57 protein-coding genes, 2 tRNA genes and 1 pseudogene (2 of these 60 running past the window's edge) are annotated in these 57671 nt (G+C 40.0%); 4 read left to right on the forward strand and 56 right to left on the reverse strand.

Annotated features, from left to right (window positions below):
• The 31 genes and pseudogenes from WKT03_RS04290 to WKT03_RS04440 all read right to left on the reverse strand — a co-directional run.
• On the reverse strand, nucleotides 1-653 hold the 5' portion of the coding sequence (locus tag WKT03_RS04290; RefSeq protein WP_021943280.1) for an EFR1 family ferrodoxin. The gene continues 106 nt to the left of window position 1, outside the view; the window shows 653 of its 759 coding nt (coding positions 1-653); the start codon lies at nucleotides 651-653; its stop codon lies off the left edge, out of view.
• Between the two features lie 74 nt (nucleotides 654-727).
• Complete coding sequence (locus tag WKT03_RS04295) at nucleotides 728-925, reverse strand: hypothetical protein (protein ID WP_340390960.1); 198 nt, start codon at nucleotides 923-925, stop codon at nucleotides 728-730.
• 217 nt (nucleotides 926-1142) lie between these two features.
• Entirely contained in the window at nucleotides 1143-1595 is a 453-nt protein-coding gene (locus WKT03_RS04300; protein WP_021943279.1) for a GNAT family N-acetyltransferase, read from the reverse strand.
• A 36-nt stretch (nucleotides 1596-1631) separates the two neighbouring features.
• Entirely contained in the window at nucleotides 1632-1892 is a 261-nt protein-coding gene (locus WKT03_RS04305; protein ID WP_021943278.1) for a DUF4143 domain-containing protein, read from the reverse strand.
• A 125-nt stretch (nucleotides 1893-2017) separates the two neighbouring features.
• A complete protein-coding gene (locus WKT03_RS04310; protein ID WP_021943277.1) occupies nucleotides 2018-2815 on the reverse strand; it encodes a PfkB family carbohydrate kinase in 798 nt (265 codons plus the stop codon).
• An 83-nt stretch (nucleotides 2816-2898) separates the two neighbouring features.
• A complete protein-coding gene (locus WKT03_RS04315) occupies nucleotides 2899-3312 on the reverse strand; it encodes a hypothetical protein (RefSeq protein ID WP_340390961.1) in 414 nt (137 codons plus the stop codon).
• A gap of 391 nt (nucleotides 3313-3703) precedes the next feature.
• A complete protein-coding gene (locus tag WKT03_RS04320; protein ID WP_173788607.1) occupies nucleotides 3704-5047 on the reverse strand; it encodes an MATE family efflux transporter in 1344 nt (447 codons plus the stop codon).
• Nucleotides 5048-5103: 56 nt separating this feature from the next.
• Entirely contained in the window at nucleotides 5104-5973 is an 870-nt protein-coding gene (locus WKT03_RS04325) for an AraC family transcriptional regulator (protein ID WP_186847604.1), read from the reverse strand.
• Nucleotides 5974-5981: 8 nt separating this feature from the next.
• A complete protein-coding gene (locus WKT03_RS04330) occupies nucleotides 5982-7304 on the reverse strand; it encodes an MATE family efflux transporter (RefSeq protein ID WP_173788605.1) in 1323 nt (440 codons plus the stop codon).
• 161 nt (nucleotides 7305-7465) lie between these two features.
• Nucleotides 7466-8191: a TMEM165/GDT1 family protein gene (locus WKT03_RS04335; RefSeq protein WP_340390962.1), complete on the reverse strand. Its 726-nt coding sequence runs from the start codon at nucleotides 8189-8191 to the stop codon at nucleotides 7466-7468.
• 15 nt (nucleotides 8192-8206) lie between these two features.
• On the reverse strand, nucleotides 8207-9208 hold the full coding sequence (locus WKT03_RS04340; RefSeq protein ID WP_008402794.1) for a calcium/sodium antiporter: 1002 nt from the start codon (nucleotides 9206-9208) through the stop codon (nucleotides 8207-8209).
• 388 nt (nucleotides 9209-9596) lie between these two features.
• Complete coding sequence (locus WKT03_RS04345) at nucleotides 9597-9782, reverse strand: Ig-like domain-containing protein (RefSeq protein ID WP_340391065.1); 186 nt, start codon at nucleotides 9780-9782, stop codon at nucleotides 9597-9599.
• Nucleotides 9783-9957: 175 nt separating this feature from the next.
• Nucleotides 9958-11148 carry a site-specific integrase gene (locus WKT03_RS04350; protein WP_003062094.1) on the reverse strand — a complete coding sequence of 397 codons (1191 nt, stop codon included), beginning with the start codon at nucleotides 11146-11148 and terminating at the stop codon, nucleotides 9958-9960.
• A complete protein-coding gene (locus WKT03_RS04355; RefSeq protein ID WP_445293041.1) occupies nucleotides 11141-11272 on the reverse strand; it encodes a helix-turn-helix domain-containing protein in 132 nt (43 codons plus the stop codon). Before WKT03_RS04355 ends, WKT03_RS04350 begins: the two co-directional genes overlap by 8 nt.
• Nucleotides 11273-11275: 3 nt before the next feature.
• Complete coding sequence (locus WKT03_RS04360) at nucleotides 11276-11695, reverse strand: RNA polymerase sigma factor (protein WP_003061815.1); 420 nt, start codon at nucleotides 11693-11695, stop codon at nucleotides 11276-11278.
• A gap of 294 nt (nucleotides 11696-11989) precedes the next feature.
• Nucleotides 11990-12274, reverse strand: a complete 285-nt coding sequence (locus tag WKT03_RS04365; protein ID WP_002326770.1) for a topoisomerase C-terminal repeat-containing protein — start codon at nucleotides 12272-12274, stop codon at nucleotides 11990-11992.
• A gap of 145 nt (nucleotides 12275-12419) precedes the next feature.
• A complete protein-coding gene (gene erm(B), locus WKT03_RS04370; protein ID WP_008687088.1) occupies nucleotides 12420-13157 on the reverse strand; it encodes a 23S rRNA (adenine(2058)-N(6))-methyltransferase Erm(B) in 738 nt (245 codons plus the stop codon).
• Between the two features lie 124 nt (nucleotides 13158-13281).
• Nucleotides 13282-13365 carry a 23S rRNA methyltransferase attenuation leader peptide gene (locus WKT03_RS04375; RefSeq protein WP_001814874.1) on the reverse strand — a complete coding sequence of 28 codons (84 nt, stop codon included), beginning with the start codon at nucleotides 13363-13365 and terminating at the stop codon, nucleotides 13282-13284.
• Between the two features lie 20 nt (nucleotides 13366-13385).
• Nucleotides 13386-14228, reverse strand: a complete 843-nt coding sequence (locus WKT03_RS04380) for an FtsX-like permease family protein (protein ID WP_003060411.1) — start codon at nucleotides 14226-14228, stop codon at nucleotides 13386-13388.
• Nucleotides 14218-14988, reverse strand: coding sequence for an ABC transporter ATP-binding protein (locus WKT03_RS04385; protein WP_003061398.1), 771 nt, complete (start codon nucleotides 14986-14988; stop codon nucleotides 14218-14220). The genes WKT03_RS04380 and WKT03_RS04385 overlap by 11 nt, the downstream gene beginning before the upstream one ends.
• A gap of 166 nt (nucleotides 14989-15154) precedes the next feature.
• On the reverse strand, nucleotides 15155-15385 hold the full coding sequence (locus WKT03_RS04390) for a hypothetical protein (RefSeq protein ID WP_003060191.1): 231 nt from the start codon (nucleotides 15383-15385) through the stop codon (nucleotides 15155-15157).
• 15 nt (nucleotides 15386-15400) lie between these two features.
• Nucleotides 15401-15730, reverse strand: coding sequence for a DUF3784 domain-containing protein (locus WKT03_RS04395; RefSeq protein ID WP_003061243.1), 330 nt, complete (start codon nucleotides 15728-15730; stop codon nucleotides 15401-15403).
• Nucleotides 15731-15744: 14 nt separating this feature from the next.
• Nucleotides 15745-15954 (reverse strand): helix-turn-helix transcriptional regulator, encoded by a 210-nt coding sequence (locus WKT03_RS04400; protein ID WP_007286202.1) that lies wholly within the window; start codon nucleotides 15952-15954, stop codon nucleotides 15745-15747.
• A 1-nt stretch (nucleotide 15955) separates the two neighbouring features.
• Nucleotides 15956-16270 (reverse strand): DUF6442 family protein, encoded by a 315-nt coding sequence (locus WKT03_RS04405; RefSeq protein WP_003061887.1) that lies wholly within the window; start codon nucleotides 16268-16270, stop codon nucleotides 15956-15958.
• A 144-nt stretch (nucleotides 16271-16414) separates the two neighbouring features.
• Nucleotides 16415-17326, reverse strand: coding sequence for a conjugal transfer protein (locus tag WKT03_RS04410; protein ID WP_003062215.1), 912 nt, complete (start codon nucleotides 17324-17326; stop codon nucleotides 16415-16417).
• Between the two features lie 16 nt (nucleotides 17327-17342).
• The gene (locus WKT03_RS04415) at nucleotides 17343-18350 is read right to left on the reverse strand and encodes a bifunctional lytic transglycosylase/C40 family peptidase (RefSeq protein ID WP_003059774.1); all 1008 of its coding nucleotides are present in this window, start codon (nucleotides 18348-18350) and stop codon (nucleotides 17343-17345) included.
• A complete protein-coding gene (locus WKT03_RS04420; protein WP_003060083.1) occupies nucleotides 18347-20557 on the reverse strand; it encodes a CD3337/EF1877 family mobilome membrane protein in 2211 nt (736 codons plus the stop codon). Before WKT03_RS04420 ends, WKT03_RS04415 begins: the two co-directional genes overlap by 4 nt.
• Nucleotides 20557-22266, reverse strand: a pseudogene (gene tcpF, locus WKT03_RS04425) (conjugal transfer ATPase TcpF); the annotation flags it as partial. The pseudogene tcpF and the gene WKT03_RS04420, both read right to left, overlap by 1 nt.
• On the reverse strand, nucleotides 22224-23927 hold the full coding sequence (locus tag WKT03_RS04430) for an InlB B-repeat-containing protein (RefSeq protein ID WP_340390963.1): 1704 nt from the start codon (nucleotides 23925-23927) through the stop codon (nucleotides 22224-22226). The pseudogene tcpF and the gene WKT03_RS04430, both read right to left, overlap by 43 nt.
• Before the next feature lie 316 nt (nucleotides 23928-24243).
• The gene (groL, locus tag WKT03_RS04435) at nucleotides 24244-25875 is read right to left on the reverse strand and encodes a chaperonin GroEL (protein WP_119963225.1); all 1632 of its coding nucleotides are present in this window, start codon (nucleotides 25873-25875) and stop codon (nucleotides 24244-24246) included.
• A 35-nt stretch (nucleotides 25876-25910) separates the two neighbouring features.
• On the reverse strand, nucleotides 25911-26198 hold the full coding sequence (locus WKT03_RS04440; RefSeq protein ID WP_021943267.1) for a co-chaperone GroES: 288 nt from the start codon (nucleotides 26196-26198) through the stop codon (nucleotides 25911-25913).
• Nucleotides 26199-26545: 347 nt separating this feature from the next.
• On the opposite strand from WKT03_RS04440, the gene WKT03_RS04445 reads away from it, so the two are divergent.
• A complete protein-coding gene (locus tag WKT03_RS04445) occupies nucleotides 26546-27265 on the forward strand; it encodes a DUF6062 family protein (RefSeq protein WP_340390964.1) in 720 nt (239 codons plus the stop codon).
• Between the two features lie 240 nt (nucleotides 27266-27505).
• Here WKT03_RS04445 and WKT03_RS04450 read toward each other — a convergent pair whose 3' ends face one another.
• Both WKT03_RS04450 and WKT03_RS04455 read right to left on the reverse strand, forming a co-directional pair.
• Nucleotides 27506-28120 (reverse strand): hypothetical protein, encoded by a 615-nt coding sequence (locus tag WKT03_RS04450; RefSeq protein WP_340390965.1) that lies wholly within the window; start codon nucleotides 28118-28120, stop codon nucleotides 27506-27508.
• Nucleotides 28121-28139: 19 nt separating this feature from the next.
• The gene (locus tag WKT03_RS04455; protein ID WP_044946142.1) at nucleotides 28140-29804 is read right to left on the reverse strand and encodes a glutamine--tRNA ligase/YqeY domain fusion protein; all 1665 of its coding nucleotides are present in this window, start codon (nucleotides 29802-29804) and stop codon (nucleotides 28140-28142) included.
• Between the two features lie 171 nt (nucleotides 29805-29975).
• Here WKT03_RS04455 and WKT03_RS04460 point away from each other — a divergent pair.
• Nucleotides 29976-30048 (forward strand) — tRNA-Thr (locus WKT03_RS04460).
• Between the two features lie 5 nt (nucleotides 30049-30053).
• Here the strand turns inward: WKT03_RS04460 and WKT03_RS04465 are convergent.
• The 17 genes from WKT03_RS04465 to WKT03_RS04545 all read right to left on the reverse strand — a co-directional run bounded on the left by WKT03_RS04465 (nucleotide 30054) and on the right by WKT03_RS04545 (nucleotide 49538).
• Entirely contained in the window at nucleotides 30054-31004 is a 951-nt protein-coding gene (locus WKT03_RS04465) for a cysteine-rich small domain-containing protein (RefSeq protein WP_340390966.1), read from the reverse strand.
• Nucleotides 31005-31034: 30 nt separating this feature from the next.
• The gene (locus tag WKT03_RS04470) at nucleotides 31035-32309 is read right to left on the reverse strand and encodes a ComEC/Rec2 family competence protein (RefSeq protein WP_340390967.1); all 1275 of its coding nucleotides are present in this window, start codon (nucleotides 32307-32309) and stop codon (nucleotides 31035-31037) included.
• A 25-nt stretch (nucleotides 32310-32334) separates the two neighbouring features.
• The gene (locus WKT03_RS04475; protein WP_117807699.1) at nucleotides 32335-32937 is read right to left on the reverse strand and encodes a sigma-70 family RNA polymerase sigma factor; all 603 of its coding nucleotides are present in this window, start codon (nucleotides 32935-32937) and stop codon (nucleotides 32335-32337) included.
• 15 nt (nucleotides 32938-32952) lie between these two features.
• A complete protein-coding gene (rlmB, locus tag WKT03_RS04480; RefSeq protein WP_340390968.1) occupies nucleotides 32953-33708 on the reverse strand; it encodes a 23S rRNA (guanosine(2251)-2'-O)-methyltransferase RlmB in 756 nt (251 codons plus the stop codon).
• A gap of 15 nt (nucleotides 33709-33723) precedes the next feature.
• Nucleotides 33724-34182 carry a Mini-ribonuclease 3 gene (locus tag WKT03_RS04485; protein ID WP_008401608.1) on the reverse strand — a complete coding sequence of 153 codons (459 nt, stop codon included), beginning with the start codon at nucleotides 34180-34182 and terminating at the stop codon, nucleotides 33724-33726.
• Entirely contained in the window at nucleotides 34167-35573 is a 1407-nt protein-coding gene (gene cysS / locus WKT03_RS04490) for a cysteine--tRNA ligase (protein WP_118614896.1), read from the reverse strand. The genes WKT03_RS04485 and cysS overlap by 16 nt, the downstream gene beginning before the upstream one ends.
• Before the next feature lie 125 nt (nucleotides 35574-35698).
• Nucleotides 35699-35770: transfer RNA gene (locus tag WKT03_RS04495), tRNA-Glu, on the reverse strand.
• A gap of 558 nt (nucleotides 35771-36328) precedes the next feature.
• A complete protein-coding gene (locus WKT03_RS04500) occupies nucleotides 36329-40873 on the reverse strand; it encodes a PolC-type DNA polymerase III (RefSeq protein WP_340390969.1) in 4545 nt (1514 codons plus the stop codon).
• Between the two features lie 3 nt (nucleotides 40874-40876).
• Complete coding sequence (gene ispG, locus WKT03_RS04505) at nucleotides 40877-41935, reverse strand: flavodoxin-dependent (E)-4-hydroxy-3-methylbut-2-enyl-diphosphate synthase (RefSeq protein ID WP_008401604.1); 1059 nt, start codon at nucleotides 41933-41935, stop codon at nucleotides 40877-40879.
• 16 nt (nucleotides 41936-41951) lie between these two features.
• Nucleotides 41952-43049, reverse strand: coding sequence for a M50 family metallopeptidase (locus tag WKT03_RS04510; RefSeq protein ID WP_340390970.1), 1098 nt, complete (start codon nucleotides 43047-43049; stop codon nucleotides 41952-41954).
• A gap of 3 nt (nucleotides 43050-43052) precedes the next feature.
• Nucleotides 43053-44195: a 1-deoxy-D-xylulose-5-phosphate reductoisomerase gene (gene dxr / locus WKT03_RS04515; RefSeq protein ID WP_340390971.1), complete on the reverse strand. Its 1143-nt coding sequence runs from the start codon at nucleotides 44193-44195 to the stop codon at nucleotides 43053-43055.
• A gap of 140 nt (nucleotides 44196-44335) precedes the next feature.
• Nucleotides 44336-45133, reverse strand: coding sequence for a phosphatidate cytidylyltransferase (locus tag WKT03_RS04520; protein ID WP_008401601.1), 798 nt, complete (start codon nucleotides 45131-45133; stop codon nucleotides 44336-44338).
• 12 nt (nucleotides 45134-45145) lie between these two features.
• Nucleotides 45146-45874: an isoprenyl transferase gene (locus WKT03_RS04525; protein WP_340390972.1), complete on the reverse strand. Its 729-nt coding sequence runs from the start codon at nucleotides 45872-45874 to the stop codon at nucleotides 45146-45148.
• Nucleotides 45875-45886: 12 nt separating this feature from the next.
• Nucleotides 45887-46432, reverse strand: a complete 546-nt coding sequence (gene frr / locus WKT03_RS04530; RefSeq protein WP_008401599.1) for a ribosome recycling factor — start codon at nucleotides 46430-46432, stop codon at nucleotides 45887-45889.
• Nucleotides 46433-46453: 21 nt separating this feature from the next.
• Entirely contained in the window at nucleotides 46454-47149 is a 696-nt protein-coding gene (gene pyrH, locus WKT03_RS04535; RefSeq protein ID WP_334296768.1) for a UMP kinase, read from the reverse strand.
• Nucleotides 47150-47348: 199 nt separating this feature from the next.
• Complete coding sequence (locus WKT03_RS04540; RefSeq protein ID WP_021943252.1) at nucleotides 47349-48566, reverse strand: LCP family protein; 1218 nt, start codon at nucleotides 48564-48566, stop codon at nucleotides 47349-47351.
• Between the two features lie 162 nt (nucleotides 48567-48728).
• A complete protein-coding gene (locus WKT03_RS04545; RefSeq protein WP_118675120.1) occupies nucleotides 48729-49538 on the reverse strand; it encodes a Cof-type HAD-IIB family hydrolase in 810 nt (269 codons plus the stop codon).
• 179 nt (nucleotides 49539-49717) lie between these two features.
• On the opposite strand from WKT03_RS04545, the gene WKT03_RS04550 reads away from it, so the two are divergent.
• The gene (locus tag WKT03_RS04550; RefSeq protein WP_117784970.1) at nucleotides 49718-50131 is read left to right on the forward strand and encodes a 23S rRNA (pseudouridine(1915)-N(3))-methyltransferase RlmH; all 414 of its coding nucleotides are present in this window, start codon (nucleotides 49718-49720) and stop codon (nucleotides 50129-50131) included.
• Here WKT03_RS04550 and WKT03_RS04555 read toward each other — a convergent pair.
• Nucleotides 50115-50570, reverse strand: a complete 456-nt coding sequence (locus WKT03_RS04555; RefSeq protein ID WP_117784971.1) for a 23S rRNA (pseudouridine(1915)-N(3))-methyltransferase RlmH — start codon at nucleotides 50568-50570, stop codon at nucleotides 50115-50117. The genes WKT03_RS04550 and WKT03_RS04555 overlap by 17 nt on opposite strands.
• Before the next feature lie 16 nt (nucleotides 50571-50586).
• A complete protein-coding gene (locus WKT03_RS04560; protein ID WP_117784972.1) occupies nucleotides 50587-52035 on the reverse strand; it encodes a hypothetical protein in 1449 nt (482 codons plus the stop codon).
• A gap of 283 nt (nucleotides 52036-52318) precedes the next feature.
• Between WKT03_RS04560 and WKT03_RS04565 the strand changes: the two genes are divergently transcribed.
• Nucleotides 52319-54310, forward strand: coding sequence for a Na/Pi cotransporter family protein (locus WKT03_RS04565; protein ID WP_340390973.1), 1992 nt, complete (start codon nucleotides 52319-52321; stop codon nucleotides 54308-54310).
• A gap of 166 nt (nucleotides 54311-54476) precedes the next feature.
• Here WKT03_RS04565 and WKT03_RS04570 read toward each other — a convergent pair whose 3' ends face one another.
• The 4 genes in view from WKT03_RS04570 to pknB are tightly spaced (at most 58 nt apart) and all read right to left on the reverse strand, a layout consistent with a single transcriptional unit that may run on beyond the window.
• Nucleotides 54477-55124, reverse strand: a complete 648-nt coding sequence (locus WKT03_RS04570) for a thiamine diphosphokinase (protein ID WP_117784974.1) — start codon at nucleotides 55122-55124, stop codon at nucleotides 54477-54479.
• 58 nt (nucleotides 55125-55182) lie between these two features.
• On the reverse strand, nucleotides 55183-55842 hold the full coding sequence (gene rpe, locus WKT03_RS04575; protein ID WP_117784975.1) for a ribulose-phosphate 3-epimerase: 660 nt from the start codon (nucleotides 55840-55842) through the stop codon (nucleotides 55183-55185).
• On the reverse strand, nucleotides 55842-56720 hold the full coding sequence (gene rsgA, locus WKT03_RS04580) for a ribosome small subunit-dependent GTPase A (protein ID WP_021943244.1): 879 nt from the start codon (nucleotides 56718-56720) through the stop codon (nucleotides 55842-55844). The genes rpe and rsgA overlap by 1 nt, the downstream gene beginning before the upstream one ends.
• An 8-nt stretch (nucleotides 56721-56728) precedes the next feature.
• Nucleotides 56729-57671, reverse strand: partial view of a Stk1 family PASTA domain-containing Ser/Thr kinase gene (gene pknB, locus WKT03_RS04585; protein ID WP_118675428.1) — the 3' portion only. Its footprint extends 1283 nt past the window's final position; only the last 943 of its 2226 coding nucleotides appear in the window; the start codon falls outside the window, past its right edge — the gene reads right to left on this strand; it ends in the stop codon at nucleotides 56729-56731.

Here is a 57671-nt window from a genome sequence, read left to right on the forward strand (position 1 = left end):
GTGCATTGCTTTCCCCATACAGGCTTTCTGTCCTTAAGCGCAATGTTGTTCAATGGACAATTCTTAACACATTGACCACAACCGACACAGGCAGCATCCGTACGAAATGCATCAGATTTCACAAAGAAATGATAAAAAATCGGATTTACCGGACCACTCATTAACCGGTCATAAAGATTGTTTCTTGGTACAGCGAACGGCTGCTTTGCCTTAATGTGCGCAATTATATCCATAATAGCAGGTTCCGCATTTTTAACAATCTTTCTTGCTTCTTCTGCTTTCGGTGCACCAAACATAGCAATATAATTTTCCGGCATAATAACCTGAGCTGTACCCATATACCATAAATGTTTTTGCTCCGCAAGGCGCCGATTATATTTCGCTGCATTCCCAATCTCGCCTCCACAGTCCATCACGAACCAAATGCGTTCTGCAAAAAGCAGTTCCGTTTTACAAAGCCACTCCGATACAATTTGTGGAATACGCCACGCATAAGTTGGAACCACTACGATTATATTTCTGCCTATTTTCATTGGCGAATAATCTGTTGCCTTGATTTTTGCATTCATATCTACAATCTCGTCCTGCAATTCATCTGCAATTTTCTTTGCTATATAACGACTATTACCAGTTCCGGAAAAGCACAAGATCATAATAACATTACCTCCGTATTTGCCTCAAAGCCAAGCTTTTCATAAAAGTTTTTTCTCCAACACTCTTATTGAAATCATCTCACAATATCGTCATTTTTCTCGTATGGCATCGGCTCCCCATTTTCTTTATGTAGGCGTCCTATTTTATCGCAGATTCTATCGTACAAATTATCATTCACATATGCAATCTTCTCCATATCCACATTGTTCTCTGATTTTTTTCCGCTGTAGAATTTTTGGGCGTATGTTCCACATTCTTTTATGTAAGCCATTATTAAATTAATTTCTTATTTCTCGACTTCTGAAAAAATAGGTTGTTCCGTTAATTTTCCACTGATAAAATCACAAAAATAGGAATAGTCATCAAAATACTGCTGCTCATACTCTTTGCCTATGATCGCACCAATCGTCAAATTGTTTTTTTCTCTTTTTAATTTATCAAATAATCCCTCTGTTTTCTGCCCTTTTCAATCAGAAATACTATAGCCGTTAAAGTTTATATTGCATGAAGTTACCATTATGTACAAATCCAAAATCCGTATATAATTTAACTCCCATATCAGACGCTGTAATCTGTATTGTTCCACAGCCATATTCCCTGGCGTCATCTATAACGCGGGATAGCAGTTCCTTTGCAATACCCCTTCTTCTATATTCCGGATTAGTAAACATACTGGACAACAATCCTATCTTTCCACTTGGACATCCAAAATAGGGAGGCTTCTCCACAAATGACATCCCGCTTGTTCCAATAATATTTTCCTCATCAAGGGCAAGCCAAGATACAAATGTTCCATCCGCCATATGTCGAGTATAATATTCCTTCAATGCAGGAACCAAATCTATCTTTTCTTTAGCACCTTCTTCTCTAAGCTGATTTATCCTCATGTGAATAAACGTATTCAGTTCTTTTTCTGTAAGTCTTTTATATCTAATATCCATTTTCACGATTCCCTTATACAAACTGATATTTATAAATTACATACCGCATACAATGGTATATTTACCATCCATTCCTGATCCATATACTTTAGAGCCGAAAAACGTAGCTTTCTCTGTTCCATAATAATACGGTGTGTGCGGTGTATCTGAAATCATCTGCTGCAACATATATTGCTCTGTGAGATTACCCTTGAATTCCATAAAAATATCATTTTCTTCCAATATAGATGTCGCCGGCAACTCACTTAATGCCCCCAGTAATCCGACATCCAGCATAAACAATTTATACGCATTCATACGTTGGTTGTTATAAAAAGAAATATATGCTGTTTTCTCATAACAATTCTTTCCACCGTAACAGACTATCCAATACTGTTCCAACCATCATTGAAATTCAGAAACTCCAAAAGACTCTCTTCCTCTTAAAATCCACCATAATGAGACAGCGTCTCTGTTGCTAATTCTGTCCCAACTCTCATAGCCTCATAAATATTCCCATTTATCAAATGTGAACATACAAAGCCTGCATGGTAACTATCTCCACAACCTGTAGTATCAATTACTTCTTTAACTTCATTAGCTTGAACAAAATACTTTTCACCATTATGATATGTAACACTTCCTTTATCAGCTAAAGACACATTAAATAGCCCTTTATACTTCTTTGAAAACGCTTCAAATATTGGGAGAATTGATTTCTCTCCACTAATCATGAAATAATCTATATATGGTGCATATTTTTCCATTTCTTTAAAATTACGATATTCTACAAAATCCACTGCCAATCTGAAATTGTTATTCTTTTTTAAATCTATAATTTGTCCAAAACAGCCTGCCCAAAAATGTACAAATACAACATCTGATTTTTTGATAAACTCCAATTCATCATGGTTCAATATCATTTTATCAACAATATCACCCGTCCATGAATCATCTTTGTAATATCTGTCACCGCCGGCTGTAAGATATGTACGATTATTCGCTGTTACTTTATCCTTTTCTACTCTTACGTGGCTTACATCTATTCTCTTATCAGAAATAGAATCCATAATAAATTTTGCGTAAGAATCCTGTCCAACTGCACCCAATATTGAAACATTGAACTCCTCAAATTTTGATGCATGGGCTGCAAAATTAAGGGCTTCACCGCCAGCATATAGTTCATCAGTTCCATCAAAAACATCTACACATAAACACGGAAGTGCTACTAAATTTATCATTCTTTATACCTCTAAAATTTCTAATTTTTCTGTTTTATCAACTTAATTCTGTCATAATATAAAATGACTTTCGGCAGGGTTGGTCAAAATTTTAAAAACCAGAAAAGCTTCCCTCCATATGGATTTTTCTTACTGATTAACAGCGCAGAAACTGCATGTAATAATAAAAATGCACCGCTTATGATCGCCATTACCAGTTCAAACTGTGATAAGACCGACATGGAATTATCATTATAGCCTATATAAACATTCTTACTGCCCAGAGTGCTGCAATTTCCCTCATACCAGAACACATCGGCACCATTGACAGGCGAATTCGCCTTAATCTGCAGCACCGTATAAGTTGACCGGATGCCTTTCCCATAACGTGATTTGTAATTTCTGACATCATTTCCGCTATGTACCTTGACATGATTGGAGCTCTGCCGAGAACTTTGATATGTTACAGTTCCTGTTGTATGATTCTTCTTACAGGCATATCCGACCACCTTCGGCATACCCGGCCGCAAAGAAAATCAAAGCAACTACAAGTGCTAAAATCTCAGCCGTATAGAACGCATTCACCGATTTGTTTTTCATTTTTATCTCCATAGTATAGCAAAACAGGGAGCTAATCATCTTATCTCCCTGAAATTAACAATTCGCATTTTAAGCTGCAAAGCACTTAAATTAAAGGTTTGCACTCAAAGTAGCAACGCACTTAAATCAAGCAAGTGTACTTGCTCGTTTACATTATATGTAATTATCAAGAAAAAAGCAATAAAACTAATTGAGATTTATGCTATGTAAACGGACAAAACCACACTCTATGATCTTCATCTCTTACAAACGTATAAATCGATTTTAATCACTCAAATTCTTTTATATCATTCCATCTTCTTTCCCGTATTAATTGCTGTATAATTTTAGTTGAATTCTCCAGCTTTTTCTAAGTGCCACATACGAAATCAAAAAGTTTGCAAGCCAGCCGGCCGGTACAGCAAGCCAGACAAACGCAATACCGAAACGAGGTGCAAAAATCAATGCAACCGACAAGCGTATCGCAAGGTTTACCATATTTGCAATGAGAAACGGACGCATAATTCCAAGTCCGCGAAGGACTCCGTCAGTTGCCATCTTAATACCCATAAAAATGAAAAAATAACCAAGCCATCTCATATAATCGCCAGATACTTGATACGCCAAAGCAGTTCCATCTTTACCAAGAAATAGCGAAGAAATTTGTGTGTGCAGTGTTTCAATAACTACAAAAGCAAGCACTGCAAAACATACATCCAACACCAACGCAGCATGATACCCTTTTTTGATACGTTCAATTTTCCTTGCACCATAGTTCTGGGAAACATATGGTGAAACTGCATTACCAATGGATACGAATATCAATGAAAAAACATTCTCTACTCTCATCGTTGCTGCATAACCTGCAAGCGCCTGCGTGCCGAATGGATTTACAACAGCCTGTACGATCATCATACCAATTGACACTGTAGACTGCTGCAGAACAGACGGAACGGCAATTTGAAGCATAGAAGCTAGTTCCTGCCTGTCAAACCAGTTAAAGGGACTTTTATATCGACGCATCCGGCTAAAGAAAATCAAAAGCGAGAACACGGCGGAAATTCCCTGTGCAATAAGAGTTGCGAGAGCGGCACCGAACACACCCAGACCAAGACCGGCTACCAGCCAAATGTCCATAAAAATATTCAAAATAGAAGAAACTATCAAAAGGCCTAACGGAATCTTCGATTCACCGATTGAGTTAAACATCGTTGAAAGAATGTTATACATAAACAGAAACGGAAATCCCACAAAATAAACGCGAAGATACAACACTGCTTCCTCCAGTATATCAGAAGGTGTTTGTAATGAAGTCATCATAAAACGAGAAAAACAAAAACCGAAGATACCCAAAAGTACGCTTAAAATCAAAAAGCTGATCAAGGATGTTGATACAATAGTTTTCATTTTGCTATAATTTTGGGCTCCAAAATAGCGACTTACGAGCACTCCCGCCCCTACCCCGGCACCAAGTGCTATACAGATAAAAACATTTGTCAGTGCGGCACAGGCGCCAACTGCCGCAAGTGCAGGAGCACCGACATACTGACCAACAATGATTGAATCTGCCATATTGTATACCTGTTGAAAGAAGCTGCCCAGAATCATAGGCATTGCAAATACAGTCAGTGCTTTAATAGGGGCATCTGTAATTAAATATTCATCTTTTGACATTATCATTTTCCTCCATAAAACGTTACAAAATCAGAGCTAACGCGGCCAATACAATGTTATTGCATACAGTCAACTTGCTTTTTTCTGTATTTTAACGGAGAAACTCCGTATGTTTTTTTAAAACTTCTGATAAAATAGCTTATATTTTGATAACCGCTCCGCATTGCTGCCTCTGTAACAGAAATATCGGTGTCTTGCAACAGCTGTTTTGCATACTCTAACCGTAAATACGCCACATATTGTGAAAGTGTAATATGAAAATGCTCCTTAAAATATCTGGATATATATTTTTCAGAAAGATGAAATTGCTCCCCAAATTCTCTTAATGATATTTTTCCTGTAAAATTCTGCTGTATATACGAGACCATTTCTTTTTCTACAATATTTCTACCACTTGTGTTATTTTCTACTATAAATCCCTTTTCCCACATTTCAAGAATAAATTGTAAAAGAATTATTTTGGTCTTTATCTGCGTCGCTATGTTCAACTCTCTTTCACTCTTTTTTGTTTTATATATCTCAATTAACTGCTCACACAATTCTTTTATCGTATCTTTTACACTGGGACTAATCATCAGACGACCACTGTCTAATGGTTCAAGTAATCTATCATCTAGTATATCATCTGTATAAAATGATATATATTTCAATGGGAAAAGAAAAGTAAAATAATCTACAGTATCGGTCTTTGAACCCATAAAATGCAGATTGCCCGGTGATACAACGAAGGCATCCCCGGGTTTCCCGATATAGTTCTCTCCTGATATATTTACAGTCAAAAAGCCACTTTTTACATATATAATTTCGAATTCATCATGCCAATGTACCGGTATCTGAAAGGACTGCCCCGCATTCTCTATGTGATATGTACTGAACGGATCATCCTTTGTACCATGTGGTTTATTTTCCTTTAATTCAAAATACATAATCTCTCCTATAGTTCTATAAGACTCTTACTTTTCCATTTTCCGCTTTTCCATCGAAGCACCATTCCAACAGCTCTCGCACATTCATCACCTGCCATGGCAATATATGCTCCTACCGCCAGAAAGCCCAAATGTATTCCAAGAAAATATGTACCACCAACCGCAAACAGATACATGAAAATTGCACCCATTATAACCGGAAAAACTGCATCTCCACTGGTTTTTAACGCCTGACTATACACAAGATTTGTCACCCTTCCAAGTTCAAGGAATATATCTATTATTAACAATTTTACCACAAGACTTATCATCTGTGCATCATCCGTAAATATATGCACTATAATGTGTCCGGACAGTGCAAATGTCACAGAGAAGCATGTAGCTATTACAAGGCCATATATCTCTGCTTTTTTTATACCCCTGTCACATTCTTCAAACTCCTTTGCTCCGATTCTCCAGCCTGTCATAATAGCATTAGCCTGTGCCAGTGCAGCTCCTGCACAATATGAGAAATTTGCTATCTGCATAGCATACGAACGAGCTGTGACATTCATTCCGTTCGCATCCATCTGATTCATAAAACGCACTATAAATGTCATTGCTATATTATAAAGTGCTGTTTCAAATGCAGAAGGAAAACCTATTTTAACAATCTGCGCAAGTATCTTTCGCGGCAAAATACGATCAGGACTTTGTTTTGCTTTTATAAGTACAGCGCCCATCACCGCTACAATAACAAGATTTACAACCCTTGAAATAACCGTGGCAACGGCAACTCCCATTACTCCCCAGTTAAATACAAATAAGAATACCGAATTTAGTATTATATTAAGAACATTTCCAACAATAGTTCCTATCAGGGAATGCTTTGTATATCCAAATACTCTCAAATAACTGGAAAAAATAGGAATAATCGCATTTAAAAAACATGTTCCACCAACAATTTTGAGGTATGTTTCAGCCGGTTCAAACAAAGCAGGAGCAATACTTACTATTTTAAGTATTCTGCTGGAAAAAATTGCAAGAACAACAGACATCAGAATACCTATGAACGCATTAAACATAAGTCCAAGCTGTCTGGCCTGATATGCTATCCCGGGTCTTCCCGCTCCGATATTTTGTGACATAACAGCTATCATACCCGATGATATCACTCCAAACATAACAATGAAAACACCTATATAAGTATTTGCTGTTCCCACTGCTCCCACAGCCTGATCACTTACAGATGATAACATAAGTGTATCAACCATCCCTGAAAGCATATAGAATAAAGTTTCCAGGCATATTGGCACAGATAATTGCGATAATGTTTTCCTTTCAACCATCATGTTTTCTCCTTACATACAAATATAACATATATTATCAATAATACGATATATCTTTATGTGTTTCTTGTATAATATCAAACAAAAATGGCACTATTTCTACTATTTCACCGCAATAATCTATCAGAATTGTTAATCTTATCGTTGACATCCAGACTATTTATTTAATGAAATGAGATTTGTATTCTATTCGTTTCCTGTATTTTTTCCCTTTTTTTCTTTTTTCGCCGTACGAAAAGGAATGCACATAAGCCCGCAAATACAACGACTACAGCTATAAGTATCAGCAGTACCGGAATCCGGCAGACACTTGAAGAGATGAGCTTAAGGCCCTGATAAAGTGTATACACACCAAATATCGAGAATATCACAAATGCCAGTGTGTTAAGCAGTCCATCCGGAGTTTTGCTCTTTAAGAGATAACCGATCAGCATTCCAAGAATGTCCGCTGCAAATAGTCCGAGCGAACAACCGATCCATACAATAAGTGCTGCCCCCATACCTTCATTTGCACCAAATGTTATAGCGGTAAGCTGAGTCTTATCTCCAAGCTCAGCTACAAAAAAAGTACAGAAAACAGCCAATGGCGCAAACTTGATCTTTGATCTTCCGTTTTCTTCTTCCTCTTCGTCGCCATCGGAAATCGTTGATGCTGCGAAGTAAAGAAATACAAGTGCTGCAATATTCTTAATGAGCCATTCCGGAACAAATTCGCTGACAAGTCCACCTGCAAGAACCGCCAGACCATTCAGTACAAGAATTGCGGCAGCAGTTCCTAATATGATATCTTTTAATTTGTACTTAGACGTAAGAGCAATCAACATAAGCTGTGTCTTATCTCCCATCTCCGCTATGAATTCCGTAAAAAATACCTTTAAAAATAATATCATTTGTTATACCCTCATTTATCTTATTACAATATAAACTGCATATACTGCATAGAGAGCAACCATACACAAACCTTCGATTCTTCCGATTTTCTTCTTTGTCCCTGCAAATATCCATACACACACAGTAAATGCAACCAGTACACACAGATCAATAATATTCTCTCTGATTATACTGATCGGACTGATCACTGATGCAATACCAAGTACCATAAGTATGTTAAATATATTTGAACCGATCGCGTTACCAAGCGCCATATCAACTTCATTCTTTCTGGCTGCAACAATTGAGGTCACAAGCTCCGGGAGTGACGTGCCTATCGAAACGATTGTAAGTCCGATCAGTGTCTGACTCATTCCGAGATCACTTGCAATTCTTGATGCCGCATCAACGGTCACATCCCCTCCGACTGCAATCGCTATTGCTCCGCCAACGATAAACAGAATACTGACCGGAACGGATACAAGCTTAATTTCCTCATCCGAGCCACCTTCAATCTCAACTTTCTTTCCCTCTTTGTTGGCCTTTAATGCAATCCTGATCATGTAAAAAATGTATCCTGCAAATAAACCAATAAATATAGCACCATCCATATGTCCCAACGTCATGCCTGTTTTATCTCCAAGGCCGATTATTCCTAAAAGCATTAAGAGTCCGGCACATATAAGTGAAAGCGGAATATCTCTCTTTATCGTTTCTCCTGCAACATTTACTGTGGCTAATATTGCACATACTCCGATAACAACCATCAGATTAAAAATATTAGAACCAACTACATTACTAACTGCAAGTTCATTATTGCCTGCTATTGATGCTGATACACTGACCGCTGTTTCCGGAAGTGATGTTCCCATCGCAACGATTGTAAGTCCAATAATTATAGATGGAACATGCAGTCTCTTTGCTACACTCGAGCTTCCCTCTACAAAAAAATCCGCTCCTTTGATCAGCAGTACAAAACCGATCACAAGAATTACAATTACAAGAGCAAACGGGGCGTTGTTAATGAATTTTTCCATATTGTTCTCCTTTTTCTCTATCCATACCAGTGATGTCAGCCGAACTGTCTGCTACTATAAAGTATGTCCGACAGATTAAAAAAGACTCATGTATATCAATTATCCGCCGGTGTATATTACACAAGCTGTTAATCGATATACATGAGTCTCATTATTTAAGATTTGCCAGATTATACTCTCTTATTATAATCAGAATGTTGACAAATCACACTTTCGTGCTAACTACTCCCTCATGGAATATTAAGTTACTCGATAAATATTATCAAATGTATCCATGTGTGTCAACATCTTATTTTAGAAATATTTATCAGAAACATTTATCAGCAGTGGTCTCAGACTACTGTCCATCCAAGCCACTGCCGAATTTACTACTTCTTTCTATTTACTTTTATTTAACTGTTACCTTTACTTTCTTAGCGCATCCATTTACTGCATAGATATATACATAACAAGTGCCTTTTCCTTTTGCTGTGATCTTGCCATCTTTGGATACAGTTGCTACCTTTTTATTTGATGTGTCATATCTGAATTTTGCTGTATGACCAAAGAGTGGAAGTTTATTATTCTTTATAATAAAAACTTACTAAATTTCTGATTATCTTTTCATAAGTTGGTAAATGCCGATATATCCCGTATTTTAGGGCTTTATCGGTATTTTCTTTTTGGAAGATACCTTGCATAAGCTGGCATTTACCAGCATGAAAATGCAACCAAAAGTAGTAAATGAGTAGTAAATATAAGCTCCGATATTAACAAGCCAGTCTTTCCAGTTCTGCTTTTGCAGATTGAAATGTACCGTGTGCATAATAGCCAAGTGTCATGGTTATGTTAGCGTGTCCCATAAGATATTGCAGGGTGTTTGGGTTCATTCCTCTGTTTGCCATATTCGTACAGTAAGTATGTCGGAATGAATGTGGTGTGATGTTCGGTAACTTGTCCGTGTGATACTTGTTATACTTCTTAATTAGTCCTCGCACCATGCCCTCATAGTTTCCTGCAACTTTAGGTAAGCCCTCACGGTTCAAGAATAGGAAATTGCTATAACCACCTACAATCAACGGTTGTGCCTTTCCTCTGTTCTTTAGTATTCTTTGGATTGCTTGATAAGCCCGTTCTGTCAATGGAAGTTCTCGTTTTCCGTTTTTGGTCTTTGGCGTTTCAATATAGTAGCCGATTTCGCTGTCTTTCAATAACTGGTGGTCTATATTGAGTATTCTGTTCTGCATATCAATATGCGTCGTTAGTCCGCAAAATTCAGAAATACGAAGTCCCGTTTCCAGCAGAAGCACAACCTCATCATAATACTTGCTGTAAATCTTATCCTTTTCCATAAAGGCAAGCAGGCGTTCTTCCTGCTCTGGTGTAAGGATAACTTTCTGCTCCGTATCATCTTCCAGAACATCACTTAGCTTAAATTCAAACGGGTTCTTTCTGATACAGTCGTCTTGTATCGCCATGTAAAATGACGCTTTCAAGGAACGCTTGTAGTTATCAATCGTTTTATAGGCGTATCCTTTTTCGCTCATTCTGATAGCCCATTCTTTAGCGTCCGACTGCTTAACAGTATCAATCGCCCTCATACCCAATGGGTCATTTTTCAGAGCGTTCATAAGATACTGTCGTCCTTTTTCAGTAGCCCTCTTGATGTTCTTTCTTTGGCTGTTCTTCTTGTCGTAGAGCTGGCAGACTGTCATTTTACCGCCTGCTGTATCGATACCGTCGTTAAGGTCTTTTTTAATCTGTGTTTCTTTTTCCCTCAACGATATATCATCACGCTTTCCAGCAGGTGTCTTGTCTGTCGGTACAAGTTTCCAAGAATAGATAAATTGTGGCTTTCCGTATATATCGGTATATTTATAAACGTATCTTCCGTCTTTTCGCTGGCTCTCTCCATTACGCAAATTGCGATTTTTACTGTCTTTTCGTTTTACATTAGACATAGTGTAAAGCTCCTTTTGATATGTAAGGGTCATAAAATGCCAGTAATTTTTCAATCGCTTTTTCGTTTCCGTCCATAGCTGATGAAATCAAGTAATAAGACGGTTTCTTAAATAACTGTTTCATTTTCTAATGTTCCTCCTTGAGTATTTTTTTCATAGTTTCCAAAGCGTGATGTCGGTTTCTAAATACACCGCTTTGCGTGATTTTCTGCAAGTTGGCAATTTCACTTTCTGTCATTTCCAAGAAGTAATACATCAACAGAGTATTGCGTTTTCTTTCTGGAAGTTTCTTCAAGGCTTCTGCCAATTCATCATCAAGGACACGAATATCAATGCCACATACTGAAAAGATTGTATAATCTGTTTCGTAGTCGTCCCAAACAGCCATTTTATCAACAAGGACATCTGGCAATTCGCTGAAAGATATTTCTTTATTCTTACGACGGTTTAATTCCTTGTAATAATCTTTCACGACACTACGGACAACTTTCTTTAAACAACTTTCAAAACGACATTGAACTGTTTTCTGGAAGTCAGACGGTTTCATCAATCTCACCTCCTTTCCTTTATGATTTGAAAAGTGTTTATCCCTCTTTCCGCACCATATAAGGACAGCTAGGTGTGATTTAATGACCTCTTTTGAAAAATTTTTTAAATTTTTTCGGGTATGAAAAAAGCCCGCACAAAACATATAGTCTGTACGAGCCTTTAAAGCTAAAACATAGTAATATTGTATCATTAAGAATCACAAATCACAAGTGATTTGTGATTAATCACTTGTGATTTGTGATAAGTGATTTGTGATTAATATATAAAAGCCCTCTTTAAAGGGCTTTTATGTTTATTTTGAAAAAGAGATAAAATCAATATATCCCTTTTCCCCAATTTTTACAACGGCATTGTAGGGCTTTTTCTCTTTGTTTTTGATTCCTTTTACCAGGGTTTCTTTTCCCTCCAGTAATTCTTTTACATTCGTTTTGGTTAGTTTTTTCTTTCTAAAATGTTCAGCTAAAGTAAACTTACATTCAGGATAATTTGAACAACCATAAAACGATTTTTTTAATACAATATTGTTGCCACACTTAGGACATTTTCCTACAAGGGGTCCCGAGCGCTTAGTGGGAATTTGTACCCCTTATCGATACAAATTCCCCGTAGGCGCTAGGGACCTCTTTAGCTTCTTGGAAGCTGTCAGTAGTATATCTAATAATTTATCTCCATTCCCTTTAGTAACGTGTAACTTTCCAAATTTAAAAAAGCGACTCATAGAATTATTTCCTCCCGTTAAATAATAGATAACTATTAAAAATAGACAATACTTGCTCATAAGTAATGGTACTTAAATTGTTTACTTTGGCGTGTTCCATTGCTTGATGAAACTGATTTTTAGTAAACAGTTGACGATATTCTCGATTGACCCATTTTGAAACAAAGTACGTATATAGCTTCCAATATTTATCTGGAACATCTGTGGTATGGCGGGTAAGTTTTATTAAGACACTGTTTACTTTTGGTTTAGGATGAAAGCATTCCGCTGGCAGCTTAAGCAATTGCTGAATCGAGACTTGAGTGTGCAAGAGCAACCCTAGTGTTCGGTGAATATCCAAGGTACGCTTGTAGAATCCTTCTTCAACAATCAGATAGATGTCAGACGCACGGCTTTCAAAAACCACTTTTTTAATAATTTGTGTGCTTAAATGGTAAGGAATATTCCCAACAATTTTATACCTCTGTTTGTTAGGGAATTGAAACTGTAGAATATCTTGGTGAATTAAAGTGACACGAGTATTCAGTTTTAATTTTTCTGACGATAAGTTGAATAGATGACTGTCTAATTCAATAGACGTTACCTGTTTACTTATTTTAGCCAGTTTCGTCGTTAAATGCCCTTTACCTGTTCCAATTTCGTAAACGGTATCGGTTTCTTTTAAATTCAATTGTTTTATTATTTGGTTGAGTACTTTTTCACTCGTTAAAAAGTTTTGAGAATATTTTATATTTTTGTTCATGTAATCACTCCTGAAGTGATTACATCTGTAAATAAATACAGAAGTTAAACGATTTGTTTGTAATTTTAGTTATCTGTTTAAAAAGTCATAAGATTAGTCACTGGTAGGAATTAATCTAACGTATTTATTTATCTGCGTAATCACTGTTTTTAGTCTGTTTCAAAACAGTAGATGTTTTATCTACATTACGCATTTGGAATACCAACATGACGAATCCCTCCTTCTTAATTACAAATTTTTAGCATCTAATTTAACTTCAATTCCTATTATACAAAATTTTAAGATAACAGTCAAGAACATATCTGCACAAGTTGTAGATATACCATAAATGCTGATAATCAACATGATTACGCTTACCATCAAATAAGTAAGTGTTTCTTGCTTATTAAAATTATCCATAGTACAACGTGAATTCCAGAGAAAAAGAGAAATCGCACCAAGAATAATACTTAAAACAAAAATGACATTTCTTTTTTTACTGTCACGGAACATTTTCTTTTCATTTTGTTTGTCAAAATAAAGAAAATCACGTATCGTCATTTTACTTATTCTTCTTAATAGATTAAGCAAAACCAAAACATAAATAGTTAAAAAATAAATTATCAATAGTCCAATAGAAACGAAATTCAAAGAAATAAAGAGAGTTTTTGGAATACCCAGTAAGTTTACAATTACTAACGACACAAACTGGCTGAATAAAAAGCCAATAGGAATAGCTAATACAAATGCTAAAATTCCCAACAGTATATTTTCAATTACAACTAAGTGGGCAATTTCTTTTTTCTTAATGCCAAGAAGCATATATGTTCCTAATTCTTTACTTCTTTTTTCAAACATAAATTTCGTTGTATAGTTGATCAAAAAGCATATCACAAAAATAATAAGAATATTTACAGCGAACAATGAATTCTTAAATGCATCCATACTGGAACATAACTTTACAATTTCATCAGAATTTGCCACCAAATTAAAAGCAAATATAAGAGAAAAGGATGCAGTAACGGTTATCAGATAAATCAAATAATCTTTAATATTTCTTTTTGTATTTCTATACGCTAACTTACCTAACATTTCCCACTTCACCTCCGAGCAAGGTTAATATATCCAGTATTTCATTGAAGAAATCTTTTCTGCTTTTTTCCCCTCTGAAAATTTCATTGAATATTTTACCGTCTTTCAAGAACAAAATACGTTCACAGAAAGACGCACTAAACGGGTCATGTGTTACCATTAAAATAGTAGCCTGCATTTTCTTGTTGATTTCAGACATTGTTTCCAGTAATAATCTGGAAGCTTTTGAGTCCAAAGCTCCCGTCGGTTCATCAGCTAAAATCAGTTTCGGTTCATTGATTAAGGCTCTAGCACAAGCACAACGCTGTTTTTGTCCGCCAGAAACTTCATAAGGAAATTTCGATAAAATATCACGAATACCCAATTTATCGGCGATAGCATGAACTCTTTTCTCAATATCAGTAGGGTTCTGTTTGTTGATAACCAATGATAAAGAAATGTTTTCTCCAATCGTTAAAGTATCTAAAAGGTTGAAATCTTGAAAAATGAACCCTAAATTTTCACGTCTGAAATCAGCAAAATCTTTATCCTTGATTTTGGTAATATCTTGATTATTGACTGTAATGTGTCCGCTGGTTACAGTATCAATCGTAGAGATACAGTTTAATAGGGTAGTCTTTCCAGAACCACTAGCTCCCATGATTGCGACAAATTCGCCCTTATCTACATACATAGAAATACCGTCTACTGCCTTTGTGATATTTCCAGAGTTACCCCCGTAGTATTTTTTTACTTGCTCTAAATTTAAAATGTGTTCCATTAAAAATCGCTCCTTTCTTCCTGCCACATTTATTTGTTTTGGAATACAATTAAATTATAGCAAGGGCAGTATTCAATTACACTTACAGTTTTGAAAGTAAACAGAGAGTAAAAGAGCCGTGATAATGCAGATCACAATTTTGTGAAGCATTTCCACGACCCTTTTATTATAATTTTGCCTTTGTCTTTTTCGTAATGATATAAATATATTCTTCTGGTGTAGGGCGTTTATTCCCAAAATACTTTTTGAAATTTGCCTGCACCTCTGGGTCGGTGCTATTCATAGCTTCATCAATCGTAGCTTCAATATCCGCCCGAACATCAGCCAATGATACACCGCCAGCTTTTGCACCAGCTTTCAATGCCTTTTTTATATCTCTTTTGTTCAGTCCTATCATATTCATACCTCAATTCTACTTTTTAAAGCTAATAAGTTTTCCATTGTATTTTACAATGATGAATATGATATAAAACACTCCTACAACAATCAAAATAAGACCTATGTAATAGCCTAATTCAGAATGAGAGATTAAATTGATAATCGGCATAACAAGAATACCAATACTAACCAGTAAAGTGCCTATTCCTATTTTTTTTGTAAACACCTTTTTATCTTTAGGGTCAAGTTGTGTATAATGATAACCATGTAATAAAGTAATATTCTCTTTTATACCTATTTGATAAGATGTAAAAAGTAAAAACAATCCTATAACTATTTCAACAATCAATTCCTCTAATTCCATAATCGTTCTCTCCTTTAATCAAAATAAAATAATTCTTCAAATTTTTTATCTAAAGCTATACAAAGCACTAATGCCAATTTTGCTGTTGGATTAAATTGTCCAGTTTCAATAGAACTAACTGTATTCCGAGAAACCCCGACTAGTTCAGCTAATTCTGTTTGTGATAATTTTTTTTCTTTTCGTACAGTTTTTAATCTGTTTCGCAAAATTAAATGTTCGTCCATTCTATAAACCTACCATTAAAAATTTATAAAAGTAATACCCCATAAATAGAAAAAAGAATAAAGCAATAACAAATTTGGATTTATTTTTTGAAATATGTGCTTCATAACCCATAGAGCCAAATGCCACAGACCCAATAATTGTCATTATGTCATAGTAAGGTTCTTTACAAACTGCTTTAATGAAAAGAATTAAAATGCAGATAAATAAAACAAACATTAAGCCAAAAGATTTCCCTTGAAGTTTAATATGTTTTTCGTATTCATCAAGATATAGATTCTCTTTTTTGTTTTGTGATAGTATTTTTTCTTTATCCATTATATAACGCTCCCTTCAAATAATACCAAGTACACTTGTCATTTATATTATAGCATTCGGTCATTACAAGTCAATATTTTTGCACAGTTTTCTTGTCGTTTTGTAAAAGCGTGCAAATCTGATAGGAAATGCACGCTATATCATTTATCCTACAATCTTCCAGTTACTATCCTTATGTAGCACAAGCTCATACTGCGATACCTGCGTCGCTTTTGTCTGATTATCAATGAATTTTACCGCAACCTTGACTTTCACATTGTCGCCGTCCTTTATAAAGATAGGGTTTACCAGTTCAGAATAAAGGTAGTCCCTGCCGATAGGTTCAATCACATTTCCCAATACATAGTAAGCAAGCTCTTTTTCCGTCGCTGTTGGGTACAGCTTAAAGAATGTTTCCAGAAAAGCGGTAGCGTCATTTACCGTATCAGCGTCCACGCTTGCGTCTGCTTCTGGTGTCTTAGGCTCATAGTCTGATTTTTCAACTGCTGGTGCAAGGGTAGGGTTTTGAACGATTACCATATCCCCGTCTGCGTCCACATAGACTTTTACAGTATAGGTTGCTTTCACATTGCTTGTCTGTTCTCCCTCTTTTATCTGCTGATCTACTTCGTAGGTAGCAGAAAAAGTGTCCGCTCCCGATTGCTCGATATGCCATACAATCACATCTGTAACCGTGGAGCTGGTCGGTATATCGGTTCTAATGGTGTCTACATTTAAGTCCTGCAATTCCTTTGTCAGATAACCGCTGATTGCCTGCGTCCTTGCTTCGATAGCTTCTTTGCTGTTATCCCATGTGTAATAGGACTTCGCAAAGTTTTTCACGAAATTTTCTATCCCGTTGGTGTCCTGCAAGCAAAGTTCAATGATTTCTTTTTCATGGGTGGTGTGCTGGTCGATAGCCGTAAAATTCTTATACACCCCAAAGCTCACGCTTGCGACAAGCACCACCCACAACGCAATCACGGTTTTCTTATGTGTGCCTACCTTGACAGTACGCACCTTTTTTTCTTTTGGTTCTTTGATAGTTTCTGTCTGTTTCTTATTCTTCTTAAACATATTTTTCAAGTCCTTTCTATTGTTTTACTCGTCCTGCACCGATTAAGTGCTGTTGCCAGTAACTACTACTTAGGTCTGCATATCCTATCGGGTCGCCTGCGTGGTACATCTGTGTCGGCGAAACAAGAATACCGACGTGTGTTACATACGAACCAGCGTTATAGGTGGAATGGAAAAACACCAAATCGCCTGCTTTTGCCTGCGAGAGTGGCAGATGTTGGGTTGCGTCATACTGTGCTTGTGCTGTTCTCGGTAAGGAGATACCAGCTTTTCCATAGCACCATTGCGTCAATCCCGAACAATCAAAGGAAGTATTCGGGTTACTGCCACCATACACATACTTCCAGCCTTGATATTTCAACGCTTCATTCATTACCTTTTGTGCCAGTTCTCCCGATACCTGCGGAACTGCTAAATACTGATTGACTACTTCCACATAGAACATATTTCCATAGCCATACCGCCAGCCCCCATTCTTAGCAACGGCTATCGGGTTGGTGTAGGTTACTTTCTTTCCACCCGATTTCTCACGGGCGAAGCTCTCTGCAAGATTAAAAGTGTGTTTTTTTCCTTTTCCTGCCACATATCCCACATAGCCACCGCCATAGTTATAAGACTGTATCGCTACATTCAAGTCGTCGATACCTTGATTTTTGCAGGAAGAAAGCAGGGACGCAAAATACTTACACCCCTGCTTGATTGAGCTTTCCGTATCTAAGGAATTAGGCGGTAAACCAAGACTTTCCGAACTCTGCATAACATCTTCTGCCGTACCGCCACTTTCTACTTGAATGATAGCAAGTAACACATTGACATACTCGGAGATACCGTTTTCTCTGGCGTATTTTTCTACCATAGGCTGATGTTTCAAGACTTCTGCGGATAGGTTCATACCCGTAATGCCAGAAGAAAAATTGCTGTTCTCGTCGTCGCTGTCCGCACTAATGAGGACGCCAAAGAAAAGCACCAGAGAAAAGAGGATAGGAAACAGACTGCCAATGATAGCGATATGTTTCAGTTTCATTTTTTCTTCTGTCCTTTCTTCGTTACAAGGTTACGGGTTTTCTCTATGGTCTGCTGGTTCTTCTGGACGCTCTGGGTCTGCTGAACCTTTATCCTGCGGTCTTTGGTGTCATTCTGGCGTGTTTCCTGCGATACCACTTTTTCTACATTCTGCCTATGTACTGTCTGTGTAGGCTGGGGTGCTTTCTTATCAGAAGCACCAGAAGATAACGGACGCTCTTTGATAACATTTGTCTTGACTGGCTCACTTGCTTTCGGAGTTGGAGCTGTGGCTGGGCGTTTGACTTCCTGCATTTTTTCAACACTCGGCTTTGGAATGGTTGAAGCTGTGACTGGTCGCTCATGGGGACGGGTAGCTCCCGTTGTCGCTGATCCGTCAGCCTTTCGCTGTACCTGCCTTGCTTCTTGTGCCTTTTGAAGCTCCATACGTTTGTCAGCGATATTTTTCTTACGCTGTTCCTGCTTTTCCAAGCGTCCCGTCTGTCTGGACTGCTGTTCCTGCACCATGCCACGCTTGAAGTCGGACACGCTGGACTTTGCCTTTTCCTTTGCGGAATACACCGCATAAGCGGTCTGTGTCGGCATATCCTTGATATTCTCTTTGACAGCGTTTGCCTTGTCTTTCACTTTATTTTTCGTATCTAAAACAGCACCGACTTTTGAACCTGCACGCTGTCCCATGCTGGAAGTGGTATTGCCCCGATTTTCTTTAGAAGCCGTATTTTTTCTTTCGGCTCTCTTGCCAGCAACGGCACTTCCAGCCACCGCACCAGCTACACCGCCCGAAATACCGCCAGCACTTACCGCCCTTGCAATACGGTGTTCCATACGCCTAGCCCGATGTCGCATAAACAGATACGGTCTGCGGAATATGCGTCGTCCCATGCTTTGACTGTCGCCAGCATTAAGTGAGAACATACTCATTAAGTCGCCCAGCTTCATGTAGATACCAGCGAAACATACTATCTGCAAGAACGCCACCATAAAGAATGGGTAGTCTGTGGAAATGTTGTAAAACATACTGGAAATACTAAATGCCACCGTTACAATGAGCGTTATTCCTGCCCGTGTCATTATGGTATTAAATACTCTCACGATTGCCTGCTTTGCCATGCTTTCATAGCTCGGTATCATGGAAAGTAAAAAACTGATAGGTAAAAACATTGCAAAGATAATAAAAAGTATCTGGCTGAACAACATCATGCCCGTAAGCAAGAATACAAATATCGTGATACCCAAGTTAAAGAACAAGAGGAAGAACACCATACCCAAACGGTTCACGACCTGCGGTATTGTCAGATTGTTATTGTCGTTGTCCTCGATTTCTGTTTTCACGACTTCCTCTCTGGTTTTCCCGTCCTCGTCCTCTGGACTTGCCGATACGAGAGCTTCTACACGGTCTGTCCCGATTTCTTCTGCGTTGCTGTTCCCGAATTGAAGCAAGAGCCACGGCTGTTCCACTTGAATAGAAAATAGGCTGTCCCGTATCAAGTCCACGCTGTCCTTACCCTCGCTGTCGGAGTTAGGGAGCATGATTTTTGTTCCCAAATCCAAAGAAGCGGTACTGATGTCTGATGAAAATTCATTTATCTTCTTGATATAGTCGGGAGCATAAGCAATAAATGAAGCGGACAGCACGAACACCACCACAAAGTTGATAACAGCGTGAAGTGCTTTGCTGGTTTCCCGTTTTATCAGTCCCGTATAAGCAACGTACATTCCCACCACTAAGATAATGAGAAGCAGGAAACCAACATAGAAGCCCGTAGAAGAAAAGCCGTTCTCGGTAACGCCTGCAAGGGTCTGTATGCTCTTTCCGATACTGTCTGCCATATCATTGATGAAGTCCAGCTTATAGGCTTCCTGCACCACATAGCCCGTTGCATTACTCAAATACAAACTGATAGTCCAGACAAAGTTGGTAATGCAGTACAGCCCGTATTGTACCGATTTTCCGATACCGTCGAGCCAGTTCCACGGAAGCCACGACCAGCTATTATCGACGAAAAAATCAAGCTGGTAGTTGGAAAGGGGATATTTTGAATAAAGATTTTCTGCGTTTATGGTATCGTCTACAAGCCCCGTCGCATGAGCCACCGTCCCCAAAAGTGAAAGCAGGATAAGGGAGAGTGCCACCACGAACAGAGCCATTTTGAGAAAGTGGAAAATCTTCTTTTTTGTGAACACACCTTTTATCCTTTCTTTCATCACTCCACCTCATTTCTCTGTACGGGCGGTCTGGTATCAAAGGCGTGTAGCAGTTCTTCAAAGACTGGGTGTATCTGCACCACACCGACACGCCCGTATAAGTCCTGCAATAAGCATTGTCCGTTCTCCAAATCACGCAAGCGTTTCTGGTTGTTCTCATCGTCCTTGTCGATACCGAAAAACTCTAAGGTCTGCTTTATCTCGTTTATATCCGTGCTTCTAAATGCAAACTTTAAGCCGATATTGTTTTTCAGACTTTCCTTTGACACGTCATAGGCAGACTGGGTAACGAAATAAACGCCTGCCTGCATAGCTCGCCCAGCACGAACCAGCTTATTTGATAAGGTTTCTCCTTGTGCCACATTTAAGAACGCCCACGCTTCGTCTAAATCGACAATCTTAAAAATGCTTCTGTCCGAATGGATAAAATCAAGGGCAAAGGTACTAATCACAATCAGCATAGACACAGACAACAATTCAATGGTCGTGTATTCTTCAAAAGTGGTATCTTTATCTGGCAGTACAAGGTCGGCTACTTGAATGATATTGAGCTGATTATCCAGACTGATAGCATTTTCTACCGTACCGTCTGAAAACAGCAGGTGTGCAAAGTCGTAGTCCGTGAAGCTGTCGATATGGTCTGCGATATTTCTTGATATGGGCGTATCTTCACGGCGTAGCTCGTCTATCACATGGAGCAAGCCCCGACTGTCGCTCTGGGTAACGGAGCGTACTGCCTTACGAAGTACGGGGAATTTTTCGCCGTCCCTTGAAGAAATACCCGTAAGGAATGTTAAGATGTCGATTGCCAGACTTTCAGCGTCTTTTACATTCTTCATAATCACAAACGGGTCAAGAAGCCCTGCATTGTCCTTATCGCTGGTAAGATTTACGATATTGATTTCATGTGCAATCTCTGGGAGCGTTTCTTTCCAGTTACCACGCTCACTTTTAGGGTCTAACAGAAGTGCTTGACCGCCAAACAGCACCGCATAATATACCAGAAGATTGTTACAGAACGATTTCCCACCGCCAAGCGAACCGACAAAAGCAGACGCTAAAGCGTTGGTAACTGTACCTTTTACACCTTGACTGGCAAGGGACGGTTGCAGGTACACATTTCTTCCCGTATCAACAGAATAGCCCATATAGATACCCGTAGTTTCTCCTAACTGCTGTGTCGCACCAAAGCCAAGCCCAGCTAAAAAATCTGATTTTACATACTGCACATAGTCATTGATATATCGCTTGCTGGCTGGTAAAAATTCAGAATGAAGCCCCAGCATATCCCCAGCAGGACGCACCAGCTTTACATTGAGGTCGTCGTAAAAGTCCTTGACTTCATCACAACGGCGTTTCAGCTCGTCAAGATCGGGTGCAGACACCCGTATGACGTAGCTTAACTTATACATACTTTCTTTTGTCTGGTCTAAATCAGTTTCCAGCTCGTCCACGCTGTCTAAAGCGTCCACCACATTTGAGCTGGTTTCACTTCCTGCTTGATAGGCGTGATTATCAAGGTCTTTCAGTTCCTTTTTCTTGTTGCGGACGGTCGTTAATGCTTTCCGATTTTCCACGATTTCTACATTCATGCTCGTATCAACGGGGAATGTGAATTGCTGTTGCTGGAAATAGAAGATTTCAGACGACGGAAAATCAAGCTCTCCTACAATCGCATTGACGGTAAAATAGGACACATATTCTTCTTGCCAACCGCATGACCTGTAATGGATTTTCCGATGGTCACTTTCTTGCCAGCAACCTTCTTATATGCAACTACATAACATTTTACATTATCTTTCTGATTTACAGCCTTCTTATCCAGCTTATTGATCGTCACAGATAAGGTCTTTGCAGATTTTACAGACTTAACAACGGTGTATTTTCCCTTCTTGCAATATGCCATATATACATCATATCCATCTGCTTTTGCAACCTTGCCCCATGTTACTTTAATCGACTTTCCTGTAGTGATATTGAACTTGGAGCTTAATGCCTGATCATTTGCTTTTGTCCGTTTTGCTTTTACAACAGGGGACTGCTTCACTGTCCACTTAGCATAAAGAATTGTATTTCCTGTTAATGCTTTACCCGGCACAGCCGCCTTTGTGAGTGCCTCGTCTGTATACCAGCCTGCAAATTCATATCCAGCTTTACTTGTTGTTGGAAGCACATCCGGGAGCTTCTTTTGATGTACAGCTTCAGTTACTTCACTTCCGCCATTTGTGTTATATGTGATCTTATATCCAAGGTTATCATTCTCGATAACTGTATATGGAACATTTCTCTCTAATGGACTATTTGAATTTGTTGTATACCAATTAAAATCTGCATATCCAACATCATCTTTATGGTCTTTATGTTCATTCGTCTGCTCAACCTCATAACACTTCTGATCTCCATCACTGATTCCTACATCTATATTATCCGGATCAGAGTCAGCAGATGTGATCCAGATCATATGACATTTCCTACATACAGTGATCCATTTATTAGGCGATAACTGATTACCAAAATAAATCTTGTCTCCAACCTGCACTTCATCTGCTTTTAATACTGTATTTGACGCATCTACGATATCTGCCGCAGCTTTCTTGTCTGCATCTACATACTTACAGATTGAACATGTATATCTGGCTTCACCTGCAGTTCCATAAGAATGTTCCTGGAAATCTTCCTTCAAATCACTATGTTCACAGGTTGCCGCATGCCAATGACCATACTTATTACTTTCCCATAAATGAGAAAACTTATGCGTATGCTCTGTCCATTTCGCATACAACGTTATGTCTTTAACCACTGTAGAACCTGCCCACACTCTTTCTGTAAGTGCTGCGTCCTTATACCAGCCTGCAAATTCATATCCCTCTTTTGTAGGAACCGGTAAGTCTTTTGGAATATTAGTCTGTTTTTCGGCCTTTGCAACCTCACTTCCACCATTTGTATTATATGTGATCGTATACCCAAGTGTTCCATTTTCCATAATCGTATATGGTGTATCAAATGAAACCGGAGTTTTTATATATGTTGTATTCGTTGTTGCAAAATACCAGTTAAACCAAGCCCAACCAACAGAACTTGCATGATCTTTATGTTCCTCTGTTTTCTTCATCTCTACACTTATATGGTCAGCATTATATGCAATCCAGACCATATGACATGTTGTACATACTGCTACCTCAGGATTTGATGTAGTCTGAACTCCTCTGTAAACCGTATCCCCTACCTGTAGAGTCGTAGGATCAATCGTTCCTGACCTGTATTCTGTTGCATTTACTTTCATTGTTCCCATGCCTACAAACATAACAATGCCAACCAGCAAGGCCGTCAGGATGCCTGTAACTTTGTTTTCTTTTAGTCGTCTTACCATATTTTCTTATCCCCTTTCATTCATCTGAATACAACACATAATACAACATATAGTATAATTATATCTGCATGTCTCATTATGTTGTTCCAAATAAGTTATTTTCTGGTATTGTACCATAATCATTTCCCCATACCGGATTCTATGCACGAAATGTCTGAAAAACGGCATGAAATGTTTCACTAGGTCTGGAAATATGGTCTATGCGTGTATAAAAAAAGAAAGATAGCCTGTCACTATCATGTATCTTACACGATAATAAACAATACTATCTTCCTTTTTTATTCTCTATTTGAACTTTATGAGTGATGTTTTATTTTTACATCATACCCATTCCGCCGCCCATACCTGCACCTGCCGGCATAGCTGGAGCATCTTCCTTAATATCAGCTACAACAGATTCTGTTGTCAGTAATGTAGATGCTACGGATGTTGCGTTCTGTAAAGCACTTCTTGTAACCTTAACAGGATCGATGATACCTGCTTCGATCATATCTACATACTTCTCATTGTATGCATCAAAACCGATACCCGGCTGTGATTCTTTGATCTTATTGATGATAACAGAGCCTTCCAGACCGGCATTTGCTGAAATGTGGAATAATGGAGCTTCCATAGCCTTAAGAACTACCTTAGCACCTGTCTTCTCATCGCCTTCAAGGTCTGCAACCAGTTCTGCAACCTTCTTAGCTGCATGAATATATGCTGATCCACCACCTGCGATGATGCCTTCTTCAACAGCAGCTCTGGTAGCATTTAATGCATCTTCCATACGGAGCTTAGCTTCCTTCATCTCTGTCTCAGTAGCTGCACCAACACGGATAACTGCTACACCACCTGCAAGCTTTGCAAGTCTTTCCTGAAGCTTCTCTTTATCGAATTCAGATGTTGTCTCTTCAAGCTGAGCCTTGATAACATTTACTCTGCCCTGGATATCTTCCTTTGTTCCGAAACCATCTACGATAACTGTATTCTCTTTTGTTACCTTTACACTCTTAGCACGGCCAAGGTCATCTAATGTCGTATCCTTTAAATCATAACCGAGTTCTTCGGAAATAACCTTACCGTTTGTAAGGATAGCAATATCCTGTAACATTTCTTTTCTTCTGTCACCATAACCCGGAGCCTTAACAGCTACAACCTGGAATGTACCTCTTAACTTGTTTACGATCAATGTTGTAAGTGCTTCACCTTCTACATCTTCCGCAATGATCAAAAGCTTCTGACCACCCTGTACGATCTGCTCAAGTACCGGAAGGATATCCTGAATATTTGTGATCTTCTTATCTGTGATCAGGATGTATGGATTATCAAGTTCTGCAACCATCTTCTCCATATCAGTTGACATGTAAGCTGAAATATATCCTCTGTCGAACTGCATACCTTCTACGAGGTCAAGCTCTGTCTTCATGGACTTGGACTCTTCAATCGTGATAACACCATCGTTTGATACCTTTTCCATAGCATCTGCAACCATCTGTCCAACTTCATCATCACCGGCTGAAATAGATGCAACTCTTGCGATCTGCTCTTTGCCGTTGATTGTCTGGCTCATCTCTGAGATTGCTTCTACAGCCTTGTCACAAGCCTTCTTCATACCCTTTCTGAGGATGATTGGATTAGCACCTGCTGCAAGGTTTTTCATACCTTCATTGATCATTGCCTGAGCAAGAACAGTAGCTGTTGTAGTACCATCACCTGCAACATCATTTGTCTTTGTTGCTACTTCTTTTACGATCTGAGCACCCATGTTCTCAAATGCATCTTCCAGCTCTATATCCTTTGCAATTGTAACACCATCATTTGTGATAAGTGGTGAACCATATGACTTTGCAAGAACTACGTTTCTTCCTTTTGGTCCAAGTGTTACTCTTACTGTATCTGCTAACTGATTTACGCCTGCTTCAAGAGCCTTTCTGGCTTCTGCTCCGTATTTAATTTCCTTTGCCATTTCTTTCTACCTCCAACTGTTTTTCTGCTATCTGATTATTCACTTACAACTGCAAGAATGTCACTCTGTTTTACGATGATATATTCATCATCACCGAGCTTAACTTCTGTTCCTGCGTATTTAGAATAAATAACTCTGTCTCCTGCCTTTACTTCCATAGGAACCTTAACGCCATCGACAACAGCTCCGGGACCAACTTCTACAACATCTGCATACTGTGGCTTCTCTTTTGCCTGTCCCGGTAATACAATACCTGATTTTGTTGTCTCTTCTGCTACGGACTGTTTTAATACAACTCTGTCTCCTAATGGTACTAATTTCATAATATATATTCCTCCTAACATATTAAATCCGTTCTTATCTGCCTTATGTACTCCGGCAGTTCCTAGCACTCATATCTCTTGAGTGCTAACACAATTATTATTGTATTCATTTTGTGGAAAAAATCAACCCCTAAAATGATAAAAAATATATTAAATGGACAAGGTCTCTTACATTATATGAAATATACCCTGAATTCAGAACGAAAACCGGCGATTTTGATTTGTAAATTCAGGTGTTGCATGATATGCTTCTAATACAGGAATCAAACCGATGATTTCTGACATGATACAGGATAACGCCTGTTCAAAGACTGCTATCCAAATGATATATAGAAATGGAGAATACTATGGCTGAACAATTATACACAATACCTGTCAACGATGCCTTTCATGCAGACTGTGAATGTCCTCTCTGTCAGATGCAGAAAACGCTGGAGGAACATGCCATCGAATATACGATGGGACCAAGCTATATGGAAGACGATAATCGTGCTATGACAGATAAAATGGGCTTCTGCTCCCATCACATCGGCATGTTATATAAAGAAAAGAATCGTCTGGGACTTGCCCTGATGTTAAAAACACACACTGATAAAACGATCCGGGAGCTGAAAACTTTATCAGAAAAAGGAACTCCTGCAAAACCGGGACTTTTTTCCAAGCAGTCAAATTTTTCCGGTGTTGGTGCATATATCAAAGAACTGGAAAGCTCCTGCTTTATCTGTGACCGTATGAATCGTACCTTTGACCGCTATGTCGATACGATCTTTCATATGTGGAAAAAAGATCCTGAATTCAAGGACACCTTCAAAAGCAGCAAGGGCTTCTGTACTTACCACTACGGTATCCTCTACGATACCTCTGTCACAAAGCTGTCCAAAAACCAATGTGAAGAATTCATAGAAGCCTTGAATCACTTATATTTTGAAAACATGGAACGTGTCAACGGAGATATCGGATGGTTCATCGATAAATTCGACTATCGATTCAAGAATGAACCATGGAAGAACTCAAAGGATGCCCTACCTCGCGGCATAATCAAGGCTAATCATACATTTGTAGAATAAAAAGCGACAATATTACTGCCTGATAAACATAGGATACACACAAAAATACTGTGTACATTGCACTTCACATATTATTCCGCAAAACGCTTTCGCTCTACCCTCAACGCAGCAGTACTAAGTTCGCCGTATTATACGGCTCACTAAGGACTGGCGTTCGGGCAGGTTTGCTTCATAATAGCGAGTGTAATGTACACAGTATTTTTTATATAGTATAAAATTCACAGCAATATTGTCACCTTTTTACATTGCCTGTTTGGTTACATGACCGCCAAATGCCTGTGCCAGATCATGTGTCCACAGGTATTCACGATATCTTCTGAGCAGGCCTTTGTAAATCACCTTAACATTACTGTTCTTCCGAAAATCATCCGGCCTTACAAGCCCCGGTTGTTTATCGAGAATATGTATACCAGAACGTTCTAACACACATGCCACGAACTGGGAACAGAAATAATTATATTTCCTCTCAATCGCCTTATTTCGTATAACACCATAAAGTCCCCAAAAATTATACCGATAGCGATCAGCATTTGTTTTAAATGCCGCAAGCTCCTGCAGTACATGTCTGTACTGCTTATCTGTCACGGTCAGTTCCAGAACAACACAGCTTGTTTCAACATCTCTGCCAAATATTCCGGTATCAATATCTTCTATAATGAATCCGCAGTTGAATGGATTATAGATTCCCTTTCTGGCGAAGCTGTACATCTCCCGAAGCTCCAGATCCAATGCAATGGATGCATGTGCATATGGCTCTTTTGTCCAGAATTTGATGATTCTTGCAGGAACTGTGTGTGTCTTGGAGATCAGGATATATAATTTTCTGTTTTCTAATTCTGATATATCATTTTTCATACTTTTAATAGACTAAATTTTATTTTCCCGGCTTATAGGAACTCTTTAATGAAACAATACGGTTATATACAGGATGCTCCTTAGTAGAGTCTTTGGAATCTACACAGAAGAATCCATTACGAAGGAACTGGAATGCTTCACCGGGTTTTGCATCTTCAAATGCTTTCTCGAGCTTACATCCCTGTAATACGGTCAATGAATTCGGATTCAGATTCAAAGTACCATCCTCATTCAGCTTACCTTTTTCTTCATCCACGATATTCTCATATAAACGAACCTCAGCATCAATTGCACTTTCTGCTGATACCCAGTGTATCGTTCCTTTTACCTTTCTTCCTTCGAATCCTGAACCACTCTTGGTCGCAGGATCATAAGTACAGTGAACAACTGTTACATTTCCATCTTCATCCTTCTCATATCCTGTACAGGTTACAAAATATGCATTCTTCAGACGTACCTCATTGCCAGGGAACAGACGGAAATATTTCTTAGGCGGTTCTTCCATGAAATCATCTCTTTCAATATAGAGATATTTGCTGAATGCAACTTCTCTGGAGCCTGCTTCCTCATTTTCCTGATTATTTTCAACCGGCAGATATTCTACCTGATCCTCCGGATAATTATCGATCACCAGCTTGATCGGATTCAGGACTGCCATATAACGGTTTGCTGTAAGCTTCAGATCATCACGCAGACAATACTCAAGCATCGCATAATCAACAGAGCTCTGGCTCTTTGAGATACCAACCAACTCCATAAACTTCTTAATAGAAGAAGCAGTGAATCCTCGTCTTCTGAGTGCTGCGATCGATACAAGTCTTGGATCATCCCAGCCATCTACGATACCATCCTCTACCAGCTTCTTAATATATCTCTTACCTGTAACTACATTTGTCAGATATAACTTTGCAAATTCGATCTGCTTTGGTGGGTTCTCATATTCCAGTTCCCGTACTACCCAGTCATATAAAGGTCTGTGATCCTCAAATTCCAGTGTACAGATAGAATGCGTTACACCTTCAATCGCATCCTCAATCGGATGAGCGAAATCATACATTGGATAAATACACCATTTATCCCCTGTATTATGATGTGTCATACGGGCAACACGATAGATAACAGGATCGCGCATATTAATATTCGGTGATGCCATATCAATCTTTGCGCGAAGCACCTTGCTTCCATCCGGGAACTCCCCGTTCTTCATTGCTTCAAATAATGCAAGATTTTCTTCAATACTTCTGTCTCTGTATGGGCTGTTTTTACCCGGCTCTGTCAGAGTTCCTCGGTATTCACGGATCTCATCTGCCGTCAGATCACATACAAATGCCTTGCCTTTCTTGATCAACTTGACTGCTGCTTCATACATCTGGTCAAAATAATTGGATGCAAAGAATACTCTGTCTCCGAAATCGGCACCCAGCCATCTTACATCATCTAATATGGATTCTACAAATTCTGTTTTTTCCTTTGTTGGATTCGTATCGTCAAATCTCAGATTAAACTGTCCGCCATATTCCTGTGCAAGACCATAGTTCAATAATATGGATTTGGCATGTCCTATATGCAAATATCCATTCGGTTCCGGAGGAAATCTTGTGACTACCTTCGTTACCTTGCCCTCCGCTATATCTTTATCAATAATCTGTTCAATAAAATTTTTCCCGATTGATTCTTCTGCCATCATTAATGCCTCCTTCATATAATTAGCATGACTTTTTTAAGTCTATCACATTTTACATAAAGCCTCAACTGCAAATTCTAAAACTCAGCAAAACTCAGTAATTTTCAATAACTTTCAGTAAATCTCTTATTGACAAATACATCATTTTACTATATATTAACTAATGTTGTTGCTACTATAGCTCAGGTGGTAGAGCGCCACATTGGTAATGTGGAGGTCACGGGTCCGACTCCCGTTAGTAGCTCTTTTTTAATGTCCGGATTTATTTATACAGTATTCACATCCAACGGACTGTCCGATACAGTTCTCACAATCATTCCAGTTCTGTATCAGTGGTTCTTCACTGATCAGATAAATTCCTGCCAGACTCATCATCGGCTCCATTCGTTCTTTATGCCAACTGATTCCAACCTGTTCCGTATCCATCAGGCTGCAAAGAATTCCGGCAGCTTCCAATGGCATTCCATAATAACCGGGTCCAAAAGAATGACTGCAGTAATGCCCCGACTCTACACTGTGCTTTCGTTCCAGGTATTTTCTTATCCATTTTCTTACAATATCCATACATGCAATCTGAAAGGTTTCCAGATAATAAGTTCCAAGTAATGAATCCATCTCCTCGATCTGGATCTCCGGGGCATGAAATGCATACAGATATCCCTGTGTAATCTTTGACGGATCTATTCGTTCCAGTATCCGGCATGAAATATTCTTTTTGCCGAGCATAAATCCATCAGACTTAATACAGTCTCTGGAAAATGGCTGCAAAAGTACAGGTACCAGATACCGGTTTCGATTATTGTATCTGGATAAAAAACGCATAACCGTTTTCTCGGCTTCATCCTTATGCTCTTTTCTGCTCTCCGGCTCCATCTGTTCCCATGAAGCAATTTCTGCGATCCGCCCCATGATTTCATCCTTCAGATCCCAAATACTGACGAATACCACACAGTCCTGCTTTTGAAACTGTGCAATCACTGCATCATACATCTCCGGGCGATGTACGATCGTACATTTACTGCAATCCCGGATTTTCTGTCCTTTCCCATTTAAGATATAATCAGGACTTCCAAGGCAGTTTTCCTTCAGATACAAGGGGCAATAACAGAACAGACAATTAAAGGAATCTTCATTTTCTATTTTATGACATGGGAAAAATTCACAATCCCGATTCTGAAAAAATCTGTAATTGTTTTTCATATCCGTTTATCCTTCCATTCTTAACATACCCTATGGATTACAGATCTTACATGGCTCATACCCCTGCGTGATCAAATCATCCCGGCTTCCGATATATTCTTTCTTATTGCTGTCATTCATGCGCTTTACTGAACGGCAGGACGGCTCATGGAACTTTCCTGTATTTGTATTAATAATATAAGTATGCTCTGCTGCCTTTTCTGATCCTGCTTCTATTTCCGTCTGAACTTTCTCTGTCGTACTCTCTCTTGTTACATTATCTGTCTTCGTTGTATCATCCGACAGATTCTGATTCTCTCCCACCCCTGACATATCTGATTGCCGTTCCGGTATAAAAGTAATTGTTTTTCCATCACTGTACGCCTGAATCGTACCATTCAGATCCGTACGATACACCGTGCATCCTGCATTTGCCAGACGATCAAGCACTTCTTCGGTCGGATGTCCATATGAATTATCTGCCCCAACGCTGATTACCGCATAACTGGGCTTAACAGCCTCTAATATCTCTTTTGTTGTGGCATTTCTGCTGCCGTGATGACTGACCATCAGAACGTCACTGGAAAGTTCCTCTCCGGATGCGATCATTGCCTGCTCACCGGCTTCCTCTCCATCCCCATAGATCAGGAATGAAGTATCCCCATATGTCATACGAATTCCGACAGAATTATCATTTTCATTATCATCACTATAAGTAATCGGTGCTACTATTGTAAATACCGCATCACCAAAGGTATAAGAATCCCCTGCCTTTGGGAATGTAATAGTCAGGTTCTGCGCCGCAAGCTTATCAATCAACGAATCATAGATCTTTGTATCTGCAACATAATCCGGGCCGATAAAAGTCTCTGTGTCAAATACATTCAACACACCCACCAGACCATTTATATGATCGGAATCATAATGGCTCGCGATCACGTAATCAAGTGACTCTATATTCTGTTTTTTCAGGTATGCCACGACAAATGAAGACGCTGACGACGGGCCTCCATCCATCATCATGTAATGGTCATCACAGGAAAATAACACCGCATTCCCCTGACCGACATCTAAGAAAGTAACTGCAAGTCCGGCAAGATCGTCTGTTGTACCCCCGATATTCGCTTCCGAAGTTATTTGCTCATCTGACGTAGCTTCCGTACTGTCAATCGATTCTGTTATATTCTCTGTTGTATTTCCTGTCTGATTTTCGTTCGTTTCATCCGATAAATCCAGACATCCTGAAAAAAGCCCAAGGACAAAGCACATGCCGACAACAATCATCACTTTCCTCAGGCCATTCTTTTTATTTATAGAATTTATCATAAGTTGCTCCCCCAGAATTATATCTTTAATCCTGTTCTATATCCCGTAATTTCTTTCGTATTCGTTGGATCGCATTATCGATAGATTTATACGGCTTTCCAAATGCTTCCGCTAGCTCATCATAGCTTTTTCCGGCAAGATATCCTTCTAACACCTGTCTTTCAAATTTGCTGAGTTTTTTATCAATCGTCTCCGCAAGCTTCTGGGATTCCAGCTGCCCAAGCATCTGATTCTCCGGTTCAAATGCCTGATCTGCCTGCAGCTCATCCACAAGCGCAACATCATCGTCATTTTCCGTATAAAATGATACATAATAATTAAGCGGAGAATGCTTCTTCCTGTTCGACAGCTTCACCGCAGTGATCAACTGTCGCTTGATACACAGATTTGCAAATGTAGAAAAAGATGCCCCTTTGCTTCCGTCAAAGCTTCGGATAGCTTTAATGAGCCCTATCATTCCTTCCTGAATGATGTCTTCATTTTCTGCACCGATAATATACAGGGCACGACTCTCTTTCTTTACAATCCCCATGTACTTTTTGATCAGATATTCAAAAGCGGCATTATCATTTTCTTCCCGGATCAACCGGATATTTTCTTCATCGGTATTTCTTTCATACACACACACGGCGTTGGTACTCCCCTATTTTACACCCATTCTCTGACGGACAACCTCATATCCCAATACTCCGGCCGCAACCGAAGCATTTAATGAATCGATATCACCACTCATCGGTATAGATACAACATAATCACATTTTTCTTTTACCAGACGACTGACACCTGTACCCTCATTTCCGATCACAAGTCCCATCGGTCCGGTCAGATTGCAGTGGTACATCAGTTCTCCATCCATATCGGCACAGGCAAACCACATACCACGTTTTTTCAATTCATCAATCGTCTTCGCCAGATTTGTTACCTTAACCACCGGTGTATATGCGATTGCACCGGCAGAAGCCTTAACAACTGTTGCTGTGATTCCGACTGCTCTTCGTTTCGGAATAATAACGCCATGTGCACCGCACAGATTCGCTGTACGAACGATCGCACCAAAATTATGAGGATCTTCAATCCCATCCAAAATAAAGATAAATGGCGGCTGTCCTTTTTCCTCAGCCTTTGCAAAGATCTCATCGATCGCTGAATATTCATAGGCTGCCACATGAGCGATCACACCCTGATGTTTTCCGGTCGAAGACATCTGGTTCAGCTTCTCTTTCGAAACATAATTAATAATCGTCTCCTGCTTCTTTGCTTCACGCACGATTGAATTGATACTGCCATCATGACAGCCATCCTGCAGATATAACTTGTCAACTGTTTTACCGGAACGAAATGCTTCCATAACTGCATTTCTACCCTCTATCTCAAACTTTTCATTTCTGTTTTCTTCCATGCTTATGCTCCATTTCTAATCCACATCATCAGATTGTAAATGCTCAATCAGTTGTTTTGATTCCAGGCAGTCTCTTGTCAACTCAAATAAACGGTCATATTCTTTATTCAGATAAAGATAGCCGATCAGCGCTTCAAAACCGGTAGCTTTCCTGTACTGTCCTACCGATGCATTCTTTGCCTTGGAATGTGTCTTTGTATTCCTTCCACGCTTATATATCGCCATTTCCTGCTCGGTCAGTTTCTCTTCCAACAGATCGATATAACCTGCCTGTGACTCTGCATTTACGATATGAATAGCTTCTTTATGATATTTGAATGCCTGCTTGTTATCCTTTGATACCAGAACGGTCTTTACTAAAAGGTCAAATACACTGTCCCCTATATAAGCAAGCGCCAGCCCGGAATATTCTGCCGGATTGGAATCTTCTACACCCAATATCGCAGTAAAATACTGATCTAAGCTCTTTTCCATTTTACTCCTTCTCTTGTATCCTCAAGAATAATGCCCTTATCACTGAGCATGTTACGGATCTCATCTGCTCTTGCAAAATTCTTTGCTTTTCTTGCTTCCTGACGTTCATTGATCAAAGCCTCGATATCAGAATCTAACAGTTCTTCTTCCCGCTCTGTAATGATACCAAGAATATCACACAGCTTCTCAATCGTCCGGATTGCCAGATCTACTGTTTTCTTTGGTGTATCATTTGAAATATTGATATTTGTATATTTTACTAATTCAAAGATAACTGAGATCGCATCTGCTGTATTCAGATCATCGTCCATAGCTGCTTCAAATCGTTTCGTATATCCATCTAATTCTGCCTCGACAGAAACATCGGAACCCTCCACATCTGCCGGCGCAAGTGACTTTAACTTGTCAACAGCAGTCAGGATACGTTCCAGACCATTCTTGGATGCCTCTACCAGATCAGCCGAGAAGTTCAATGGACTTCTGTAGTGAGCAGACAGCATAAAGAAACGGATAACCTGAAGTGGATATTTGTCTGCGATCTCTCTTACTGTAAAGAAGTTGCCAAGTGACTTGGACATCTTCTCGTTGTTGATCTTTAAGAAACCGTTATGCATCCAGTATCTTGCAAATTCCTTATCATTTGCTGCTTCACTCTGTGCAATCTCATTTTCGTGGTGTGGGAAGATCAGATCCTCACCACCTGCATGGATATCAATGATATCACCGATATATTTCTTAGACATAACAGAACATTCCAGATGCCAGCCCGGTCTTCCTTCACCCCATGGTGACTCCCAGAACGGTTCTCCCTCTTTCTTTGGCTTCCAAAGAACGAAATCCAACGGATCTTCCTTCTCATCCTGACCGGAAACCTTAAGCTGATGATTCTCTGCTCTGTGTCCGGATTCCAGATCATCAATATTCTTATGAGATAATTTACCATAATCTGCAAAGCTTCTGGTACGGAAATATACCGTGCCATTTACTTCATATGCATGTCCTTTTTCAATCAGTGTCTTGATCATCTCGATCATATCCGGGATCTCTTCGGTAGCCTTTGGATGTGTCGTAGCTTCCTGTACATTCATCGCTGCCATATCCTTCTTTGTCTCTGCAATGAAGCGCTCAGAGATCACCTTGGAATCAACACCTTCTTCATTTGCACGTTTGATGATCTTATCATCAACATCTGTAAAATTGGATACGTAATTTACATCGTATCCCTTATATGTGAGATACCGTCTCAATGTGTCAAATACGATCATTGGTCTTGCGTTTCCGATGTGGATATAATCATATACGGTAGGTCCGCAGACATAGATTCCTACTTTACCTTCATTGATCGGTACAAATTCTTCTTTTGTTCTTGTAAGAGTATTAAAAATCTTCATGGGAATCCTCCAATAAATATAGTTTTTATTTTCGCCTGTCTTTCATTCAAAGCAGTTTTATCATGCATTATAGATTATGCATAAAAAAGAAAAAACCTGGAAAAAACTTCCAGGTTATCAAATAGCAGTTCATAGGGGAATCGAACCCCTGTTTTCGCCGTGAGAGGGCGACGTCTTAACCGCTTGACCAATGAACCATATATCTTAGCGACTTGTTTAATATACCAGAAGCTACGATAAAATGCAAGCTTTTTTTTCAGTAAATTTACATTTTTTTGTACTGACCATATTTTAGCTTGTAATAAGGGCATTGTCAATCAAATACGCAAGTGTTTTGGTAATGAAAGGGATACAGGGCTGCTACATAGATCTTCCTTATATCTAAATACAACTTAGCATATTTTTGCATTAATTTTATCATAGACAGAAACAATACCTTTTATCTGCCAAGTCCTGATTCTGTATTCTTTCATGCAGCAAACCTTTTTTCACGTCGGTACTTGGCAAACTGCTGTAAGCAGTGAGCTTAGTACCGCTACGTGAAAAACAGAACGCAAGTGTTTTGCGTAATGAAAGGGATACAGGGCTGCTGCATAGATCTTCCTTATATCTTTGTGAAGCAGACCTTTTCTTACGTTGGTCCTTAACGAGCTCCTTTATACGGAGCGAGTTTAGTACCACTACGTAAGAAACAGAGTGCAAACGTTCTGCGTAACAAATGATATAAGGAAGATCTATGCAGCGGGTCTGCCCGTCTATACAAAGTCAAAGGTAAGCTGGTTGGTATCCGGCATACCGTCTAAGATGCCAAGCTCTGACAGCTTGTCGATCGCACTCTTTCCAATCTTAGAATGAGCCTGCAGATCTTCCTTTGAGATAAATTTGCCTTTGCCGGCTGCATCCTTCAACTGCTTTGCAGCCTTCTCTCCCATTCCTTCAATGGAAGCCAGTGACGGCATGATCTTACCGTCTATTACCTGAAAACGGATATCATCCGCCACATAGATATCGATCGGCATGAACTCAAAACCTCTCGCATACATCTCAAGAACCAGCTTCAGATCCTTTAACTTATCTTCATCCTTTGCAGTTCGTTTATTCTTATCAATACTCTGTATCATATTGATATGATACAGTACCTTTTCTTTTCCAAAGCACATCATCTCATAACTGAAGGCTGATGCACGAATACTGAAAAACGCTGCATAATACTGAAGCGGATAATTCACCTTAAAATATGCAATTCTCCACGCCATCATAACGTAAGCCGCCGCATGGGCTTTCGGGAACATGTACTTGATCTTCTGGCACGACCAGATATACCAGTCCGGTACACCATGTGCCTTCATATCCTCTTTCCATTCTTCCCATTTTGCACATTTGCCTTTAGCTACGTTACCTTTTCGGACATTCTCCATGATCTGGAACGCTGTACCGGATTCCAGGCCCATATGGATCAGATATACCATGATATCATCTCGACAACAGATTGCGGTCGAGATCGTACACTGACCGGATTTGATCAGCTCCTGTGCATTTCCAAGCCATACATCCGTACCATGCGCCAGACCTGCGATTCGCACCAGATCCGAGAAGTTCTGTGGATTTGCATCAATTAACATCTGCATGGCGAAATCCGTACCGAACTCCGGCACACCCAGACTGCCAAGCGGAATGCCATTGATATCCTCCGGTGTAATATGAAGACTTTCTGTTCCATGGAACAACGCCATAACATCAGGATCATCTAACCGGATCGTGGTTGCATCAAGACCGGTCAGATCCTCCAGTCTTCGGATCATCGTAGGATCATCATGACCGAGAATATCAAGCTTCAACAGGTTATGATCGATCGAATGGTACTCGAAATGAGATGTTACGACATCCGTCGTCATATCATTTGCCGGCTTCTGGATCGGTGTGAAGGAATAGATCTCCTCATGCCTTGGAAGAACGATCATACCACCCGGATGCTGTCCGGTCGAACGCTTAACGCCGGTACATCCGATTGCCAGACGTTCCATCTCACAGCTTCGTTTCGTGACGATAGCCTTTTCATCGACATATTTCTCGATCTCCTTCTGGGTCAGATCTCCCATTGCCGTAGCTTCTGCTCTCGCTTCATCCTTTGCAAGATCTTTGAAGTAATTATATACATAACCATACGCTGTCTTATCTGCTACCGTTGTTACAGTTCCTGCACGGAATGCCTTACCCTTACCGAATAACACTTCTGTGTAAGCATGTGCACATGACTGATATTCACCGGAGAAGTTCAGATCGATATCCGGCTCCTTATCTCCTTTGAATCCAAGGAAGGTTTCAAATGGGATATCGTGTCCCTCTTTGATCAGTGGATGACCGCATCGAGGGCAGTCACGATCCGGCATATCACATCCCGACATACCGGAATATGATTTTACAAGCTCGGAATCAAAATCAACAAAATGACACTCCGGACAAATATAATGCGCCGACAAAGGATTTACCTCTGTGATACCTGCCATCGTTGCTACGAAGGAAGAACCTACAGATCCTCTGGAACCAACCAGATAGCCATGATCGTTGGAATCCCACACAAGCTTCTGTGCAATGATATACATAACGGCAAATCCATTTGATATAATGGAATGCAACTCACGTTCCAGTCGTTCTACAACAACCTCCGGCAGATCCGGTCCATAGATCTTATGAGCCTTTTCATAACAGATATTCGTAAGTGTCTCATCTGAATTCTCGATAATAGGCGGTGCTTTATCCGGTCGAACCGGGTCCATATATTCCACCATATCCGCGATCAGATTTGTATTCGTGATAACAACCTCTCTGGCTTTCTCACTTCCCAGATATTCGAATTCCGCCAACATTTCTTCCGTCGTTCTGAAATAAAGCGGAGGCTGATTAACTGCATCCTCAAAACCTTTACTTTTCATGATGATCGCACGATAGATACTGTCTTCCGGATCAAGGAAATGGACATCACAGGTTGCAACAACCGGCTTATTAAATAATCGTCCAAGCTCCACGATACGCTTATTATAATTCTGAAGATCCTCAATCGTACAAGGATTCTCCTTCTTTCTGGTCATAAACTCGTTATTTCCGATCGGCTGTATCTCCAGATAATCAAAGAAATTAACAAGTCTTGCAATTTCTTCATCCGGTGCATCATCTACGACCGCACGGAACAGCTCACCTGCTTCACAGGCAGAACCTAAGATCAGTCCTTCTCTGTATTTATTGATCATGCTCATAGGCATACGCGGTCTGCGGTTGAAGTATCTGACATGCGCTTCAGAAATCAGACGATACAGATTCACACGGCCGATCTCATTTTTTGCCAGAATGATGCCATGATATGTTCTGCCTTTTTTGATCGTATCATCCGATGCAGAACCTAATTCATTTACATCCTCCACCGTCTTTACGCCACGTTCCACTAACATCTCATATAATTTTACGAAAATTTTTGCGGTTGCATTTGCATCATCAACAGCACGGTGATGATGTTCATTTTTTACATTTAACGCCTTACAGACACGATCCAGTGTAAACTTACCAAGCTCCGGCAATAACACATGGCTGAGTGTCATGGTATCCATGATCGTATTATCGAATTTCATTCCAAGATCTTTGGCATTTTTCTTGATGAATCCGGTATCAAATGCTGCATTATGTGCAACAACGATATCATCACCACAGAATTCCAAAAACTTCGGCAGGATCACGTCGACGGTCGGTGCATGCATAACCATCTCATCTGTAATGGAAGTCAACTGCTCTATACTATAAGGGATCGGTTCTTCCGGATTGATAAATTCCGAGAAACGATCGATCTCCTCTCCATCTTTTACCTTTACAGCTCCGATCTCTATGATCTTATTCTTCTTCTGACTAAGACCGGTCGTCTCGATATCGAATACGATATATTCTGTATTCAAAGCCTGTCCTTTGGGATTGATAACCAGATTCTTCAGGTCATCGACAAAATATCCCTCACAGCCAAAGATCAGTTTAAAGCCATCCTTCATACCCTTTGCATGTGCTGCGATCGGGAATGCCTGTGCAACGCCGTGATCCGTGATTGCAATCGCCGGGTGTCCCCAGTCATTTGCACGTTTCACGATCTTCTCGATATCAACAACACTGTCCATCTCGCTCATAACCGTATGCATATGTAATTCCACACGTTTTTCAAGCGATGTGTCAACTCTTGGCACACGGAAATCCGGTATATGCTTGATACCACGCACAGATGCAATATTTAACTCCTTGGAAAAAGTATCGTATAACGGCACACCCTTTAACCGATAGAAGCTTCCTTCTTTTAACTCATCCTTATAAACCGGCACATCATCCTCTGATGCAAATATCTTAAATGCGATCGTATCTTCAAAATCCGTAATATTGCAGATGAATAAGGTCTTACCGTTTCGGAGAACCTTTTCTTCCATCTTGATCAACTGACCATGAATACAGACTTCACCGATACCATCTACTAATGTAGAAATCTTTACCAGTTCCCCTTCGCAGTCTCTGCCATAGAATACATCCGGATCATTCGAGGTATATTTCTTCCTTCTGGCGGCAAATGTCTCCTTCGGCTTTTCGTCCTGTGCAGGTGCTTTCTTTTCAGCCGGAGCATCCTTCTTGCCTTCTCCGACCAGCTTCTTTTTATCTACTGATTTACCATCCAAGGTCAAATCCGCATCCTCATGTACATTACTTAAGATTGCCTCAATCTCAAGCTTCATCTTCTGTTCATTTGCACGGCGGAGCATCTCTTTATCAGATTCCGTATAATCAAAACCGACCTTGATATCCATACCGAACCGTTTCTTATAGGTCTCCTCCAGATATTTTTTGATCCCGATCGAATGGCTCTTTGAAAGCTTACTGTCTTCCATCGCAAGCGTGATAATATCATCTGAATAATACCATTCTGCCCGCTTTAATAAACGATATCCAACATGACTGATCTTCTCGACATCATACAAGATACTGTCCTTATATACCTCTGTTAAGGTTCTGGTATTGTACTGGGAAGACAGCTCATAACGGTCATCAATGATGACCTTATAACCACGTCCACGAAATAAATGTCCGCAAATGATATCTTCCACCTGTACAATCTTCGGACGGCTGATCAGGTGCTTCGACAGCAGGCTGATAATAAGCTGGCGTTCTGCCTGCTTCATTACCACCTTTTCGATCATCGTATCCTCAAACAGGGAAGACAGCTCTTTATCCATATTCAGTTCAGGAAATACTTCAAAAAATAATTTTGCTTCTACCGGCACGTTCTATTCACTCCAGTTATCTAACTCGTACTTTAATGTTGATAATATATCTTTCTCGTCGATCTTCTTTATGATCTGCCCTTTTTTGATCAAGATACCGCAGCCTTTTCCGCCCGCAATTCCAAGATCTGCTTCCTTGGCTTCGCCCGGTCCGTTTACAACACAGCCCATAACAGCAACCTTGATATTCAGATGATCATAATCGGCAACCAGCTTTTCTACCTGTTCTGCCAGTCCGATCAGATCAATCTCCGTTCTTCCACATGTTGGACAGGACACAAGTTCGATTCCACCTGTACGGAGTCCAAGCGTCTTTAAGATCATCTTTGCTGTCATGATCTCATTGACCGGATCCCCTGTTAAAGATACACGGATCGTATCTCCGATTCCCTCATGCAGGATAATACCAAGTCCTACAGAGGATTTGATATTACCGCTCATAACCGTACCGGATTCCGTGATACCCACATGCAGCGGATAATTCGTCTGATCTGCAATCAGCTCATGTGCTTTTACACACATCATAACATCGGAAGATTTAATACTGATGACCATATTGTCATATCCGCAGTCTTCGATCATATGAACCTTATCCAATGCACTCTCAACGATTCCTTCTGCTGTCACGCCGTGGTATTTTTCAACTAATTCTTTTTCAAGGGAACCGCTGTTTACACCAACACGGATCGGTATATTCCGTTCCTTACATACCGCTACTACCTGTGCCAGCTTATCCTTACCACCGATATTACCCGGATTGATACGGATCTTATCTGCTCCCGCCTCAGCCGCTGCAATCGCCAGACGGTAATCAAAATGAATGTCTGCAACCAGCGGAATATGGATCTGTTTCTTGATCGCAGGGATTGCCGCCGCTGCCGCATCATCATTTACGGTGCTTCTGATGATGTCACAGCCTGCCTTTTCAAGTTTTAAGATCTGTGCAACTGTAGCATCTATATCACTAGTTTTTGTATTTGTCATCGACTGGATCAGGATCGGATTTCCACCACCGATCACCCGGTCTCCTATCTTTATAACTTTTGTATGATCTCTGTACATATTAACTCCTGTTCATCTAATGAAAGAATACATTCTTGATATCGTTAAATAATATCACAACCATCAACAGCATAACCAGAACAAATCCGATCAGCGTCACGATATTCTCCTTATCCTTCGGAACCTTCTTTCTCGTTACTGCTTCAATTAACAGGAAGATAAATCGTCCTCCATCCAAGCCCGGTATCGGCAGCAGGTTCATAACGCCAAGGTTTGCCGACAGCAGTACGATATAATTCATCCAGTTTAAGAACAGATCGAGCACACTGCTCTTTGCTGCCTCATTGAAGGTATCGTTCATGTTCTTCGCTACTCCGACCGGACCGGATACTTCATCCGAACTTACCTGACGGGTAACGATCAGCTTCAGGCTTAAGAAGGTTGCTTTTACCCAGTATCTGGTCTCATAAGCAGAATATTTACAAAGCTCTCCGAAGTTCTTCGGGAGCTGATAACCGACACTCATTATTCCGATCTTATAGCCATCCGGTGTCTTTGCCGGATGTACCGTCGTATCATAGACCGTTCCGTCTTCTTTCTCAAGTGTCAGATCGATCGGTGAACCATCTCCATAAATCTGAAGATAGATCTGTAACTCACGGAAATTTTTAACTGTACTTCCCTCAATCTTTAATACCCGATCGCCATCTGATATCCCGGCTTCTTCTGCCGGATATACACCATTAAAATATTCCCCGGCATTTTCGATCTGGTATTTTTCAATATTATCTTTATTGTATACTGCTCCTATGATCGCAGGATCACTTCCACAGAAATGAATGATCACCATGGAAAATAAAAATGCGATCACAAAGTTCATGGCAGGTCCTGCAAGTACAACCGCCATTCTTGCCCAGATGGATTTCTTCTCAAAGGAATTCTCATCATTTTCGTTTTCTTCATCGTCTTCGCTGAGCATCATACAATAGCCGCCAAGTGGAATCAGCCGCAGCGTATACTGTGTTTCTTTCTTATGAAACTGAAACAGCTTCGGTCCGAATCCCATCGAAAACTCTTTTACTGTGATATGATTGATCTTTGCTACGATAAAATGTCCTAGCTCATGAAAGAAAATGATGACACCAAAAACAAGTATGATCAATATGATATTCAAAAACTAACACCCACTTTCAATAAATTCATATACTTCCTGCTCGGTTGCAAGAATCTCATCTATATCAGGATTTTCAATCAATTTATGATGATCCATGGATGCACGGATGATATCATAGATATCAAGAAAATCGATTTTTCTGTCTAAGAACTGCTTTACTGCATATTCATTTGCTGCATTGAATACTGTAGGCATCGAACCACCGATCCCAATTGCCTCATATGCGTATCGTAACCCAAGAAAGGTATCCATATCCGGTGTCTCGATCACAATCGATGAAAGCTTCGTAAAGTCAAGACGATCTCCCGGCATGTATCTTCGTTCCGGATAGAACAGCGCATACTGGATCGGCAGCTTCATATCCGGCGTACCGAGCTGTGCGATCACTGCTCCATCTTTATATTCTACCATTGAATGAATGATACTCTGCGGCTGGATCACAACCTGAATATTTTCCGGTGCTACATCAAATAACCATTTTGCTTCAATAACTTCCAGACCTTTATTTACCATCGTTGCTGAATCAATGGTGATCTTTCTTCCCATGCTCCAGTTGGGATGCTTTAATGCGTCCTCTAATTTCACATGCTTTAAAAACTCTCTGCTCTTGCCACGAAATGGTCCACCGGATGCTGTCAACAGAATTTTTTTAATGGAATCATGTGTATTTCCCTGCAATGACTGGAAGATTGCCGAATGTTCACTGTCAACCGGAAGGATCGATACTCCTTTTTCCTTTGCAAGCGGCATAATGATATGTCCCGCTGTAACCAGAGTTTCTTTATTTGCAAGGGCAATGTCTTTTCCCGCTTTAATCGCTGCCACAGTCGGGCGGATACCGATCATTCCTACAATAGCGGTAACTAATATATCCGATGTCTTGTATTCTGCAATCTCGATCAGCCCATCCATGCCTGATACGACACGGATATCCATATCCTTCAGACGATCTTTTAATTCATCTGCCAGCTTCTCATCCCACAGACCAACGATCTCCGGTCGGAACTCTCTCGCCTGCTTCTCTAATAAGTCTATGTTTCTTCCTGCTGATAAAGCACAGATTTTTATATCCTGATTCCATCTTGCGATCTCAAGTGTCTGTGTTCCTATAGATCCTGTGGATCCAATGATAGCTACATGTTTCATATTTGTTCTCCTTTACCCATTTCAAACATCTGTATCTAACATTTTTATCTGTCTGCACTATTTCCAATGCGACATAAAGGAAAAGCAGCGTAATTATGAGCACAGTTCATCTGTACGCTCTCCCACACTGCTTTTTCTGATTACAACAAATATAATATAAGATAATACATAATTGGTGCTGTAAATATAATACTGTCAAACCGGTCAAGGATTCCGCCATGTCCCGGTATCAGCTTGCCATAATCTTTGATATCATTATTTCTCTTGATTGCAGAAGCCGCCAGATCCCCGATAACTGCAGGAAGCGCACATACAGCTCCGATCAATGCAAATATCCATACAGAATGTGCAACCTGCATGAAATGATTATAAATCAAACCAAATACAACACCTAATATTCCTGCTCCAACGATTCCGCCGATCAGACCCTCGATACTCTTCTTCGGGCTTAAGATCGGTGACATCTTGTGCTTACCGATCGCGCGTCCGACCAGATAGGCACAGGTATCATTACCCCAGGAGCTGACAAAGATCAGCAGAACAAGAATCAGTCCATGTTTCATATCTCGTATGAGATACACATACGACAACATTACACCTACATATACAAATGCAAAAAATGCCGCCATGATCTCTTTATCTTTGTAATTCGGATATGTGAGCACATAGATTGCAAGGATGACCAGCATATAGACCGCGATCAACGGTAATATAAACTGATGCAGGTCAAAATACAACAATGCATAATAAAAAACCGTTGCACCGTAAGCTGCATATCCAAGTCCTTTCTTGTTCAGCCCATATATACGAAGTAACTCCATCACACCGATCAGCGAAACCGCACACATTACCAGACATGTAAGTGCTCCGCCAAAATAAAGTGTGATTGCTGCAATGATCACCAGGATCACTGCACTAATTGCCCGTTGTTTAAACATATTATTTCCTCTTTATTTTACCCCGCCATACCGACGGTCTCTATGACTGTAATACCGACATGCGTTAACCAGCTCGTCCATATCAAAGTCCGGCCATAACACATCCGTAAAATAAAATTCCGAATATGCGATCTGCCATGGAAGAAAATTCGATGTCCGAAGCTCTCCGCTGGTACGAATCAACAGATCCGGATCCGTCAGTTCCTTTGTATCAAGGTAGGCACTGACTGTATCCTCTGTAACCGCATCCGGTGATAACTTTCCAGCCATACAGTCGGATGCAATCTGTCTGACCGCTCTTGTGATCTCATCCCGTCCGCCATAGTTAATTGCTACAGAAAACTGAAGTCCTGTATTATTTGCTGTAGCTTTCTCCAGATTATCCATCTTCTCCACGATATCCTCCGGAAGGTCCTCGCGCTTACCGATGATCCTTACGCGCATGTTATTCCGATTGGATCGCTCGATGCTGTCAACCAGATACTTGCGGAAAATATTCATGATCGTAGATACTTCCTCTACTGAACGTTTCCAGTTCTCGGTAGAAAATGCGTATACAGTCAGGTATTTAATACCAAGTTCATCTGCATTCTCGCATGTTCGCTCGATTGCCTTTGCGCCCTCTGAATGTCCATAGGTTCTTGGCATCAGTCGTTTCTTCGCCCATCTTCCGTTTCCATCCATGATGATCGCAACATGCTCAGGAATATTGATCATTTCTCCATTTATTTCTTTATTCATAATTACTCCAAATTAAACAGTTAAGATCTCTGTTGATTTCTTCTCAATAGCCTTATCAATCAGACCAACATACTTGTCTGTCATCTTCTGGATCTTATCCTCGTTTGTCTTTAATTCATCCTCTGAGATATCTCCGGCTTTCTCCATCTTCTTGATCGCATCGTTTGCATCTCTTCTGACATTACGGATAGCAACTTTTGCATTCTCACCTTTTTTCTTAATATCCTTAACGATCTCTTTTCTTCTTTCCTCTGTCAGTTCAGGGAAATTCAGGATGATGTTCTTACCGTCATTGTTTGGTGTCAGCCCAAGATCTGAATTCAGGATCGCCTTCTCGATCGCCTTTACCAGTGATGGCTCCCATGGTGCGATCATCAGCGTTCTTGCTTCCGGTACAGTGATATTTGCAAGCTGCTGCATCGGTGTCGGTACACCATAATATTCTACCTTGATCTTATTTAAAATGTTAGGGTTGGCACGTCCTGCACGGATCGTAGCATATTCCCCTTCCAGGTTTTCAACTGTCTTCGTCATTTTCTCTTCGTACTGTGTCAACATATCTTTGTTCCTCCTGTTTATTTATACGTTCACATATGTTCCTGTAAAGCCACCGGTAACGGCCTTTACAATACTGTCTTCACCATTTAAGCCGAATAACATCATCGGCATTTTGTTTTCCATTGCAAGAACTGCAGATGCAAGATCGATAACTCCAAGCTTATTATCAACAATGTCTTTCATCTGCATGCTGTCATATTTCTTTGCATTTGGATTTGTCTTAGGGTCACTGTCATATACGCCGTCAATTGCTTTTGCAGATAAGACTACATCTGCCTTTACTTCAACCGCCATAAGAACAGTTGCCATATCTGTTGAGAAATACGGATGTCCGATTCCTCCGGCAAAGAAAACAACTTCTCCCTGCTCCATATATTCTACAGCTTTATCACGGTTGAACAGCTCTGTCATTGTTCCGCATGCAAATGGTGTCATGATATGTGATTTGATTCCAAATACACGAAAAGCATCTGCGGTATAGATACAGTTCATAACAGTTGCAAGCATGCCGATTGAATCTGCTTTTACACGATCCATATTTTCTGAGGTTCTGCCACGCCAGAAATTACCACCACCGATTACTACACAAAGCTGGATTCCTTTATCCAGGATCTTCTTTACCTGTCCGGCAACATCATATACAGTCTTTTCATCAAAGCCCTGCTTTTTTTCTCCGGCAAGTGCTTCTCCACTAAGTTTCAATAACACTCTGTTCATTTCCATAATTGTAACCTCTTATGTTTTCTCAAAATTTTTCTATCCTAGTATAGCACAATATAACTATATTTCAAACAGGAAGTTGGAAAGATTTTATTCAAATTATTGAAGCTCCGGATCTGTTCTCCATAACAAAAAGAACACCACAAAATCTGACTGGTTTCATGATGTTCTTTCGTTTCTGGTATGTTTCTATATACTATTTATTAACGATTGAATCCGGATCATCATCTACTGTAAACGTATCCAGATCGATCTGGTTATAATATCCTGTATCGTTGATAATATTTGCACTGATATTTTTAACTGTCTGGGATGGAACATAATCATAATCGTTAAACAGATATCTGTGAAGAACGACTACATTGTTCTCCAGATCTCCTGCTACAACCAGACTTCCCTTACTTCCAAGTGTTGGTGTTGACCATGTAAATGGGAAACCGGTTGAGGATTCCAGTTTGTAATTGAAGCAGTTCGTTGCAAGATCCATAATCTCTTTCTTTGTAAGGCTGGAGCTGATATCATCTACAACTGCATTCAGGCAGTCATTTAACTTGGAGATTCCGGCACTCTTTGCCTTTTCGATCATAAGGCTGATAACCTTTCTCTGTCTCCATGCTCTGGTGATATCACCCTGGTCTGTACTTCGGATTCTTGCATATGCGGTAGCCTGAACACCATCAAGATGTACAACACCTGTATCATATACATACGTAGACTGGATGCCATTGACTCTCTGCTGTTCATCGATACACTGATTCAGCTTGTCAAGCTCGCTGGACTTCAATTCGATATCAAGACCGCCAAGTGCATCGATTGCTTCTGTCAATGCCTTGAAGTTTACAGTTACATAAGCTGTAATATTCAGGTCAAGGTTCTTGTTCAATGTATTGATCGCCTCTGAAGCTCCGCCATAAGCATAAGCATGTGTGGCCTTCTCATAGCTCTTGGAATCATTTGCAAGCTCCAAATATGTGTCACGATATACAGAAGACATCTTAACCTCCTGTGTATCATTGTTAATGCTTACAATGATGATTGCATCGGATCGTGCTCCGCTTTCTACCATATCAATATCACGGCTATCTACACCGAATAATGCGATCGTTGTATAACCGGTCATCTTCTTTACGGTTTCTTCTGCAAGGTCATCATTCACCTTAACGTCTTTTAACTCTTCAAAATTCATTTTATTAAATGCTGAATTGATATAAGCATTTACAAAAAGGACACCTCCAAGAATGATCACCAGTATTTCTGCTATAAGGGCAATGATCCATGGTTTGTTTTTACTCTTTTTCTTCTTTTTTCCGGAAGATCTGCGCTCAGCAGATTTTTTCTGTGCCCGCTTTGCTGCTGTATCTTCCATATCATCATAATCGTCGAAATCTTCATCGCTAAAAATATTATCGCTCATTATTCATTCTCCTATACGTTTGTGTATATGTTTCATCTCAACAGAACTATTTTTCGTACAAAATGTCAATTTTCCACGAACAAACAAGGTGTATTCTACTACAAATAATATTCAAATTCAACCTGTTCATAAAAATATAACATTTACGCCGGACTGTCTTCTTTATTCGCCCAGGATAAATTTGTCAATAACCGGAACCAGACCATCTTCGTCATTTGAGAGTGTTACATAATCTGCATGTTCCTTTACGATCTCCTGTGCATTTGCCATCGCCACACCGACACCCGCATATTCGATCATCGTCAGATCGTTATATCCATCTCCGCAGGCAACCAGATTCTTTACATCCATGTGCAGATATTCCAGAAGCTTTTCAAGGGATGTTGCCTTATGCACACCCTTTGGCATGATCTCAACAAAGAAAGGCTCGGAACGGAAAACAGTAACCGAATCTCCATACAGGGCTACCAGCTCCTGCTCCACCTGCTCTGCAACATCAGGTTCTGCTGTCAGCAGGCACTTATTGATCGGGAAGTCAATAAAGGAACGAAAATCCTCCACCTGTACGATCTCCATACGATTGATCCTTGCCTCAAGACTCATATAATCATCAACCGGGGTTCCTGTTACAACGACGTCATCCTTATAAGTCACCATCCCAATCTTTTTCTCAACACAGTAATCATATATTTTTCTTGCGATCTCATTATCTACACATGCCTGATATGCGATCTCACCTGTTTTGTAATTCACGATACGTCCGCCATTGAATGCCAGCACATATCCACCATACTGATTCAGTTCCAGTTCATCCGCAATCTTCCGGATTCCAGGCAGCGGCCGTCCGGATGCAATTGCCACAACATGTCCTTTTTTCTGGATCTCCATGATCTTATCCAGTGTAGGCTTTGTGATCTCTTTTTTCGAATTAGTCAATGTACCATCAATATCAAGTGCTATTATCTTCTTCATCTTGTTATCTCCACGTTTATCTTCAATTTGTAATGATCAAGTTGATAATATATAGTAGTTTCACCTCTTTGTCCAGTAGTTTACCCGAAAAAATGCGATTCTATTGTAATTGACGGTGCGATTGTATTATAATAATCAATCATAAATGCATCTTTTTTATTAAATTTCGGAGTTTTGGCATGAATTATACGATCTATATAAAAGAAAAAAATCTGGCACCAAATATAAAAGCGGCTGTTCATGAATATATCAAGCGGCTGTCACCTTTCTGTAAAGCTACAGTCTGCTGTGCAGGCAAAAAAAAAGCTGCCTTTGCAGGCAGCGATATCAATATCCTGATCACCCCTGACCAGACAGGCAAGCACACGATCTCTTCCGAAGCCTTTGCCCGAATGATCTCTGACTATGCCTTGGGCGGATATTCAAAAATCAGTTATTTTATTGGATTTTCTCCGGATGATCTGCCGATTTTATCCGATCAGATCTTTTCTGTTTCCAGTATGACATTATCTAACGAGATCTGCCTGATTGCCTTTACGGAACAGCTCTATCGTGCCTATACCATCAATAACAACATTACTTATCACAAATAATACGGATCTGGTCAAGCAACATGACACGCATCAACTGATGCGGGAATGTCATATCCGAAAAACTCATTTTCACATCTGCACGTCTGATAAGTTCGTTTGAAGTTCCCAGAGAACCACCGATCAGAAAGGATACTGCTTCATATTCCCGCTCTTCTGCCTGACGTATGATTGCCGCAAATTGTTCGGTTGTATATTTTTTACCTTCTATGCAAAGAGCGATCACAAAATCATTTTTGCCGATACTTGCAAGACTGTTTCTGCTTTCTGTTTCAATGATCTTCTGCTTTACAGCATCGGATGCATTCTTCGGTATTTTCTCATCCTCACTCTGAATGATCTCTACCCGGTTCTTTTTGTTGATCTGTTTACAGAGTTCCTGTATCTGACTGCTATAATATTCTTCTTTTATCTTTCCAACACATATGATCTTGAACAGCATCATGCATCTCCATTTTCTATCTCTGATCCAGCTTTATCTGGTCAAACAATTTCTTTTCCGCTTCATTTTTCTTATGCGTAAACATACTGACAATGATCGTTACCGCCAAAGCAAATACAAAGGACGCAGTTCCCGCACTCAGTTCTGTTGATACCGCCAGTGTATTTCCTTCTATCATCGGTACAAAATACCAGACAGAACAAACCGCAAGCCCTGTAAACAGTCCTGCAAAAATTCCCGGTCTGCTTGCTGCTCGCCAGACAACTGCCAATATACATGGAGCTGCCATTGCAGATGCATACTCCCATGAAACCGTGATCAGTTTCTGATACTCCGGCTTCCATATACCGACGATCACCAGTAATGCGCCTGAAAGAATAACCAGCAGGCCTATATCTGCCACATTCTGCTGTTTTTCATTCCTGATCCATTTCATTTTTGGCAGAAGTCCCCGAGCTACTTCCATACTCATTGCAAATATACGCTCGGTCAGACACAACAGCGTAATAACCAAAACTCCAAGTATAACATATCGGATCTCTGTCGGAACTTCCAGCTTATGACATAAGGCTGCAATATAAGTCCGGAGCAGTTCGTCAATTCCAGAATCAAGCGTCACCTTTAACGGATAGATACATACTGCATTTAACAATGACCAGACACTGATCACAACAATCATCACGCCTGTATACAGGATTGACAACACCCGTCCACGATCCAGCTCATGACTGTCCTTTGCTTCAAATGCTCCATTAAATAAAAATGGAAGTCCAAGACAGCCAAGTCCCATACCGACCATGGATATAATATATGTAACACCGGTCTGTGTGCCGTTATAATACAGAATATTCAGATATACACTAGTTCCGCCCTTCATATGCAGCTTTCCATAAATATCGAGAAGCTCCGATGGTTTATTTACCATAAACAAACTGATGACCAGCACAAAGAATACAAACAGCAATATTATATAGAAGATACTCCTTATTACACTTCTTACTTTATTTCCGAGTATACACATATAAATGCTTAAGCTCACCACGATTCCTACGGCAACCCAGTGATATTCCATGCCAACCGTCTTGCTGATCACCTTACTCCCATATTCCAGCAATGCTGCAGTCATAGACAGAAGGATCAGCAGCCATACAACAAGAAAGCTGTCCTTTAATATAACCGACCGGTATCTGTCATATAAAAATTCCCACATACTTCCGATGGTCTTCTGGGAAAGATCCCGATAAGAACGGAGCCGCTTTACCAGAAACAACCAGGCAAATGTTGTACCGACAAACAGACCAATATTGATAACACACACACCGGCTCCATATACTCCGATCACCGGCGGCAGCAGGACCAATGACCAGAGCAGCATCTCTGCCATTGAATTATTTCCAGCCAGCAGTGCCCCGTTTAATGTATTTTGATCATTCTGAAATAAATATTTTCTTTTGCTTCTGCTCATATCAAAGACTCCTTCAAACCCACCCGGGTTCCGATCATTTTTTACTGCTTTATGTTCTCACTATCCGCTTCTTCGTGTCAAGTCTCTTTTTATATAATTTTTCTATATTTCTTTTTTATTTCTATTATATTATTACAAATTTGTAAGCATCCTAATAAAAAATATAGAACAAGAAAACTATCTATGTTATAATATCCAAGCATGTAAATTTTATTTTACATGGTTATTACATGATTTTAACATTTATTCAGAAGGTAATTTTTATTCACAGGAGGATATGGAAGTGGACTTTTTTTCAATTCTGACTTTACTTGGAGGTGTAGGACTGTTCCTGTTTGGAATGAACATGATGGGCGATTCCCTGAAGAATCTGGCAGGAGGAAGTCTGGAACGGATACTTGAAAAACTGACGACTGGTAAGAGTCAGGCAACCGGCGCGATTAAGGGCTTTGGTCTTGGTACCGGTGTAACAGCGATCATTCAGAGTTCTGCAGCAACTACGATCATGCTGATCGGTTTTGTAAATGCCGGTATCATGAAGCTTGGTCAGGCGATCCCTGTTGTATTTGGTGCCAATGTCGGTAGTACCGCAACCGCACAGATTTTACGTCTTGGTGATCTTGGCGAAGATATGTTTATTCTTAAATTATTAAAACCTTCTTCTTTTGCACCCGTTCTGATCGGTATTGGTGCTTTTATCATTCTGTTTGCCCATAAGAAAAAACATAAAGATATCGCCGGTATCTTAGTCGGTCTTGGTATCTTATTCCTTGGTATGAATACAATGGAAGCTGTGTTCGCTCCTTTAAAAGAATCTGAAGCATTCCAGAATCTGTTCATTTCTTTCAGTAATCCACTCCTTGGTATCCTGATTGGTCTTGTCTTAACAGCGATCATCCAGAGCTCCTCTGCTTCAGTCGGTATCCTTCAGGCATTATCCTCAACAGGAGTTGTTTCCTATGGTTCTGCGATCCCTATTATTATCGGTATTAATATAGGAAAATGTTTCGCCATCCTGCTCGGCAGTATCGGTGCAAACAAAAAGGCAAAACGTGTTGCCATGTCCTATCTGTTATTTAATATTATCGGTGCGATTTTCTTCGTTGTTGTGATCTATGGACTTCAGTTGTTTATCACCTTCCCATTCATAGATAAGATCATCAACCGTGGTGTAATTGCAAACCTACATTTTATGTTTAACTTTATCATTGCGATCCTGCTGCTTCCATTCGCAAATAAGATCGCAGATCTGACCGGTAAGATCATCGGCGACGATAAAGAATCCAAAATTGACAAAGAGCTTGCATCTCTCGATCCAATGCTTCTTGATACACCAAACATTGCTCTTACCCAGGCGCAGAAGGTAATGTTCTCCATGACAGACTCCATCAAGGAAAACTTCGAACTCGGAAGTCAGTTATTATCGGAATATAATGAAGAAACTGCTGGAAAACTTCTTGAAAATGAGATGTTCATTGATAAATGTGAAAGTGCGTTAAACGAATATCTGTTAAAGATCACCTCCAAGCGGCTGCATTCATCCGAACGAAAGCTGGCATCTGAATTATTAAACAGTGTCAGTGACCTGGAACGAATCGGTGACCACTGTGAAAATCTTCTGATCGTCGGCAGAAAGATCACCGATGAAAAAATCTCCTTCTCCACACAGGGAACCATGGAGATCAATACGCTCTTACAGGCTACAGCCAATATCATTGATACAACCTTTATGGCATTCAAAAACGATGATTTAACGGCTGTCTCCCGTATCGAGCCGCTTGCTCAGTCAATCACAGAGGTAAAAGAGATCATCAAAGATCACCATGTTATCCGTTTACAGACCGGAGACTGCGATATCGACGGTGGTTTTGCTCTTGTAGATATCCTGACCAGTCTGGATCGTATCGGAAGTCACTGTTCTAATATCGGACTTCATATTGCAAAGAAATTAACTACAGATTCCTTTGACGAAATGCACGGTCATATCTACACAAATGGATATAAGACCTCCGAAGAATATAAAGCACTCTACTGCTACTACATGTCTCTGTACTCTGATCCGATCACCGAAAAGTATAAGGCGAGCCTGCCAGAGCTGGAACATAAGATCTCGCAATCAGATGCAAATAAATCTTCTGCTCCGAAATCTGTGGATCTGAACACAGCTAAGGCAGATAAAAACGAACAGCAGACAAAAAAAGAGCCTAAATTAAAAGAGATCAAGAAGACAAAGATTGAAAAAGTAAAACAGAAAAAAGACTCTAAGAAAAAATAAAGATTATTCTGATAATAAGCATTATAAAAAGATACTCTGATCACGGGATTACACTGGTCCTTTGCTTTCAGAGTATCTTTTTTATTTCCTTTTATTCTTTAATACTGCATTTTATTATTATTTGATCTTGTATATCGTTTAGACAGATATACATAATGACTCTATCTCAATCACGGCTTTCAATTACAATTAATAATCCGGATTCAAATTCGATTAGACCGCACTCTGCAATCAGCTCATTGCTGACGCCGATGCTTTCTCCAAGCTTCAATGTAAGCCCCTGTGCATTATAATAAAAACCCTGAAGTGTTACACCGGTCACCTGTTCCGTATATGGAAGCAGTGACACATATCTGTATGCATCGGTACGCTTCACGATATGTTGGTGTGCTGTCATCGTGATCCTGTTATGCTCGTCGATCAGATATGCCGATATTCCGAACTCTGCAAACTGCTTTAATAAGCCAATATTGGCAAGAGTATGATCCATACGGGTTCCGGTTGCTCCAACCAGAATTACTTCATCCGGTCTGATCTCCTGCTCCAGTATATAAGAAATCGCAACATGGGTATCTGTAAAATCCTTATGTGTATCCAGATCCAGAAATTCTGTCTTTTCCCGATATGATGCTACAATATCTGTCTTTGCCGAATCAAAATCTCCAATAACCAGATCCGGAAGTATGTCACATTCCTGACAGATTTCAAGTCCTTTATCACATGCTATTATTTTTTGAAAATCATAATCGGAAAGAACCGTTTCAAGCACTTTTTTTGAAACGGTTCCTCCTGTAACAACTAAATATCGATTCATATATCCTGTTACCTGTTCCGGCAGACAGCAGATCTGCTTTCTGCCTTTTTATTACTTTCTATTGTATTTCTGAAAAAATCTTATGGAAGGCTTTTACATTCTCAACCTTATCTCCCTTGAATACTGCAGATCCAGCAACTAATACATTTGCACCTGCCTGAATGATCTCAGCCACATTAGAAAGAGTGACACCGCCGTCTACCTGAATATCTGTCTGAAGTCCACGGCTGTTTAACAGTGCTCTGGTCTCTGTAATCTTCCGAAGGGAAGATGGAATAAACTTCTGCCCTCCAAAGCCCGGATTTACTGACATGATCAGAATCATATCTACATCCTCTAATACATAATCAAGTACCGATAATGGTGTTGCAGGATTTAATGCAACTCCGGCTTTCATTCCCAGCTCTTTTATGGCTGCGATGGTTCTGTGAAGGTGCTTGCAGGCTTCTGCATGTACTGTTACGATATCTGCTCCACAATTCTTATAATCCTGTAAGAAACGCACCGGTTCATCAATCATAAGATGAACATCAAACACCTTATCAGATACCGGACGAACACTCTTGATAACCGGTGCTCCAAATGAAATATTCGGCACAAAGGACCCATCCATAACATCCAGATGAATATATTCACTTCCTGCCTGATCTATGATCTGTATATCTTCTGCCAGATGTCCAAAATCCGCAGACAATACTGATGGGGACAGCTTTAACATTACCATTTCCTCTTTTCCTTTAATTCATTGTATATCATAACATAATCATCATACCGCATCTTACTGATTCTGCCATCGCTGACAGCTTTCTTTACTAGACATCCCGGTTCACTGATGTGATTACACATGTTAAATTTACAGGTTCCTGTATATGCTGCAATCTCAGGAAAATACAGCTTCAGATCTTCTGCTTCGATTCCTTCTGTATATAACGAACTGAAACCCGGTGTATCCATAATATAAGTATCATCATCTACAAACATCAGCTCTGAATGTCTCGTTGTATGTTTTCCACGCTGGATCTTTTCACTTAAACCTCCCGTCTGCACATTGGCATCCGGAAATAATGAATTCAGTGTCGATGACTTGCCTACACCTGAAGGTCCTGCAAATACCGTTGTTTTCCCTTTTATAACTGCTTCTAACACATCAATCCCATAGCCGCTTTCGGCACTGATAAACAATACCTCATAGCCACTCTTTGTATAAGATCTGCATATATCTTCACTCTGACGAAAGCCCTCCAGATCCACTTTATTAAAGCAGATCACTGTAGGAACCTCATGCTGCTCCATATTGATCAGAAAGCGGTCAAGCAGATTGAAGTTAGGTGCTGGTGCAGACACTGCAAAAATAATTACAGTCTGATCTACGTTTGCAACTGCAGGTCTGTTTAACCAGTTAAATCTGGGCAATATATCTTCAATATTGCCCAGATTCTTCTCTTCATCTAATATCTCTATCTCAACATTATCGCCTACCAAAGGTTTAATCTTCCGATTCCGGAAGACACCCTTTGCTTTACATTCATATGTGATGCCGTTTTCACAGACAACATAGTAGAAACCACCAATGCCTTTTATGATCTTACCTGTCATACCTGCACCTATTCCTTTGTAAAGGATGCTGATAAACCACTGGTGTTAAAGCTTGATGTTACATCCTGTCCTTCTGAATCTGTGATCATAACCGTAAATGTACCGGAATCCTCTGATAAACCGCTGATGGAATCTGCTCCGCCGATATCCAGTGGGAAGGACTCCTCTCCGGCTGCTCCGGAATATATCTTATAAGTTGCATCTCCGATCGTATAAGATACGGTCACTGATACATTACCTGCTGCCTCAAAATCATATCCTGCATTTGTGATAGCACCTGTAAATTTAACTGTATAGGAAACTGTTTCCGGTCCGTCACTGATCACATAATTGATCGTTGAACCTTCTTCTACCTTACTGTCTGCATCAATTTCCTGGCTGATCACCTTTCCTGCTTTTACATCATTACTGTTTGCATGGCTTGGATTTCCAACCAGTCCTGCATCACTCAGCAGAGATTCTGCTTCCTTCTCTGTCTTACCTACCAGATTTGGCACCGGTACATCCTGCACCTCTTTACCATTGCTGACAATGATCTTAACAGTAGAACCCTCCGGCTGCATTGTCTTTTCTTCCGGCGACTGACTGATTACATAATTTTTCTCTACTGTATCGTCATATTCATAACCATGGGTAACCGTAAAGCCGGCTTCGGTAAGCAAGGTTGTTGCCTGGTCATCGGAATATCCTCTGACATCCGGAACTTCTTTATCTTCCTTGCCTTCTGAAACCGTTACAACAATCTCCTCATCTGCTGAGACCGCCGTTCCTTCGTCTACGCTCTGACTGATTACATAGCCCTCCTGAACGTCATTGTCCTTCTTTGTTTCAAATGTATAGTTTGTGAATCCTGCTTTTTTCAGTTCTTCTTCTGCTGCTGTTTTATACAGACCTACTACATTGACCATTGGAATCGTTGCCTGTTCACTTGTAGTAACATCATCTGTACTG

It is taken from the genome of Coprococcus sp. HCN-4056 (assembly GCF_037892645.1).
GTDB classification, from domain to species: domain Bacteria; phylum Bacillota; class Clostridia; order Lachnospirales; family Lachnospiraceae; genus Coprococcus; species Coprococcus ammoniilyticus.

Excerpts from the sequence above, each read along its gene's own strand:
- WKT03_RS04470 (WP_340390967.1), bottom strand. The coding sequence starts at position 32,309 with ATGATAAATTCTATAAATAAAAAGAATGGCCTGAGGAAAGTGATGATT.
- WKT03_RS04465 (WP_340390966.1), bottom strand. The coding sequence starts at position 31,004 with ATGAAAAACAATTACAGATTTTTTCAGAATCGGGATTGTGAATTTTTC.
- WKT03_RS04545 (WP_118675120.1), bottom strand. The coding sequence starts at position 49,538 with ATGAAGAAGATAATAGCACTTGATATTGATGGTACATTGACTAATTCG.
- WKT03_RS04450 (WP_340390965.1), bottom strand. The coding sequence starts at position 28,120 with ATGAAAAATGATATATCAGAATTAGAAAACAGAAAATTATATATCCTG.
- WKT03_RS04315 (WP_340390961.1), bottom strand. The coding sequence starts at position 3,312 with ATGCCGAAGGTGGTCGGATATGCCTGTAAGAAGAATCATACAACAGGA.
- WKT03_RS04525 (WP_340390972.1), bottom strand. The coding sequence starts at position 45,874 with ATGAATAAAGAAATAAATGGAGAAATGATCAATATTCCTGAGCATGTT.
- pyrH (WP_334296768.1), bottom strand. The coding sequence starts at position 47,149 with ATGAACAGAGTGTTATTGAAACTTAGTGGAGAAGCACTTGCCGGAGAA.
- WKT03_RS04385 (WP_003061398.1), bottom strand. The coding sequence starts at position 14,988 with ATGGAACACATTTTAAATTTAGAGCAAGTAAAAAAATACTACGGGGGT.
- WKT03_RS04355 (WP_445293041.1), bottom strand. The coding sequence starts at position 11,272 with ATGAAACAGTTATTTAAGAAACCGTCTTATTACTTGATTTCATCAGCT.
- WKT03_RS04400 (WP_007286202.1), bottom strand. The coding sequence starts at position 15,954 with ATGGACGAACATTTAATTTTGCGAAACAGATTAAAAACTGTACGAAAA.
- WKT03_RS04375 (WP_001814874.1), bottom strand. The coding sequence starts at position 13,365 with ATGTTGGTATTCCAAATGCGTAATGTAGATAAAACATCTACTGTTTTG.
- WKT03_RS04560 (WP_117784972.1), bottom strand. The coding sequence starts at position 52,035 with ATGAGCAGAAGCAAAAGAAAATATTTATTTCAGAATGATCAAAATACA.
- rsgA (WP_021943244.1), bottom strand. The coding sequence starts at position 56,720 with ATGACAGGTAAGATCATAAAAGGCATTGGTGGTTTCTACTATGTTGTC.
- WKT03_RS04415 (WP_003059774.1), bottom strand. The coding sequence starts at position 18,350 with ATGAAACTGAAACATATCGCTATCATTGGCAGTCTGTTTCCTATCCTC.
- WKT03_RS04485 (WP_008401608.1), bottom strand. The coding sequence starts at position 34,182 with ATGGAAAAGAGCTTAGATCAGTATTTTACTGCGATATTGGGTGTAGAA.
- WKT03_RS04570 (WP_117784974.1), bottom strand. The coding sequence starts at position 55,124 with ATGAATCGATATTTAGTTGTTACAGGAGGAACCGTTTCAAAAAAAGTG.
- ispG (WP_008401604.1), bottom strand. The coding sequence starts at position 41,935 with ATGTACAGAGATCATACAAAAGTTATAAAGATAGGAGACCGGGTGATC.
- rpe (WP_117784975.1), bottom strand. The coding sequence starts at position 55,842 with ATGTTAAAGCTGTCCCCATCAGTATTGTCTGCGGATTTTGGACATCTG.
- WKT03_RS04550 (WP_117784970.1), top strand. The coding sequence starts at position 49,718 with ATGAATTATACGATCTATATAAAAGAAAAAAATCTGGCACCAAATATA.
- WKT03_RS04430 (WP_340390963.1), bottom strand. The coding sequence starts at position 23,927 with ATGGTAAGACGACTAAAAGAAAACAAAGTTACAGGCATCCTGACGGCC.
- WKT03_RS04330 (WP_173788605.1), bottom strand. The coding sequence starts at position 7,304 with ATGATGGTTGAAAGGAAAACATTATCGCAATTATCTGTGCCAATATGC.
- WKT03_RS04325 (WP_186847604.1), bottom strand. The coding sequence starts at position 5,973 with ATGTATTTTGAATTAAAGGAAAATAAACCACATGGTACAAAGGATGAT.
- cysS (WP_118614896.1), bottom strand. The coding sequence starts at position 35,573 with ATGAAGATTTTTAATACTCTTACAAGAACAAAAGAAGAATTTGTACCG.
- groL (WP_119963225.1), bottom strand. The coding sequence starts at position 25,875 with ATGGCAAAGGAAATTAAATACGGAGCAGAAGCCAGAAAGGCTCTTGAA.
- WKT03_RS04300 (WP_021943279.1), bottom strand. The coding sequence starts at position 1,595 with ATGGATATTAGATATAAAAGACTTACAGAAAAAGAACTGAATACGTTT.
- WKT03_RS04305 (WP_021943278.1), bottom strand. The coding sequence starts at position 1,892 with ATGAATGCGTATAAATTGTTTATGCTGGATGTCGGATTACTGGGGGCA.
- WKT03_RS04440 (WP_021943267.1), bottom strand. The coding sequence starts at position 26,198 with ATGAAATTAGTACCATTAGGAGACAGAGTTGTATTAAAACAGTCCGTA.
- frr (WP_008401599.1), bottom strand. The coding sequence starts at position 46,432 with ATGTTGACACAGTACGAAGAGAAAATGACGAAGACAGTTGAAAACCTG.
- WKT03_RS04360 (WP_003061815.1), bottom strand. The coding sequence starts at position 11,695 with ATGAAACCGTCTGACTTCCAGAAAACAGTTCAATGTCGTTTTGAAAGT.
- WKT03_RS04310 (WP_021943277.1), bottom strand. The coding sequence starts at position 2,815 with ATGATAAATTTAGTAGCACTTCCGTGTTTATGTGTAGATGTTTTTGAT.
- WKT03_RS04390 (WP_003060191.1), bottom strand. The coding sequence starts at position 15,385 with ATGATAGGACTGAACAAAAGAGATATAAAAAAGGCATTGAAAGCTGGT.
- WKT03_RS04335 (WP_340390962.1), bottom strand. The coding sequence starts at position 8,191 with ATGATATTATTTTTAAAGGTATTTTTTACGGAATTCATAGCGGAGATG.
- WKT03_RS04520 (WP_008401601.1), bottom strand. The coding sequence starts at position 45,133 with ATGTTTAAACAACGGGCAATTAGTGCAGTGATCCTGGTGATCATTGCA.
- dxr (WP_340390971.1), bottom strand. The coding sequence starts at position 44,195 with ATGAAACATGTAGCTATCATTGGATCCACAGGATCTATAGGAACACAG.
- WKT03_RS04455 (WP_044946142.1), bottom strand. The coding sequence starts at position 29,804 with ATGGCAGAAGAATCAATCGGGAAAAATTTTATTGAACAGATTATTGAT.
- WKT03_RS04350 (WP_003062094.1), bottom strand. The coding sequence starts at position 11,148 with ATGTCTAATGTAAAACGAAAAGACAGTAAAAATCGCAATTTGCGTAAT.
- WKT03_RS04340 (WP_008402794.1), bottom strand. The coding sequence starts at position 9,208 with ATGGAAAAATTCATTAACAACGCCCCGTTTGCTCTTGTAATTGTAATT.
- WKT03_RS04410 (WP_003062215.1), bottom strand. The coding sequence starts at position 17,326 with ATGTTTAAGAAGAATAAGAAACAGACAGAAACTATCAAAGAACCAAAA.
- WKT03_RS04295 (WP_340390960.1), bottom strand. The coding sequence starts at position 925 with ATGGCTTACATAAAAGAATGTGGAACATACGCCCAAAAATTCTACAGC.
- WKT03_RS04540 (WP_021943252.1), bottom strand. The coding sequence starts at position 48,566 with ATGAGCGATAATATTTTTAGCGATGAAGATTTCGACGATTATGATGAT.
- WKT03_RS04380 (WP_003060411.1), bottom strand. The coding sequence starts at position 14,228 with ATGTTAGGTAAGTTAGCGTATAGAAATACAAAAAGAAATATTAAAGAT.
- WKT03_RS04405 (WP_003061887.1), bottom strand. The coding sequence starts at position 16,270 with ATGGATAAAGAAAAAATACTATCACAAAACAAAAAAGAGAATCTATAT.
- WKT03_RS04445 (WP_340390964.1), top strand. The coding sequence starts at position 26,546 with ATGGCTGAACAATTATACACAATACCTGTCAACGATGCCTTTCATGCA.
- rlmB (WP_340390968.1), bottom strand. The coding sequence starts at position 33,708 with ATGGAAGAAAACAGAAATGAAAAGTTTGAGATAGAGGGTAGAAATGCA.
- WKT03_RS04395 (WP_003061243.1), bottom strand. The coding sequence starts at position 15,730 with ATGGAATTAGAGGAATTGATTGTTGAAATAGTTATAGGATTGTTTTTA.
- WKT03_RS04320 (WP_173788607.1), bottom strand. The coding sequence starts at position 5,047 with ATGTCAAAAGATGAATATTTAATTACAGATGCCCCTATTAAAGCACTG.
- WKT03_RS04420 (WP_003060083.1), bottom strand. The coding sequence starts at position 20,557 with ATGAAAGAAAGGATAAAAGGTGTGTTCACAAAAAAGAAGATTTTCCAC.
- WKT03_RS04555 (WP_117784971.1), bottom strand. The coding sequence starts at position 50,570 with ATGCTGTTCAAGATCATATGTGTTGGAAAGATAAAAGAAGAATATTAT.